We start from the raw sequence: 57671 nt of genomic DNA, 5'->3' as shown, positions 1-57671 counted from the left end.
TTTTCTTCTCGCCACGCTGCGTGCGACGGCGGCGCCACTCGTCGACCTCCAGTTGGTTACGGGGAATGTAACGAACCCTGTGTATATCACGCACGCCGGCGATGGGTCCGGGCGACTGTTCATTGTCGAGCAAAACGGCCGTATCAAAATCTTCGACGGGACGAATCTTCTCGCGACGCCCTTCCTGGACATCAGTTCGCAAACATTGTTCTCGGGCGAGGAAGGTCTCTTGAGTGTCGCGTTCCACCCCGGCTTCGCGACGAATGGCCAATTCTTCGTGTATTTTACGCAGCCGGATAGCAACAATCTGGTCGCGCGTTTCACCGCGTCGCCCCCCAACGCCAATACCGTCAACACCAACACCATGGTCAAGGTGTTGCGTATTTTGCATCCGACCAATGCCAATCACAACGGCGGGCAGATGCAGTTCGGCCCGGATGGCTACCTCTACATCGGCACGGGCGACGGCGGTTCTGGCTGTGATCCGCCGAATAACGCGCAAACTCTGGGCGTCCTGCTCGGGAAAATGCTGCGCCTCGACGTCAGCAACTTTGCGACGAACTACACCATCCCGCCGAGTAATCCGTTCGTGGGCACCAATGGAGCGCTGCCGGAAATCTGGGCCTACGGCCTGCGCAATCCGTGGCGGTTCAGTTTCGATCGCACGACCGGCGACCTGTGGATCGGTGATGTCGGGCAAGGCCCGATCAATCCCCGCGAAGAGGTTGACCTTCAGCCTGCCGGCAGCGCAGGCGGCCAGAACTACGGCTGGCGGCTTTATGAAGGGTTTCTCACCAACACTTGCAGCGTTACCTTCAGCAATGTCCCCACGGTCCTGCCCATCTTCGATTACGATCACAGCAGTAATCGCTGCGCGATCATGGGCGGCTATCGCTATCGAGGCGCGAAAATCGCCCCGTTGGTCGGAACGTATCTGTACGCCGACGAATGCGGCGGACAAATCTACGGTGCGGCCACCAATGGCGTCGGGGGATGGACCAGCACGCTGTTGACCGGCACGGTCTTCACCATCACCACCTTCGGCCAGGATGATGCCGGCGAACTCTATGTCTCGCGATACGCAACGGGTGGCGCGATTTATCGGATTGTGGGATATGACAGCGTTGGCGACGGCATCGCGGATTGGTGGCGGCAACAATACTTCGGATCCCCGACCACGACCAATAACGCTTCGTGCGCGACGTGCGATCCGGACGGCGACGGCTTCAGCAATCTCCAGGAATACACGGCGGGCACAAGCCCAACCAATTCGTTCGATGCCTTGCGCATCCAATCGATTGTCTCGGCCGGCTCGAATTTCGTAATCAGTTTCAGCAGTGTCAGCGGCCACAAGTACCGCTTGGAGAACACCGGTGACCTCGTCACCGGCATTTGGACAACGGTCACGAATAACATCTCCGGCACCGGAAGCACTGTCCCACTAACCGCCTTCGGCGGCGCTACCCAACCCAAACGCTTCTACCGCGTCCGGTTGCTGCAGTAGTTGCAGGCGTGCTGTCCCTGCTTGCCTTTGGCAGGCGGCTTTGGTAATTTACCGCGCCCACGAAACAATGCGCCGTTAGCTCAATTGGCAGAGCAAGTGACTCTTAATCACTAGGTTGTAGGTTCGATTCCTACACGGCGCACCAACTACCAAAAGCTTGCGGCTACGAACGGGCCGGTGCGGCCACGGACTGGCGGTCGATAATCTCTACTGGAAACAGGCGATGTTCGACCTTCGCCTCACCTGCGTTCTGCAATCGATTCACCAGTAATTCCGCAGCGGTACGGCCCAGTTGCGCCATCGGTTGGCGCACGGTGGTGAGCGGCGGTGTGACGCGCGTCGCCCAGCGCGAATCATCGAAGCCCACCACGGAAACTTCCCCGGGGCACTTGACCTTCTCCTTCGTGAGGGCTTGCAGCACGCCAACAGCAATCTCGTCGTTCCCGCAGACTACTGCGGTCGGGCGCGGCGTGCATTTCGCAACCTGTTGCCAGCCTTGCACCCCCGCTTCCACGGTGAATTCCGCGTGGATAATCGCTTGTGGATCGACAAGCGCCAGGCCCTTCTTCATCGCCTCGAGGAAACCCCGTTCGCGTTCCCACGCATCGCGCACCGTCGTTGGGCCGCCGATCAACGCAATTTGGCGGTGGCCGAGTTTCAGTAAACGCGCCGTCAGTTCACACGTCGCCGCAAAATTGTCCACCGCAACCGTATTGACACGAACGCTTGAAAGCTCTACCTGAGGCGGCAGGCTTCCGCCCATCACCACTATGGGCCGGGCAAAGTCCTCGAGCTTCACCAGTTGCCGCGGGGTCAGTGGCAGCGCCATGTACAACAATCCGCCCGCGCCAATCGCCACCCGCTGCATCTGCTCCAGGATGTCGCCTCCGTCGGGATCAATCAACGCCACCCGCGTCTCCGTCCCGCAATCGCGCGCCGCGGAAATGACACCGGACAATACCACCCCATAGTACTCGCTCATGAACGCGCCCGTCTCCAATGGCAACAAGACGGTGATGAGGTGGACCCGCGGCTTGCGCATCAACTGCGCGGCCGGGTGCGGGACATAGTTGGCCTGCTCGGCCAGTTCGAGAATCTTCTTCCGCAACTCCGGTTCGACCATCTCGCAGGTGTCCTTCCCCAAAGCCCGGGAAACGGTCGACACCGAGATGTTGAGCTTCCGTGCAATGTCCTTAAGGCGAACTATGGAACCGCTCGGCGGTGTCACATTCCCTATTCTGCTCCTGGCCCGGTCGATTGCGAGCCAAATTTGCAACAGACAACTCCAAGTCAATATTAATTCTGCAGAATGATCTGGCGACAATCGCTTCACACTCGCGTCCGGTAGTGCGCTTCCGTTCCAAACGAACCGGATTTGTCCGCTCAACTTTCCATTGCACAACCCATTGTAAACCAATTACATAAATACAATTTTCAGAAAGAAATAAATCCGGTTCGTTTCGCAGAAACACGTGTTTTTACGCCCCCTCCTCCCCGTTATGCGACGGTCTCCCGACCGCGCACTCCCCGCCGAATTGTAGGGCCCGATGCCTGTCGTGTGGGCATTCCGCCTCGCCGTCTCCAGCGTTGCCAGTCTGCTCGACGCCTTCTTTCCCATATCAAAGAACCAAACGGATCATATCCACTCCGAAACGCTGTGTCCAATAAAATTATCGGTTTACGATATGCAGGTATCCGGTCCTTCGATTTGCCCACCTTGGCGGCTTGGAGAATGCCGAAGCCTTACCCGCCAGGCCCTTGCTTCGAAATTGTCCGCTTCCGTTGGGCATCGAACGTGTGGTAGTTTCGTCGCAGGTAACCAGATTATGCAGAGCGCACCCTCGACGAATCCACTCCAGGAAGGTCTTAGCGCGCGGCGGGCGGCGGAACCGTGCGTGCTCGTTATCTTCGGAGCCACCGGTGACCTCACCCATCGCAAACTCGTCCCGGCGCTCTACAATCTCGCGCACGAGGGCCAGCTCCCGCAGTCTTTCGCCATCGTCGGGTTTGCGCGCCGTCCGAAGACACACGACCAGTTCCGCGCGGAGTTGCGCGAGGGGGTCGCCCGGTTCTCACGGTTTCAGCCGATCAACCCGGCTGTCTGGGAATCGCTGGCGCAGGGGATCTTCTACCATCAATCGGAGTTCGCGGACACGAAGGGTTACCAGGAACTCAATGCCTTCCTGCAAAAGCTGGACGCCGAACGCGGCACCGCGGGCAATCGTCTCTTCTATCTCGCCACCGCGCCCACGGAATTCATCGGCATCATCGAACAACTGGGGGCGAATGGCCTCGTCCACTCGAAGCAGGCTCCCACTGCGTCCCGGCGCATCATCGTCGAGAAGCCCTTTGGCCGCAGTCTGTCCACGGCGGAAGAGTTGAACCATTCGCTGGCCGGCGCGTTCGACGAGCGGCAGATCTTCCGCATCGACCATTATCTCGGCAAGGAAACCGTCCAAAACATCGTTGCCCTCCGCTTCGCCAACGAGATCTTCGAGCCCCTCTGGAACCAGAAATACGTGGATCACATCCAGATCACCGTTGCCGAGTCACTGGGTGTGGAAGGTCGCGGTGGCTACTACGACAGTTCCGGCGCGCTCCGAGACATGGTGCAAAACCACATGATGCAGTTGCTCTCGCTCGTGGCGATGGAACCTCCCACGACGCTGGACGGCGCGGACATCCATGACGAGAAGGTCAAGGTCCTGCGCGCGATCCGCCCGATGACCCCGGAACAGGTGCAGCAGTTCACGTTGCGCGGCCAGTACGCGCGCGGCTCGATGGCGGGCCAGACGGTCCCCGCTTATCGTGAGGAAAAGAACGTTGCGCCCGCCTCACGGACGGAAACCTTCGTCGCCCTGAAGTTATTCATCGAAAACTGGCGCTGGGCTTGCGTGCCCTTTTACCTCCGTCACGGCAAACGCCTACCCAAGGGCGTCGCCGAAATTGCCATCCAGTTCAAAGCGCCGCCCGCTGTCCTCTTCGCCGCGGAATCTCCGGCGCCGCTGCAGCCCAATGCGCTGGTGCTCCGCATCCAGCCCGATGAAGGTATCGCCATCCGCATGAACGCAAAGGTGCCGGGCAATGAACTGAATTTGCAGCCCGTGAAGATGGATTTCCGTTACGGAGGCAGCTTCGGCGCCCGCTCGCCGGAGGCCTATGAGCGACTGCTCCACGACGCGATCCTCGGCGACTCGACCTTGTTCACCCGCCGCGATGAAGTCGAGCGCTCGTGGCAGATTGCCGACGCGATCATCGAAGGCTGGGACGCTGGTCCCGCGCCTTTCCCTTACGAATCCGGGACCTGGGGACCACCCGAGGCGGACGCGTTTATCGAACGTGACGGCCGGGAATGGAGACGCCCATAAGCCGTGCCCAATAGCGCTCAACTGGAAACCTTCACCGCCGGCGTTGAGACCGCCGTGGACGTGGCGCAGATCGAGCGCCAGCTCCACGAACTTTGGCAGCTTGCGGCGGAATCCGAGAAGGACCCGTCACAGCGCCAGATCACCCGCGCCTGCCTCTTCAACTTCATCGTGTTTTGCGAAACCGACGCGGAGTCGGCGCACGCCAATGACGTGATTAGCACGCTCACAAGCCTTCATCCGTGCCGGGCGATCGTGCTGGTGGCGCGTCCGGACGTCGCCTCGGCGGAACTGTCGGCCTCAATCTCCGCGCATTGTCACCTCGCCGGCACCGGGCGGAAGCAGGTCTGCTGCGAGCAGATTGCGATCCACGCCAGCGGCCCGGGTGTCGCGCATCTTGGCGCCGCAGTGTTGCCGCTACTGGAATCCGACCTGCCAACCGTTATCTGGTGGCAGGGCAATTTCCTGAAGAGAGTTGATCTGTTCCGTCGCCTCGTGGCCGTGGCCGACCGGGTGATTTGCGACACATCGACCTGGACAGACCCACAATCACATTTGGGCTCCCTGGCCCGGTGCATTACGGAGCATCCCCGCTGCAATTTTGTCGATCTGAGCTGGACCCGACTGGGCTTGTGGCGTCGGCTCGCGGCAGATTTCTTCGACGAGTCGGGTTGTCGAACGGAACTGGCGCAAATTCACGCCGTGGACATCGTCCATGGTCGCGGTCCCGGCGCGGGTCTGCGGGCGCTTCTCTACGGTTCCTGGATCGCCGCGCAGTTGAACTGGCCCGTGGCCGAGGCCCGGAAAAAGATTCGTCTCTCCGCGCGCGAAGACCGTGACGCGACCTCGGTGGGGATCCTCTCGATTGCCATCAAGACGGACGAAGCCACGTTTTCGATTCGCAAGAACTTCGGGGAGAGTACGGCCAGCGCGACAATTGATATGCCGAACGCCTGTGGTCTGCCGCGCAAACGCGCCTTCTGGCCGGCGGACGACACTTCGCTTCTGTCACAGGAACTCGATTTCGTCACGCGCCACACCGTCTATGAGAAGGCGCTGGCGATGGCCGCGGCCGTATTTGAGAACGCTCCGCGTTAAGGCAGCGAGATGTCGATCCGGTAAAACCGCGCCGGATCGACCGCGTTCGTATCGGTGACCGAAATCTGATTGCCGTTGGTAATCGGCCCAAGGTAACCCGGCAGAGGCAACCAGGCGTTCCCCACTAAATCCGTGCTGAACTGTGGTTTGTACGTGCGACCCGTAGCGAACGGATTGAAAAGCAGGTTCTCCTGTGACGCCTGATTGGTAACCGCGACCACCTGCAACTGGAACACCGAGGCCGGGTTCGTTGGATCCAGACCCGCCACATACTTGAAGAGGTTGTTCTGCCCTGTGCCATCGGCATCCACGCCGGGCGCGGCATTCGCGTTGTTGGTGCTCCCGAAATACTGGACCTGCCAGGACTGGAACGCTGTAAGTACATTGATATAATTCACCTGCGTATTGGTACTGCCCCCCCCGGGGCCACTGGCTACGAGCATCACCGTGTACGAACCGGCGGCATAGGTGTGTGCCACACTATTGGTTGTAGTATTTGTCGTGCTCGCATCGCCGAAATTCCAGAACCGGTTTGTGATCGTCCCTGTCGATGTGTCGCTGAAGGTCACCAACAACGGCTCCGTCCCACTGGTCGGGCTCCCGCTGAAACTGGCCACCGGCGGCAGTGCGCCGAGAAGATCGTTGTACACGGTCGCAAAACTGTCGGCGACGACGGCCTTGCCGACCGAACCCCCGTCGCTTGGAATGGTGGCGGTGCCAAACTGTGAAATCACGAAGCAGCCAACCGAGGTTGGCGGTGTACCGCTTCCCACGGGATTGTTCGCGTATTGTGTCTGCGCACCCTGATTGCTGCTGCTTGGATTCACGTAGACGATCACGTTCGTGCCGGCGGCTGAAGCCTGGACGATCACGCGGTATTGTGTCCCATAGCTGAGCGGCGTGGTGCCAAACGTGTACGGATTGCCGGATTGGCCGGTGACACGCGCGCCTAGCAGATATGTGCCGGTTCCCGTATCCTTGGCCGAGAGCCGGTAATTGGCGAACCCGGTGGCATTGTTGCTGGTATAAAGGGCCGCAAAGTATGACACGCTGCCGCTGTTCACCGCGTTGCTAACGGTCAAGGTCAGCCCGTAGTACACGGTTTCGTTGGTGAGCGTGAAGTTCTTGTAACCCGTCTGGCCGCTGGCGGTCAGCCCGCCGGCAAAGATTACTTTGCCATTATTTACCTGCAAGGCTGAACTCGATATGGTTCCGACCTGTGTCCAGCTATGCTGGCCAACGAGGTTGCCCGAGCTGAACGTGCTGAAGTCATCGTAAAACCCGAAGCTGCTAACGTTGAGACTGACCGCGCGCGTCGTGTTACCCGCGCCGCTGGTGGTGTTGGTGAACCCGATCGCGTCCGTATAATTGCCGGCCGTCAGGCTGTTGGCATTGGCATTAATCGTGGCGGTGATATTCGTGCTGGCGCTTGGCGCGAGAGTGCCGCTGGTTGCGGAAAGGGTCAGCCAGTTGGCGGAGTTATTCGCCGTCCAATTCATGGTCGCGCCGCCGATGTTGCTCACGGTATAAACCTGGCTCGCGGGGCTGAACGGGCCGCCCGGCGCGCCCGCGGAACTGAATCCCGAGGCAGGGCTGACGGAAAGTTGCGAAGACACATTGTTGACCGTCAGGCTGACGGGGCGGGTCGTGTTACCAGAGCCATTGGATGTGTTAAATGAGACCGTATCCGAATAGACGCCGCCGACCAAACTGTTGGCGTTCGCATTGATCGAGACGGTGATGTTGGTGCTGCCGCCGGCGGCCAAGGAGCCACTGGTCGCGGAAAGGGTCAGCCAGTTGGCGGTGTTGCTAACGGTCCAGGCCATGGCCACGCCGCCGGTATTGCTCAAAGTGTAGATCTGGCTGGTGGGACTGAAGGGACCGCCGACCGTGCCGCTTGAAGTCAATCCGGATGCCGGACTGACCGCGAGTTTCGCCCCGAAAACGAAGAGGTCGCTCAGGTCGATGGCATTGACGGCATCGCCCAGCAACGGTCCGACGTTGAAGATCTCCTGCATCGTCAGCAGCGTCGAGCTGTGCGTGTAATGGTTGGTGTTGGAATAACCGCCTCCCTTGGCCAGGGAAGAAAGTACAATCATGCCAATCGGACCGTCGCCACCCTCCCCTTCGTCCCACGTGACGAAGATAACGCCGTTATTGCTGTAGGCCTGGGAACTCACGATCGCGGCCACCGTGTTCGACAGCCAGGTGTCACCGGCCGTTATCAGTGCATTGCCGGTCAGGCATCCAGTATTGCCGTGCATGTCATCGCAGAGATTCGGGGTGATAAAGTTGTAGCGGGTGACGATGTTGCTTTGAAGATCGGTCGCCAGTTCTGTGTAAGGCCGAACATTGGCAATGCAGTAGGCCGAACCGGTGTTATTCGTGTTGGTGACATCATCGAAATACACCATGGGGTTGTGTTTCGGCGCGTACTGGTTAACGGACGTTAGCGGGCAGGTAGTGCCGCTGATGTCTTCCTGATAAGACGTCCAGGAGACACCGGCATTCTTGAGCAGTGTTACCAGATGATTGGTTGTGCTCTGGTGAAAGCTCGAGGGATCGCCATCCGCGAGAATGCCGAAATTCGTGCCCGCCTCCAGCCACAAGTAGTTCGGCAGGCTGGGATGGATACCGGGGGGGTTGTAGTATTGCAGAGTATACGAGGACTTCGGCAGCAGACCGTTGTTGATGTAAGGCGCCGCCGCATTGCCACTGATCGATGCCCAGTTCTGGTTTTCCTCTAAAATGATGAACACCGTCTGGACGCTCTGGGGCGTGAGCGGTGAAAGGGTGTTGAAGGTATAGAACGCGCCCTGGTTATCGTCGACTGTCGTGCCGCCCGTCGACGTGGAGGAAACGGAGAAATAGTAAAGTGTGCCGGGCTGCAGACCGGTGAGGTTGACGACGTGGTTGGTAGTACCGGCGGCGCCACTGGCCGGGTTGGTCACGGAGGATGGCGAAGTGCCATAAAGCACCTGGCTGTCAGACGACACATCGGTAGTCCACTGGATGGTGGCATTGGAGAGCGTAAGGCCAGTGGCCTGCACGTTGCTGATAATCGGTAGTGACGACACAACGCCGGTGCTGCTCACGCTCAACGTGATGAACTCGATCGGGGTCGGAAAAGTCGAACTTTGGTTCGCGGTCAATGATGCGATCTTATTGGAGATACCCAGCATATCCCAGCGCGTGAGTATATTAACGGTGACCGCCTGGTTCGAGGTCAGCCCGGTCGCGTTGAAAGCCGCCGCCGTGTTGGTTATCAGCCGGCAGCGCACCGTCGTGGCGACGGCCGGATTGGTGGGCGTAAACCAAAAGTACGGACTGATCGAGTCATTCAACAGGCCGGACTGGGCCAGGCCACCAAATTGACCGTAATTCGTATTCGGGCTCGTGAACGTGAATATGACGTTCGTATTGTCGGCCATGACCTGGGCGGTCACGTTTTGCGTAAACATCTGCTGCAGGGTGCTGGCGGAGTGTGTGGTGCCGTTCGCATCAAAGGCGATGGTGTTGTGGTAATCGTTGGCCAGGATAAAGGCGTTGGAACTGGCATTCCATACGTCCCGTTCCGTCATGGGGTGGATCTCGTATTTTCGCTCACTGGCGTGCTCGGTGTAGAAACGAAAAATCCCGCGCGCCTTGGCGTGAGTGTTGCCGGATGGCAGAAGACTTCCCGAGGCATTGATGATTTCAGGGACGATCGGTGACTCACCCTGGTTCCCGCCCGTCGCGCCAGTATTGGAGGAGTCCACCGCCATGTTGATGTGCTCATCGCCGTCTGACGACGTCGAGCCGCTGGGGGACATATACTCCCATGTGTTTGTAAACTGGGGGTACTGCGCGTTGGCCAATGAGGAAATCTGTACGCTATCAACCTCCCACCAGCCAGCCATCTGCGCGACCTGGGCACGTGTATTGGTAATGATCGTGGACGCCCGAGCGATTCCCGTCGAAATCACCAGCCCACCCAAAACGACAAAAAGCCACCTGTTCTTCAGTTTACCCTTTCCGCTGGAGAAACTCTCACCGCGATGTTTTTGGCGACCAAACTCGACGAGAGGCATTCAACTTTTACTTGCACAAATCATACCACTTTTTTGGTTACAAAACAATGTCAAAAACATTACAGATTTGTCCAAAACAAGGTGGCCGGCCTGCTCGACGCCCACGTGGGCGCTGGGCGCGGTTTCAAAGATTGACCGCCTCGGAAAGTTTCACCTACAGTGCCTCCCAACCTCGTAATGAGAATCCTGATTATTGGAAGCGGCGGACGTGAACACGCACTCGCGTGGAAAATCGCCCAAAGCCCGCGTGTCACCAGGCTCTTCTGCGCGCCCGGAAATGCGGGCATTGCCGAATTGGCCGACTGCGTACCCATTCCAGCAATGGAAATTGACAAGCTTGCGGAATTCGCTTCCACGCAGAAAATCGACCTGACCGTTGTCGGGTCCGAGGGGCCGCTCTGCGCCGGTATTGTTGACGTGTTCCACAGCCGTGGCCTGCGAGTATTCGGCCCGAACAAGCGCGCTGCCCAACTGGAGGGCAGCAAGGTTTTCAGCAAGGAGATCCTTCTCAAGTACAACATACCCACCGCCGCTGCTGCCATTTTCGATAATGCCGACGACGCCCGCGCTCACTTGCGCAAGGTCGGGGCCCCGCTGGTCGTGAAGGCCGACGGCCTGGCCGCCGGCAAAGGCGTGATCGTCGCGCAAACCGTCGCCGAAGCGGAGCAAGCCATCACCGAAATCATGGAGCGGAAAACTTTCGGCGAGGCGGGCGCACAAATCATCCTCGAGGAGTGCCTGCATGGTGAAGAACTTTCCGTCATGACGCTTGTCGACGGCCGATCGTTCCAAATGTTGGCGTCCGCCCAGGACCACAAGCGCGCGCTGGATGGAGACCGCGGCCTGAACACCGGCGGCATGGGGGCGTATTCACCCACACCGTTGCTGGACAACCAACTCCACGAGCAAGTTGCCGTGATTTTTGGGCAAACGTTGGCGGGGTTGCAGGCCGAAGGCATTGAGTACCACGGCGTGCTCTACGCGGGATTGATGATCACCGAGCGCGGGCCACAAGTGCTCGAATTCAACTGCCGTTTTGGTGATCCGGAAGCCCAGGTCGTGCTGCCGCGAATGGATTTCGACCTGCTGGACGCCGCCGAAGCTACGATCGACGGCAGGCTCGACCGCCTCCCGCTGGAGTGGAAGGAGGACGCGGCAGTCTGCGTGGTACTGGCCGCAGGCGGCTATCCCGGACCATACGAGCGCGACAAGCCGATTGCGGGGTTGAAAGATGCCGCCGAGTTGGATAAGGTTCATGTGTTTCACGGGGGCACACGGCGAAACGCCAGCAGCCGGATCGTCACGGATGGCGGACGGGTGCTCGGCGTCACCGCGCTCGGCGGGAGCATTGAGAGGGCGGCGAACCGCGCCTATGAAGCGGTTGAGCGAATTCACTTTGACGGCGTGCAGTTTCGCCGCGATATTGCCGCCCGTGCGATACGAACATAACACTGACGGTATGTGCCGTCGGAGCACAGCTTGATGTTGCGAGGTATGATGAAGACAATTGTCGTTACAATTACCGCGGGCCTGTTGTTGTTTGGGGCCGGTGCCACCTCACGGTGCCGTGCCGCCAACACCACCACCTCTTTGCAACCAACGGCGGAGGTGATCAGTGTTCTCAAATCAAATTACGTCGACCGCGACAAGCTCAATGAGAAGGTGCTGAACGAAGCGACGGTCACCGGCATCCTCGAGGCCGTTGGCCGCGGCGCGGTCATCGTGGAACCGGAATCATCCTCGACAAATGCGGCGACGGGCGCCATGGGGGTGAAGCCAACCCTGCCTCTCGCGCGCGCGGAAGTCATCGGCACCGATATCGGGTATATCCGTTTGGCAGACGTGGTCGGCGGAAGTCCCGCCGCGCTGGATGCGGAACTGAAGAAATTTGCCGACGCGAAAGTCACCGGCTTTGTGCTCGACCTCCGCTATGCCGACGGCACCAACTTCACCGCCGCCGCCGCGATCGCCAGTCGATTCCTGAACGACGGACAGGAGTTGTTTACACTGAAGAGTTCGGAGAAGGGCGCGCAAGTTTTCCGGGCCAACGCGGACACGAAACCGGTATCGACTGCGGGTCCGGACCTGACTTCGGCTCCACTGATGCTGCTGGTAAATGCCGAAACACGCGGCAGTGCCGAGGTTTTGGCCGGTGCATTGCGCACCGCGGATCGCGGAATTGTTATTGGTTCCAAGACCGCCGGCTCGGCGGCCGCGTGGCAGGAGGCGAAGTTGAGCGATGGGCGCACCTTGCGCATCGCCACGGCGAAAATCGTGCTGCCGCAGCCGCAGGATGCGACACAAATAATCGAATTGTTCCCCGACGGCCTCACGCCGGATGTTGCCGTGAAGATCGACACAAAAATGGAACGCGACATCGTGCTGAACGTGCAAACCAATGAAACCCTGACTGCGAGCCTGCAGCCTCGCGTGAAAAAGAAAGGTTTGACGGAGGCGCAGTTGGTGAAAGTATTCCACGGCCAGGCGGTCGATGCGGACCTGCTGTCGCCCGACAAGGAACATGAAGACGAAGACGAGATCCAAAACGTGCGTGACGTGGTATTGCAGCGCGCCGTTGACATTTTAAAGGGCATCCGCGTGCTGCAGACCTGGCAATGAGGCCGGTCACGGCAGTACACTCAGCCTGCCCGGTACGCAGAAATATTCAATGAAGAAGATCCTTTTCGTTTGCACAGGCAATGTTTGCCGCAGCCCCATGGCGGAGGGCTTGCTCCGGCACATGCTGCGGGGCCGCAACGACGTTCAGATCGCCTCGGCCGGTCTGGGCGCGCTCGAGGGCGTTGGTGCGACGGAGGCGGCCATCGAGGTGATGACGGAATTCGGGATCGACATTTCGTCGCATGTCAGCCAGGCGCTCGGTAGTGAACTTGTTCGTCAGGCCGATTTCATCCTGACGATGACCCGCCAACACTACGACGCGATTCTGGCCCTTTATCCCGCGGCGGCGGAGAAGACGTTTCTCGTCCGTGAATTCGAGGAATTGCGGGCTGACCAGAACAAGGACATTGCTGACCCGATCGGCCAATCCATCGAGGTGTATCGCCGTACTCGGGACCAGATCCGCGACGCGTTACCAAGCCTGATCGTCTTCATCAACCAGACGGCATCCACAACGGGCCAGGCGACCCGGGAGATCGCGGCCGCCACGAACGATGAAACTCGCGCGTTGCGCATCGCCCTGGCGGGTGATCACGGCGGGGTCGAGATCAAAGCCTCGTTGAAGGACTGGCTCGCACAACAGGGATATGTATTCGCTGATTTCGGCACCCATACAACCGACCCGGTGGATTATCCCGAGTACGCGTTTCTCGTTGCGCGCGAACTGCTCGCCGGCAATTTTGACCGCGGCGTTTTGATCTGCAAGAGCGGCATCGGCATGAGCATTGCCGCCAACCGGTTCCCCGGCGTGCGTGCCGCGATGGTCAGCAACGAACACTGGGCCCGCCTCAGCCGCGAGCATAACGATGCCAATGTCCTCGTGCTATCGGGGATCGATCTTGATGCCGAGCAGGCCCGGCACATCCTGGATGTCTGGTTGCACACCAGCTTTGATGGCGGCCGCCACGCGCGCCGCGTCGATGAAATGGACCATCCGCCCATCCTGAACACGAAGTCCACGCCTGCGAAGAAAACTTCCGCGCTCGCCGTGACCGACCCGGAGATTTTCAACGCCGTCCAGCGTGAGAAACAGCGGCAGCAGGAGAACATCGAGTTGATCGCCAGCGAAAACTTTGTCTCACCGGCCATCCTTGAAGCGGCGGGCACGGTGTTGACGAATAAATACGCGGAAGGCTACCCGGGCCGTCGGTATTACGGCGGCTGCGAATACGTGGACATCGCCGAGCAACTCGCCATTGATCGCGCCAAACAGCTTTTCGGGGCCGAACACGCCAATGTCCAGCCGCACTCAGGTTCCCAGGCGAACATGGCCGTGTATTTCGCCACGATCCAGCACGGGGATACCATTCTCACAATGGAACTCGCCCACGGCGGCCATCTCACGCACGGTTCACCCCGCAACTTCTCGGGCCGCTTCTATAAAGTCGTCCATTATGGTGTGCGCCAGGACAACGAGATGATCGACTACGATCAACTCGCGAAACTCGCGCAAGATTGTCGCCCGAAAATGATCACGGCCGGCGCCAGCGCCTATCCGCGCGTTATCGATTTCAAACGGATGCGCGAAATTGCCGATAGCGTCGGCGCGTTGCTGTTTGTTGACATGGCCCACATCGCGGGCCTGGTCGCGGCCGGGATTCATCCCAGTCCGGTGCCTTTCGCCGATTTCGTCACCACCACCACGCACAAAACCTTACGGGGGCCGCGCGCGGGCTTGATCCTCTGCAAGGCGAAATATGCCAAGGACATTGATGGCTGGGTCCTGCCCGGTATCCAGGGCGGTCCGCTCATGCACATCATCGCCGCCAAGGCCGTCTGCTTCCTCGAAGCGATGAAACCGGATTTCAAGGACTACCAGCGGCAGATCGTGAAGAACGCAAAGGCGCTCGCGACGGCTTTGGCAGGGTTGGGCTTCCGCATTGTCAGCGGCGGTACCGACAATCATTTGATGCTCGTGGATCTGCGTCCCAAGAAACTCACCGGCAAGATCGCGCAGGAATCACTCGATCGCGCCGGTATCACCACCAACAAGAACCTCATCCCCTACGACCCCGAAAAACCATTGGTCACCAGCGGCATCCGCCTCGGCACACCGGCCGTCACCACCCGTGGGATGAGGGAAACCGAGATGGAGCAGATCGCCGCGCTCATCACAGAAGTGTTGGAAAAACCCGACGATGCAACCGTACAGGCCAACGTAAAGGAAAAAGTCCGGGCCATAACCGCGAAGTTCCCCCTACCCTACTAAGGAATCCCCATGATTAAAGGTATTGCCACGATCGTATTCAAAGTCTCCGACATCGCCCGCTCCTGCGATTTCTTCGAGAAGAAACTCGGCCTGAAGATCGCCTATCGCGAAGACAACTGGGCGGAGGTCGATCTCAATGCGGTCCACCTCGGGCTGATGCCGTCCGAGCAGGCCGGCGGCGCGCGCAATCCGTTCCTGAGCCTGCTGGTCGATGACATCAATGCGACTGTGGCCACACTCAAGGAGCGCGGCGTGGAATTCAGCGGCGATATCAGGGACGAGCCCTTCGGCAAGCTCATCACCGTCAACGACCCCGATGGCAATCAGTTCGACCTGTTCGAAGCCGCCGAGTAACGCCGGAAATCAAGTTTGACGCGCTGACGTGTGTTCGCTACTGTCAAGTGGCGAGCGTGCCAGACGCACCCCGTTGTTTCATGAGGAGAATTTGAAATGATTGTTACCACCGCTCAACTGTTCAAGATCGCCTACGGCAAGTACGCCCTCGGCGCTTACAATATCAACAATTTGGAGCAGACCGTCGGCCTGTTCCAGGGCAATGTCCAGAGCAAGGCGCCTTTCATCATCCAGCTGAGCCGGGGCGCGCGCAAATACACGGACAAACGCTATCTTGAGGCAATGATCCGTGCCTCGCAGGAGGTCTTTCCCGACGCGATTTTCGCGGTCCATCTCGACCACGGCGACGAGCAGACCTGTTACGACTGCATCGCCTCCGGCTTCTACAGCTCGGTGATGATCGATGCCAGCCATGAACCGTTCGACAAGAACGTCGAGATCACCAAGCGCGTCGTGGACAAGGCGCACGCGCGCGGTTTGTCGGTCGAAGCCGAACTCGGCATGCTCGGCGGCGTCGAGGAGGACATCGTCGGCCACGTCTCCCTGACCGATCCCGACGAGGCGAAGATATTTGTCGAACAAACGAAATGCGATTCCCTGGCGGTGGCCATCGGCACCAGCCATGGCGCGTACAAGTTCAAGGCCGAACCCGGCAAGAAATTCGGCCTGCATTTTGATGTCATCGAGAAGATCCAGAAACTGCTCCCCGGCGTCCCGATGGTCATGCACGGCAGTTCCAGCGTACCGAAGGACGAAGTGGATCGCATCAACAAGGCGGGCGGCAAGATGGAAGAAACCAGCGGCGTGCCCGAGGGAGATTTCCTCCCGGCCGCCAAGCTCGGCGTCTGCAAGGTCAATATCGACACCGACGGTCGTCTCGTGTGGACCCGAGTGCATCGCGAATTCTTCCGCGATCATCCCGACAAATTCGACCTCCGCGATCCGGGCAAGATCTACATCGAAGAGTATGCCAGGATGATCGCCCACAAAAACCAGGCCCTCGGCTCCGCCGGCCAACTCGACGACGTGCGCGCGAAACTCGGCAAAAAGTAGGCGCACGCCGACTACTCGTACCGGAGCGCCTCAATCGGATCGAGGCGCGACGCTTTCCAAGCCGGGTAGAACCCGAATACGATCCCGACGGTCATCGATACCACGACCGCGGCAACGATCGCGGGCAATGAAGGCAGGGTCGGCCAGTGAAGGAACGCGGTCACGGCGACCGACACCCCGCGACCCAACAGAATCCCGGCGATGCCGCCGGCGACACAGAGCACCACCGCCTCGACCAGAAATTGCCGCAGGATGTCACGCGCCCTGCCCCCCACGGCCATGCGGATGCCGATCTCGCGCGTTCGCTCGGTCACCGATACGAGCATGATATTCATGATGCCGACGCCGCCCACCACCAACGAAATCAACGCCACGATCAACAGCAGATTGGTCATGACCCGGCTGGTGGACGCCAGCGCCTGGGAGATTTCAGTCAAATCACGAATGCGGAAGTCATCCGGCGCACCGGATTGGATTCGATGCCGGTCCCGCAGCAGGCTGGTGATCTGGCGCATGGCCACAGGAATGTCCTGCGCCGCCGTAGCCGATATCCAGACGTCGTCAAGATCAGAAAACCGCGTCATCTGCAGCGTGTCCGCCGCCTGGGTCGCGGACTGTTGCGGAAACAATTGCACCTGCTGGTTCGGATAAAGCTGGCTGAGCGTATTGACCGACGCGGATGCCGACGAGCCCGCTGCGGCTTGGGACGCCTGCCTCGAACCAGTCAGCCGGAATTTGATGGTGGTCCAGGGAGCCGCGATAAAATCGTCCTGATCTCTCCCCATCATATTCGCCCCTTTCCGGCTCAGGACGCCGACTACCTTCATCGCGACATTCTTGACGCGGATCACTTTGCCGAGCGGCGGTTCGTCGCCGAACAATTGGCGGACGATCGTTTGCCCGATGATGCAAACCGCAGCCGCGCTGCGGACGTCGTCATAAGTGAACGGCTCGCCTGCAGAAAGGTCCCACTTGCGAATCACCAGATAATCCGGGGTCGTACCTAGAACGTTATTCGGAAACCAGTTGCGATTGCCGTACACGATTTGCGCCCGGCAATCCACACTGGGCGCGACCCAGCGAACCGCACTGCAATCCTGAAGGATCGCTTCCGCGTCCGCCGGAGTGAGCGTCACTCGTCCTCCGCCTCCCGAACTTACTCCGCCGATCACGGCGTCGTTGGGGTCAACCTGGATGACATTGGCTCCCAGACTGGCAATAGTCTGTTCAATGGAATAGGAAGAACCCCGCCCGATCTCCATCATGGCGATGACGGCGGCAATGCCGATAATGATCCCCAAACAGGTCAGTACCGACCGCATGATGTTTCGGCGCAGCGCGCGTAGGGCCATTCGAAGGGTTCGGTAAGCATTCTTCACAACAGTTTCACCCCCCGTTCCCTCAACGCCTGCGAATTTGCGGGAGAAACGGATTCTGGACGCCCGCCTGCGCGATTTCCGTGGTCTCTCCGATGACTATTTCCTGTCCCTCTCGCAGGTTGTCGGAAATGATGGCCGTGGCAGCGCCATCCGAAACGCCAAGCTTCACATCAAGAGGCCGTACAACCTTGCCATCCTTCAACCAGACGACGCCAAACCGCTCTTTTGGGGTTTGACCCTTCTTGGAGTCGCTGGGATTGCTTCGCTCCGTCGCGTCAGCCGGCTTCGATGAGCGCGCCTCCGTCGCCACCTCGACCAATGAAGACGGGGACCATCGCAATGCGGCGTTGGGAACCAAAAGTGCATTGGACTCTTTTTGCACCACGAAATGAACGTTGGCGGTCAGGTAGGGCAGCAGAACATTCTCGGGATTCTCTGTATTGACCTCGACTGTGTACATCACGACGTTTTGCGTCATGGTCGCGTTGAGACGAACCTTGCCTACCGTCCCGCTGAATTCCTTTCCTGGGAACGCGTCGCAGGCGAACGTCACGGGAGCGCCCGGAGCGATGCGCCCGACATCGGCTTCGTTTACCGCAACCCAGATCTGCATCTTCGTCAGATCCCTCGCAAGCAAAAACAGGCTGGGCGCGTTGAGACTGGACACCACGGTTTGCCCGATGTTTACGCGACGGTCAATGATGACGCCCTTGACGGGTGACTTGATGGTGCAGAAATCCAGATTTCGTTGCGCTTTGCTGAGCAGCGCCTTGGCTTGCAACGTGGTCGCCCTGGCCTGCGCCACGGCCGCTTCCGCAACAGCAACGCTGGCCTTGGCGACTTCGTAGCTGGCCTTGGTTGAATCATAGGTTGAAAGCGGCAACAGTTGGGAATGGACAAGATCCTGCGTCCTTTTCCAATCGGCGTCGGCCTGGACGAGCTTGGCCTTCATCTGTTCGACATTGGCGGCCGCACTCACTTCGCCGGCTATGTCTTCTTCCAATTGCGCCTTGGCCACAGCAAGATCGGCGGCATAAACCGACTCGTCGATTTTTGCGAGAATGCCCCCTTCCTCAACAATCGACCCGTAATCGATTGTTTTGCCGTTTTTGTCCTGGCCGAAAGAAGTAACGAGACCCGCCACCTGCGCGCCGATGTCCACGACCTCCACAGGTTCAATCGTTCCCGTGGCGTTAATGGTAGCCACGATATCGGCGCGATTCACCAGTGCCGTGCGGAACAACCATTTGTGCTCGTTTCGCGCGCGCCACCGCCAGAAGCCGACTCCACCGGCCAAAGCCAGCAGGACGATTGCAACAACAGGTGCTTTAAGAAAACGTTGCATGAAATCACAGCCACGCCCCCCCCGTGCGGTCGCTCAACGTTGTCTGCGCGCACGGAAGCCAAGACGGCTCCAATGCTCGCAAAACCCGGATTACCGAAACATTACCGCTGCGTTGGACTGAAGCAAGCAATCAATAGCCCGTGCCTTCTTCGGTAACGGTTTCACCGGAAGCTTCCTTCATAATCTTCACGCTGTTTGATGTGCCGATGCGTGTCGCGCCGGCGGCAATCAGCTTGAGCACGTCGGCGAGTGAACGCACTCCGCCGGCGGCCTTCACGCCGAGACCCTTGTCGCGGACGATGCGGCTCATCAACGACACGTCTTCGACCGTCGCGCCGCCCGAACTGAAACCGGTGGAGGTCTTGACGAAATCGGCACGGGCCTTAACGGAAAGTTCGCACGCGCGCGTTTTCTCTTCATTGGTGAGAAACGACGTCTCCAGTATCACTTTGCTTTTCGCGCTGCCGTCGCGGCAGGCTTCAACCACGCCGCGAATGTCGCGAAGCACCAACTCGTCGTCGCCACCCTTGAGCGCGCCGATATTGATGACCATGTCGATTTCCTTGGCGCCCTGGCGGATGGCAGCCCGGGCTTCCATCGCTTTGGTCTCCGGCGGCTGCGCGCCGAGCGGGAATCCCACGACGCAGCAAACCTTGATGTTTGAGCCGGCGAAAAGCTCGCGCACCAGCGACACCCACGTCGGGTTGACGCACAGGGAGTAGAACTGGTACTGCCGCGACTCGCGGCACAGTTGTTCAATGTCAGCGCGCGTGGTGTCGGGACGCAACCCACTATGATCGATGAGTTGCGCAATTCGCGCCCGAGAAAGTTCCGGCTTGCGGGCGCCCGCAGCCGCGAGGAGTTCCTGCACACGGTTGGCGATGCGTTCGAGATCCCTGGTAGATGGGTTCACATTACTTACGCACCGTAGCAGGATCGTGACCGGGGTTCAAGCAACGTGACCTCCTCTGCGGTGGTCGCACTGGGTCAATGTTCCTGCGAGCTCGGGACAATAGTCAGCCACTGGCCAGGCGCCCTAAGCAGCCCGGGTTGAGGGGTGGTTTGGGCGCTGAACGATTCCTGAGGGGGACGGGCGGCGACGACCAATAGGAGTTTCTGCTCCTGTCCACCTCGCAGTACCGTGAATTCTACTGTGTCACCGACACGGTGGCAGAACATCGTATTGAGAACGTCCGCCGAACGGTGCACTTCATTACTCGTGATGCTCAAGAGCGTGTCGCCATCGCGGAACCCTGCCGCGGCCGCGGGCGTATTCGAATAAACCTGCTGGATGAATACCTGCCATTGGTTGGAAACCGTCGGATTGATGGCCAGTTGCCGCTCCGAAACGCCAAGACCCACCCAGGTGTACTGCGGTTGCCCAAACTCGAGGAGGTCCGCACAGATTTTGTGGGCGGCATTGATCGGCAATCCGTAGCACTGGTCGTCCGCGTGCGCAGCAATCGCGATGCCGACAACTTCCCCGCGCACGTTCAACATCGGGCCCCCACCCTGTCCCGGGCTTAACCGGCAGCTGGCGCGGATGTGGCTCGTAGCAAAGACGTGACTGCCACAACGAATGTCGATCCCGTTGATGAAACCCACCACGGGTGCGCTCGGTAGGTCGTACGGAAATCCGATGGCGACGACCATCGACCCCACCCGGAGCTCATCCGAATTGCCTTGCGGCAGGAATGGCGTTGGGCTGCCGGCGGCTGGCTCAATCTTTAGCAGAGCGAGATTCGTTTGCGGATCCCGCCCAACGACCCGCGCATTGATTTTCTGGCCGTGCCACTCGATCCAGCAACTATCCGCGTCGTCCACAATGGTGGCCGCCGTCAGGATGTGGCCGTCCCTGTCGGTGAAAAACCCGGTGCCCACACGTTGCGGCGGACTAAATGGCAAAGCGCCGATTTGAAATTGACGCTGGGCGTGAACCTTGACGACGGTGTCCTTGGAATTCTCATAAATCGTGGAGACTTCCTGATCGATGGTCTCCAACAACCCGGCTGCCAGGACCGCTGTCGTATTGGCGAGAACGAGAAACGCGGCCCCAAACGCGACCCGCCGCCTAGAAATGGACGCTCGGTACGTCATAACTGGCCGGTGTGACAGAAATGCGATCCAGTACGTAGCGAGGCGCTGAGGAATCCGCGCGCGCCGAAGTGGGAACCAAAACCACACCGCTCATTGACGAAGATTGGTAATCCGCCGAAGCGACTGGCGACAGGCCGGGGAGCGACGCTACGATCGTATTCGGCGTGGACTGTGGTGGGGGAAGCATCGCATCGGCATCGGCCAAAGACGAATTGGCAGTAACTGTCGGGTCAACAGCGACAACAGCGGGATCGCTCGCCTGACGCAGGCCCATCCAGGTTAGACCCACTACCGCCGCGACTCCCAGCGCGCTGGTAAAACTGTAACGCCACACCCGCATCGATTCCGCCGCCAGAAAATCATCCACACGCCCCAACACTCTTTCCCACCATCCGATCTGCCGCGCTTCCGTCAACAACCGGCCATGAAACTCGGAAAGGAAATTGTCGAAATACCCCGGCGCCGGTCGCTCATAGCGCTTGAGAGCAAGCAACCGCTGCAGGCGCCCGGTGCGTTGCTCCATGACCCGGCAGTCCGTGCAATCAGCAAGGTGCTGCCGCACCTGCGCGGCGGTCGCCGTCGCGAGCCGCTCGTGCGTGAGATCATCGAACAATTGTTGTACCTTCTGGCAATCCATGACGGTTTACAAATACTCGCTGAGCAATCCTTGCAACTGTTGCCGCGCATAAAAAAGCCGCGATCGCACGGTGCCTTCGGAGCACCCCATTACCTTCGCAATGTCAGCATGTGTCATGCCTTGAACGTCGTGCATAGTCACTACCGCTCTATGTGATTCAGACAGTTTTTGCAGCGCTTCGTTCAATTTTTCCTGAAGTTCGTTCAGGCCCACCTCGCGCCGCGGGGTGGCATGAGACTGCATCTCCACCAGATCCGGATCGCTCTGGATCGAACTGTCCAGGTCGTCGAGGCTGTACTGGTTGCGGTTCTTGCGTCGCTTGACGAAGTTGATCGTGCGGTTCACGGCAATGCGATAGACCCACGTGTAGAAACTCGATTGGCCGCGAAAACTCTGGAGGCTCTTGTAAGCTTTGATGAACGTATCCTGCACAAGGTCGTTGGCGTCCTCGTGGTTCGACGTCATGTGATAAACCGTGGCGTAGAGCCGTTCTTTGTAGCGCTCGACCAGAACATCGAAGGCGGCACCTTCGCCCTTCTGGCTGCGTCGCACGAGTGCCTCATCCTCTTCGTGTCGCAAATCAATTTCGCACTCCGCAGCAGGCGCGGGCGCGCTCGTCGGCCGCAGCGCGGTGCCGCTGAGTCCGAGTTTTTCTTTTAGTTTCATTGCGATCACAGCAAATGTCCCTTATGCCCTGGAGCCGTCGATGAACTATGCGGCGGCGGTTTCCTTTAGGAGCGACCGGCTTTGCCCCGAAAGATAATCAGTGAGGGCCGCTAATGCCCTTGTGTAAATGTTGGGTGGTAGCGCCGAGAGATTGCTCCGCGCGCGGGAGATGTAGGTGTCAATCGTTGCGAGTGATTCCCCCACGACGCCATTGCCCAACACAAGCCGCAGCAAATGCTGTTGCTCGTCCTGAGCGTTGCGAAGAATCATCGCCCCCAGTTCCTGGCGGCTTTCGGAATCGACGTGCTGTAACAACAGGAGGAATGGGAGTGTTAGCTTTCCCTTTTTCATGTCTGTTCCGAGGGATTTTCCCGCCTGTCGTTCCTGGCCAAAAATATCCACACAATCATCATAAATCTGGTACGCGATCCCTAGATTGGTGCCGAATTCATTCATACGTTTGACGATGTTGGGAGGTGCACCGTTCAAAAAGGCGCCCAATTCACAACTAACCGCAAAAAGAGCTCCGGTCTTCATGTTTATGATGTCCAGATACTGCTCGAGAGTCAAACCAAGGTCGAAACGGCGTTGAGTCTGAACAATTTCGCCCGAACAAACCGTATTGGTCGCCTCGCTGACCCTGCGGCAAACCTCTGTAGTTGGGTAACTTGCAGCAAGCCGCAGTGCGTGCGCAAATAAGCAGTCGCCAAGCAAAACACTTATCTCGTTGCCCCACCGAGAGTTAGACGTAGGAAGTCGGTGCCTCAGGTCAGCTTCGTCCAAAATATCATCATGCACCAACGTAGCAACATGGATGAGCTCTACGATGACTGCCAAGGTAATATGCTCTTCAGTAACCCCCCCGGTCGTACCCCCCGCCAGTAGCGCCAAACTCGGGCGCAGGCGCTTGGCTGTGCCCCCCAAAATGTATTGGATATGCTCGCCAAGGCGCGGGTCAAAACCGCCGATCTGATTCGCGAGCGCGATTTCCACTCGAGGCAATTCAACGGCAATCGGTTCCAACAATTCCAACAGATTGCCGCCAGAACGCGCCGTAAGTGGAACACCTGCGCTCAATGTCGACCCCAGCATAGTGTTCTTACTCTACGGGCCACCCGAAAGGGTGTCAACCCCGAAGCCCCGTATTACCGTCGTAGTTCCCTCTTGACCACTTCGCAGCCAGAGTCAAAGATACAGGGCGTCAGGTCTGTAGTAGGCACTGCAATTGGGATCAGTCTGTCAGTTTATTCATCATGTTACGTATCGCTCTATTGATGACCGTCCTTTTGCTCGCCGGCTGTGCGCGGAATCCTGAGCAGGTTACCCTGGCTCAGGCCAATAAGCTGCTGGACGAAGGTCACGTTCGCGCTGCCGCGGACACTGTCGAGGCCTATCTCCGGGAACATCCTGACTCGGCAGCCTTCTTGCGCATGCGTGTTGTGGTGTTGCTCCGGGCCGAGAAGCCCGATTTGGCGGCCATCGCGTTGCAGCAGGTCCCCGCCGGCAAGTCGCTCACCATTGAGCTACTTCGTCATCGCGACCGCATAGTCCGTGTGAACGCAGCGAAGCTCGTCGCCGATCAGCCCAAGGCGAGCGACTTTCGCGAGATTGTCCGCGCCCTGGAAGACCCCGATCCCGACATACGGCATGATTGTGCGCGCGCTTTGGGGCGTCTTGGCAACCCCGCGGCGCTCAAACCGCTGTTTCGATTATTGTCTGACGACAATTGGTTCGTGCGCGCCGAAGCGGCCACTGCCCTCGGCAAGATTGGGGACGCGCGGGCAATCGGTTGGTTGGTTCAATTGCTCCCGGACCCGGACGGCTATGTGCAATATAGCGCAATTGGCGCCCTGTACGATCTGGCCACCGAATCGTCTCGTCCCTTGCTCTTGCGCGTTCTCGCGTCAGCAGGACCACCACAGCAATTCGGGATCGCGGTTGCACTGGCCAGGCTCCACGACCCGGCGGCATTGGCGCCGCTAACCAGCGCGCTCAAGTTCAACGACGCCGAAGTCCGACGCCGCGCTGTGGAAGCGCTCGGCGAATGCGGCCTCGCCGAGGGCACGAATGCGTTGGCCCTCTTCCTCGTGGATCCAGAGCCGTCTGTGAGAGACAAGGCGCAGGCGGCCATTGAGCGGATTCAGGCGCGGAATAAGCGGTAGCCAGGCTTGCGACAGATCCTGTGCACATGCGTGGCGGCGTCCCGTCTACCCATACGCTTCCCACTGCATGAGCCTGATGCCTTAAGTCTGCGGTGTGAGAGTCTTACTGAACTTGATGATCTCGTTCAGTTGATCGCGGAAATCTTCGATTCCTGTCAGGGGGATGATGATGGCGTCACGGCGACCATTAACCTCCTCGATGATTCTCAAGAAACGGCCCCGCGGGTTCTCTCTCAGGTCAAACGTGAAGTGCTTCCGTTCAACTCTGATATTATGATTCTGTAACTGCGTGTCCACAACTGAAGCCCCTCCCGACCGTGGCTGTGTCACCGTTCGCATGATGTTATCGTTACCTGCCCCCCTGCCATCCTGCTAAACTTCGCTGAACTTGTAGCACAGACTTCAAAATAACGTCAACACATCAATGTTTCATGTGAAAAACCACCATTTTCAGCTCGGTCATTTCTTCAACCGCGTACCGTGGACCTTCCTTCCCGAAGCCACTATTTTTCAGGCCGCCATAGGGCATCAGGTCCGCGCGCCACTGCGGTCCCCAATTGATATGGATGTTACCCGTTTCCAGCTCGCGGGCAAACTTCATCGCGGTGTCGAGGCTCTCCGTGAACACACCCGCGGCAAGGCCAAAACGGCTGTCGTTGGCGAGTGCCAGCGCCTCGTCGGCATCATGGAACGGCGTAAAGGCAACCGCCGGACCAAATAGCTCCTCACAGGAAATCCGCATCGCAGGCTTCACGTCGGCGACAATTGTCGGCGTGTAAATCGCCCCGCGTCGTACGCCTCCCGTGACCACGCGTCCACCCCCCTTTACGGCCTCCTGTATCCATTGCTCGACGCGAATCGCCTCCTGTTCGCGAATCATCGGCCCCACCTTCGTCTTTTCATCCAGCGGGTTGCCCGTTGTCAGCGCCTCGACTTTCGATTTTGTCGCGACCAACAAATCTTCGTAGATCGCTTGCTGCGCAATCACACGCTGCGTCGAGATGCAGACTTGTCCCGCATTTGAATAACCGGTCGCCGCGACCGCTTCCGCCACCTTGTCCAAATCCGCATCGGGCATCACGATGATCGGCGAGTTGCTGCCCAATTCCATTGTCACCTTCTTGATGCCGGCGTTCCGGCAGATCCGTTCACCAATCGGCACGCTGCCAGTGAAGGAGATTTTGCGGACCCGGTGGTCGCGGCAGAGCGCATCACCAAGTTCACCGCCAGGCCCCGTCAAACACGAGATTGCTTCGGGTGGCAGCCCGCATTCCAAAAGCAGTTCTGTCAACTTCAGCGCCGAAAGCGGTGTGTTCGATGGCGGTTTGATAATTACCGCGTTGCCCGCCGCGATGGCCGGCCCCACTTTATGCACCACAAGATTCAACGGAAAGTTGAACGGGCTGATCGCCACCACCACTCCGCACGGCACCCGCAAGGTAAAACCCATCTTGCCTGCCCCGCCGGGTGACGCGTCCAGTGGCACCGTTTCCCCGTGGATCCGTCGCGCTTCTTCGGCGGACAGTGTCAATGTCTCCACCGCGCGGCCCACCTCGAATCGGCTCTCGGCAATGGCCTTCCCTTCCTCCAGCGTAATGGTGCGAGCGAATTCTTCCGCTCGGGCTTCGAGTTTCTCGGCCGTCTTCTTCAGAACCTGATAGCGCTCCCACGCCGTAAGCTTCGCCATGATCTTCGCCCCGCGCACCGCCGCCGCGAGCGCCGCCTCAATGTCACCGGCGCTGGCATGCGGCACAGTATCGACCACCGAACTGTCGTACGGATTCAACACTTCAATCCTTTCGCTCGTCTCAACCCACTGGCCACCCACGCACATTTTCATGGTTTGCTCTCCTTCACGACGATCTTCATTCCGCGCTCGCCCAGTTCTTGAAAAAACGGTTCGATAGGCACCGCCACTTCCGGTGGCAAGACTCCGCGCTGCGTAATCACCCCCGTCGCAATCATCTGCGCAATGATCGAGGGCGGGCATCCCGTGTCAACATCGCCCGCGCTCGCGTGCCAGCGCCGATTCGCTCTCGCGCGGCAGTCCATTGTGACTGTCTTTTTGTCCCCGCGAACAATCACACGGGACACCTCGTAGTCGTTCGGGTTGCCGCGTGGTGTCGGTAGCTTGGCGAAATCCCGTGCCGTCCAGCCCGCTTTCAGTCGTTTAACCACTTCACGCACGAATCTGCGATCAAAACCTACTTTAAAATCGCATTCCCGCAAACCCTTCGTCCGAAAAGTCAGTGGAATCGTCGCGATCTCGCTGTGTCGCGTCAACACCACCCACTGCGGGCCTACCGGCCTTGAAAAATCGACTTGTTCCCAACCCGTGCGGGGCTTCACTTGCTGGAATTTGCCACCCGTGAACACCCATGGCTTGAGGGTCAATTCCTCTACAATCGTCTTCGCGGAATAGGGAAAAAAGAAATCGGCGGGTTTAGTGTTCAAATCCCTCGCGCCAACTCGAATCCGCACCGACTCGATATGGTTGAACCGGTCAGCAGCCGCCCGCGTCATGACATTGGTGATGCCCGGGGCGCAGCCCCCGCCAAGAATCGCAGTCAGTCCCGCACACTTGAATTGGCTGTTGAGTTTCAATTGCCGACGCGTCCAGTGAAATAATCCGCCCAGATCAATGTAGTGAACTTTCGCTGCCAGTGCCGCCTGCATGACCCTCAGGTTGAAGTCGTGCTGTGTGCAGTTGATGACTACCGCGTGACCCTGAAAGAGTTTCGCAAGCTGACTGGAGTGACTGGCATCCGCAAATGCTGCCATAACGCGACGCCCCCGAAATGAACGCGCGTAAGCGCGCGCCCCGGCATCGTTGTAGTCTGCAATCAGGATGCCGTTTCGCGAATGCGACTCGAACAGGTCACGCACCACCACCCGTCCAATCGCACCCACGCCACCAAGAACTACAAAACTGCGCTCAATTCTCGGTGTCATGCCGGGTGAAGTGAAGCGCCTCAATACCACCCAATCGGCGTTTCGTTCAGGTTGATGTGGACCTGTTTCGTCTCGAGGAATTCATCCATCCCGTGCAATGACAACTCACGGCCCTGGCCGCTGGCTTTGTAGCCGCCCCACGGGGACTCGACGTAACACGGTTGCATGGTGTTGACCCAGACGACACCGGCGCGGAGATTCTTCACGACGCGCAGGCACTTGAAGATGTCGCGGGACCACACGGCGGCGGCAAGACCGTAGGGCGTGTCGTTGGCGATCCTCAGCGCGTCGGCCTCGTCCTTAAAAGGGATGCACGCCACGACGGGGCCGAAAATCTCCTCGCGAGCGATACGGCTGGTGTTGTCGGTCTCAAAAATCGTCGGTTCGATGTAGTAACCCTTCTTGAAATTCTTCGGACGATTGCCGCCAGCAAGAAGCTTCGCCTCCTTCTTCCCAATCTCAATGTAGCTTGTGACTTTTTCGAGGTGCTCTTCGCTCACCAGCGGCCCCATTTTCGTCTCACGCCTGCGCGGGTCTCCCAGCTTGACGCGTTTGGTCTTCTCCTTCATGCGGTCCATGAATTTCTTAAAGATGTCCTGCTGCACAAGCACGCGCGATCCCGCACTGCATACTTCCCCCTGGTTGATGAAGACGCCAAACAACGCACCATCGGTGGCGGCATTGATATCAGCGTCCGCGAAAAAGATGTTGGGTGATTTGCCACCGAGTTCGAGCGAAACTTTTTTCAAGTGCGTGCTGCCTATGCTCCGCAGGATCGCCTTGCCCGTGTCGGCCCCACCGGTGAAGGCGACCTTGTCCACGTGCCCGGATTCGACGAGCGCCCGGCCTGCCACGACGTCACCGGTCACGACGTTGAAAACGCCCGCCGGCAATTCCGGGATGTGCTTCTGCACCAGCTTCGCGAATTCGAGCGCCGTGAGCGGCGTTTGCTCGGCCGGCTTGAGAACCACTGCGCAACCCGCCGCTAGCGCCGGCCCAAGTTTCCACGCGGCCATCATCAGCGGATAATTCCAGGGAATAATGAGCGCGGCGACGCCGACGGCTTCGCGCAAGGTGAAATTCAGCGCGTTGTCGGGGACGGCGAGCGTTTCCCCGTGAATTTTCGTCGCCAAGCCGCCGAAATACTCAAAGCACGTGGCGACGTCGTTCATGTCGAATTCGCTTTCGACGATGGGCTTGCCGGAATTCAACGTCTCCAATTCGGCAAGCATCGCGGCGTTCTTGCGGACGAGTTCGGCCATCTTGAACAAGACGCGGCCACGGGCCATCGCCTGGGAGGAATCGCGCCAGTTCGTGGTATCGAACGCCGCGCGCGCGGCCTGTACCGCACGATCCACGTCCGCTTTGCTCGCCTCCGTGACGACTGCGAAAGGCTCGCCAGTAGCGGGATTGAAAACCTCACGAGTGCCGGCCCCATTCACCCATTCATTATTGACGTAATTCTTGTAAGTCTTCATCGCGTTCCCTCCCATCAAGCTATATCAGGTTTTAGGAACGGACAAGCAAGGCGGAAAGAGTTGGCCCGACCGAAGGGCCGGCCGCCATTTTTAAAAAACATTCTATCGAGTGGCAGCCAGCAGTCCGGATTTGTCCGCTAAATCGGTGGGAGCGGCATCGACCACCATTGCATTCCCGGCTGTTACCTCGCGCCAGTACACCAATTCCAGGCGCCCGTCGAAATGCTCGACCAGCGCAGTGCTGCTCTCCACCCAGTCACCGGTGTTGTAGTAATTCACGCCGCGAATTTGCCGCACCGCCGGCGTGTGAATGTGCCCGCAGACAATGCCATCGACGTGATGCAACTCGGCGTAGTGGGCCACGGCCTCTTCAAACCGGCTGATTGAGCTGACGACCTTCTTCACGCTTTGTTTCACGTACGCGCTCAACGACCAAAAGCCGAAACCAAACAAGCGGCGCACCAGGTTCAATGGCCGGTTCAGCCGCAGCAACAAGGTGTAGCCGGCGTCCCCCAGATGGGCCATCCACCTCGCATGCACGGTGACCGAATCGAACTCATGTCCATGCAAGACCAGCAGCCGTGTGCCGTCCACGGTCGTGTGCACGTGTTGTTCCTTCACGACAATGTTGCCATAGACCCCGAGGAAATTGAGGCAAAACTCGTCGTGATTGCCGGGAATAATCACGATCGCCGTGCCTTTGCGCGCTTTGCGAAGGAATTTCTGGATCACGTCGTTGTGCGACTGGGGCCAGTAACGCTCGTGGCGCAGTCGCCAGATGTCGATGATATCCCCCACCAAATACACCGTTTCGAACTCGTTGTGCTTGAGAAAATCCAGCACACCCGTGGCATCACTGCCGCGAGTGCCCAAGTGCAGATCGGACATCCAGACAGTTCGGTATTCCATTGTAGTTCTACCATGCCGACCATCGATGGCGAATCGGTAACCGGTGTGTTACAGGAGCGAAACGAAACCGTTCTATCAGGTGGCCCAGCCACGCGAACGCGCCACTGCTTCCTTCCATTTCGCGTACAAACTCTCGCGCAACGGTGCGGCCATCGCCGGTTGAAACACACGCTCGACACGGCGATGGGACAGGAAATCGGACGGACTCGACCACACCCCGGCGTGAAGTCCCGCCAAACCGGCCGCTCCCAACGCGGTCGTTTCAATCACCGCAGGCCGTTCGACGGGTACGCCCAGGATATCCGCCTGGAATTGCATCAAGAAATTGTTGGCACAAGCGCCGCCGTCCACTTGCAACCTGCTTAGCGGCGTGCCCAGTTCCGTGCACATCGTGTCCACGAGGTCCCGCGTTTGGTAGGCAATGGCCTCCAACGTGGCACGGGCCAGATGCGCCCGGGTGGTCGCACGGGTGAGACCAAGGATCGCGCCCCGTGCGGCGGCGTCCCAATACGGCGCACCGAGTCCCGTCAACGCCGGAACAAAGTACACGCCATCGTTGGAGGAGAGACTTCCCGCCAGCGATTCTGTCTCGTGAGAGGCTGTGATGATTTGCAATTGATCGCGCAGCCATTGAATGGCCGCACCGCCGACGAAGACGCTGCCTTCCAACGCGTAATCAACCCGGTCGCCGACCTGCCAGGCAATCGTGGAGAGCAAATGTTTTGAAACACGGGGCGTCACCCCTGTGTTCATCATCAGGAACAAGCCCGTGCCATAGGTGTTCTTGATGATGCCCGGCTCATAGCAGCCCTGCGCAAACATCGCGCCTTGTTGATCGCCCACGACACCGCAAATCGGGGCGGAAAATCCGAACAAGTCCGGATCCAGCCTGCCGAACTCGCCGGAACTTGCACGCACTTCGGGCAGGGTCTCTCGGGATACTCCAAAGCACTTCAGCAGCTCGTCGTCCCAGCGGCGCTCCTGGAGGTTGAAGAGCATCGTGCGCGAAGCGTTGCTCACATCCGTAGCGTGGATCCGACCACCAGTGAGCTTCGACAGAATCCACGAATCAATTGTCCCAAAAACCCCGCTGCGCGTAGCCGGCACATTCTGCAGCAGCCATTGAATTTTTGTCGCCGAGAAATACGGGTCACAAACCAGTCCGGTGCGTTGGCGAATTTCCTTCTCAAAGCCCTGGTTTTTAATCTCTGCGCAACGAGCACTGGTACGACGGTCCTGCCAGACGATGGCATTGTGCAAGGGTCGCCCGGTTTTCGGGTCCCACGAAACGACGGTTTCCCGCTGGTTCGTAACCCCTACCGCAATAATCTCCCCGGTGTCCACCTGGGCGACCGCCTCCGCGATCACGGTGCGCGTGCTCTCCCAGATCTCCGCGGGATCGTGTTCGACCCAACCAGATTGCGGAAAGAGCTGCCGAAATTCCCGGTAGCTTTTCGCCACCACGCGTGTTTCTTGGTCGAAGACGATGGCGCGGTTGCCCGTGGTACCCAGATCAAGGGCCAGTATCAACATGCGTCAGTCCGCCCGCCGGTTGTACTTCGCGTAGGGATACCAGTACGGCTTGAGTTCCTGTTTGTAATCGAGATGTACATGCTTTGTTTCGCGGAACTCGTCAATGCCTTCTTCGCCCAGTTCGCGCGAGTGGCCAGTCTGGCGCATCCCGCCGAACGGGCCGGCATCGTTATCAGTCAGCGGGTCGTTGATCCAGAACGTGCCGGCGGTGATCCGCTCCATCGCCGCCATCGCCCATTCCATGTTGTTCGTGTAAATGTTCGCGCCGAGACCGTACGCGCTGTCATTGGCCAACTCGATGGCATGGTCGATTCCCTTGACGCGCATGATCGGCAGAATCGGCCCGAAAGTCTCGGTATGAATCAGCCGCATCTTCTGTTTTACGTTCACCATGACGGTTGGCTCGTAGAAAAACCCTTTCTTGAACTTCGGCGAGCGGCGTCCGCCGCAAAGAACCTTCGCGCCATCACGCGCCGCGTCTTTCACGCGCGAATCGACATCCGCCAATTGCTTTCGGTTGATCAGTGGGCCAATGTCCGTGTTGGGATCGAGTCCATTTCCCATCCGCAGCGATTTCGTGTGTTTGACAACGCGTTGAATGAATTTGTCCGCAATATCATCGAATACGTAGATGCGCTTGGCGCTGGTACAAACCTGGCCCGTGTTGAGGAAGGCGGCCCAACAACAGGCGCGGCTCGCAATCTCCAGGTCGGCGTCGCTGCAAACAATAAACGGATCGTTGCCGCCGAGTTCACCGTGGAACTTCTTCACCTGCGCCGCGCAAAGTTGGCCAACGTGCTTGCCCGTTTCCACGGAGCCTGTCAGCGCAATCAAGTCCGTGCCGGGATGCTTCACCAGCGCCTCGCCGATTTCCTCGCCGAAACCCGTCACGATATTGACGACGCCCTTCGGAAGATGCGCACCAAAAATGTCGGCAATATCCAGGGTCGAGAGCGGCGTTTCCTCGCTGGGCTTAATGATAACCGTGTTGCCGGCCATCAACGCGGGCGCAACCTTCCACACCATCAGCAGCAGCGGATAGTTCCACGGAATGATGCCAACCACCACTCCGTACGGCTCCTTGATTGTAAAGTTGACCTGATGATGGGCGACCGGCGGGAGTGAACTGCCGCGCGAGTTGCGTCCAATCTCGGCGTAGTAATCAAAACACGCCGCCACCCACTCCACCTCATCGCGGTTTTCACAGAAGGGTTTGCCACCCTCCTCTGTCATGACGGTTGCAAGTTCCTTGTGCCGCGTCCGTAGATCGCGGGCGATGGCGTGAAGCCGTTGAGCCTTTTCGACAGCGGGCATCCAGCGCCATGTTTTGAAGGCCTCACGCGCGGCTTGAACTGCCCGATCGGCATCCGCGGCGGTGCCGCGCGGAATATGGTCGATAACTTCTTCAGTGGCGGGATTGACGACGGAGATGCGATCGCGGTTGGATTTGAGCCATTGGCCTCCGACCCACTGGTGTCTCATCACCTAATCTCCTTTGCCGTCTTTGCCGTCCTTCGATTCCTTGACGTCCTTGTCCTTGGGTGCCTTCTCCCGGACTTCCTTCTCGAGTTGCTTCTCAATCTGCTTCAACGCGTCAGCCAACTTGTCGAGCATCTCGTCGAGAAGCGCGTAGCTGATGTTGAGCGCGGGCTCAATACGAAGGGTGCGGGCGCTGAGCAGTGTCCCCGCCACGAGCACGCCGCGCTTGAACAGGGCCGCAGCCACGCGGTAGCCAATAAAGCGATCCGTGAACTCCATCCCAATGAGCAGTCCTTTGCCCTGCACCCGTTTGAGAATGTCGGGGTATAACGCCTGGAGCGAACCCAGGCGTTTGATAAGGTACTTGCCCTTTTCGGCGGCCTGCTGCGCGAGGTCCTCTTCAAGCAAGACATTGATCGCGGCGATGCCCGCGGCGCAGGCAAGCGGATTGCCGCCGAAGGTGGAGCTGTGCAGAAATGGATTATCCTCAAGCACCTTCCAGATTTTCGGCGTGCTCATAAACGCGCTGAGCGGCATCACGCCGCCCCCGAGCGCTTTCCCGAGGCAGAGGATGTCCGGCACCACGTTCCAGTGCTCACAGGCGAACACCCGACCCGTCCGCCCCATGCCGGTCTGCACCTCGTCAAGGATCAGCAGGACACCGAACTCATCGCAGAGTTGCCGCACGCGCGGCAGATAATCGTCCGGCGGTACCACCGCACCCGCCTCGCCCTGGACGGGTTCCAGGATGATCGCGGCGATGTCTTCACCTAGATCCGTAAGCTTCTTGAGTTCACGTTCGAGATCTTTAATGTCGCCGTAGTCCACGAAATAGACGTCAGACAACAGCGGTTGGAACGGTTTGCGGTACACGGCGCGGCCCATCACAGACAGCGAGCCCATCGATTTGCCGTGGAAACCGCCCGTGGTGGAGATGAACCCCGCCTTTTTCGTGTAAAGCCGCGCCAGCTTCAGCGCGCCCTCAACTGCATCGGTCCCGTTGCTGATAAAAAAACATTCCTGCAGGTCGCCCGGCGCAAGTTCGCCCAACAACTCAGCTAGAAAACCACGCAAAGGGTCGAGCAATTCCTGGGAAGAAAGCGGCATTCGTTCAAGTTGCGCTTTGACCGCCGCGATAATTTTCGGGTGGCGAATCCCCATGTTGTAAACGCCGAAGCCACCGAGGCAATCGATGAACTTGCGGCCCATGATGTCCTCGATGATGGATCCCTGCCCCGTCCATTCGATGGCAGCAAAGTCCTCGGCTTCCGCGACAGACTTGCGATAATGGAGAAACCCACGATTAAAGTAGTCGTCGAAATTCTCCAGCGTATGGGTAATGATGCGGTTTTTGTCTTCAGGATCGAGTTTTTTCCCGCTGCTAACGGTTTCCAGATAGTCTGCGGACTTGCGCCGGATCTCCTCAAGTTTGGGAGCCTTCGGCGTCTCGCGAGACGCTTGGATCGGAGGAGACGCAACCACTGCCGCCTCCCGCGACTGCGTCGCCTCTGGAATTTTCTCGTCCATAACGGTCTTCCTACCCTGCGGGCTTAGTATAACATACCACAAGGAGTGCACGCGGGCTCGCGGCTTGGCACAAGCATCACCAACACAGATGGTTACACATTATCCAAGGGCATGCCAAGCCCGAATTCTACCTTATCACCCACCGCGAGCCTGCCGGGCCTCACAACAAAGCAATTCAGAGCCAGCGACCCACCGAATTCGCGCCGAATCTTCCGCAGTACGTCCACATCCTGTACCAGCGTGTCGGGATCAAACGTCGTCATGATGCAGCGCTCGCGCAAATCCTGAATTCCGATGATTACTTCACTTGCGCGTAACGTCTTCCCTTCCCATCGCCGTTCGTCGAGCCCATTCACTCCGCTAATGACGATGTTGGGACGCAATCGCCGTCGATCATAACCGAACGCCGCGATCGCGCCGTCGGTTGCCACCAACAATGGCAGGACGTCGAATCGTTCGACTCCTTCGTACCGCACGAGCCTCGCGTCCGACCCTGCCGCGTCACGCACATCTACATCCCGCCACGGCTTCCCGTCCACGAGCGGCTCGCCGTCAGCACCCAACGTTGCATGATAACCGAGTAGCTTTGGCTCCGTACGCGAAGTTACTGTACCCCCGGCTGCATTGATGACCTGCACGACCCGGTCACCAACGATGCCGGTCTCGCGAACGTCCGCGACCTGGAGCGGTTCGCCGGCCATGGACTTGACCGGGTAACGCCAGAGTTCAGCAATCAACATTGTCAGCCTCTCATCGTATCACCACGACCCTGAGATGCCGAACCGAGGGCCGCAGGTTCACAATACTGGTTACATAGACTACAGTTGGTTCGTGAGCGAATTCCTGACAATCACCTGTCCTCATTGCGGGGAGGATTTCGAGGTTTCGTTCGACCCGGACGAAGGTGGTTCTGAGTTTATCATCGACTGCGAAATCTGCTGCCGGCCAATGACCGTTGCTGTGCGCGTACGCTCCGGAGAAGTGGATTCCGTCCAAGTTCACGCCGCCTGATTTTGACAGACGAATTCCACGTGGTACTGTCGTGGAGATGACCGCGGGTAAATCCATTCATGGGCGCGGGGCGGCGGAGAATCCCGCCAATCGCTTCGAGCACACCGCGTACGAGCGCGACGAAGAGTGGGACCAACCGGACGATCCCGCGCCGAAGACGCAGTTTTATCGGGATGTCAGCGTCTCCATCATCACGCACAACACCAGCCCCGACCTCGGTTTCGATGCGAGCATCAATCCCTACCGTGGGTGCGAACACGGCTGCGTCTACTGCTACGCCCGGCCCTATCATGAGTATCTCGGTTTTTCGGCTGGGCTCGACTTCGAGACAAAGATCGTCGTTAAGGAGAACGCGCCGGAGTTATTACGCAGTGAACTGTCGGCGCCGAAGTGGAAACCGCAAGTGTTGTCCATGAGCGGCGTCACGGATTGCTATCAACCCATCGAACGACGGCTGCAGGTCACCCGCATGTGTTTGCAGGTGCTCGCTGAATTTCGCAACCCCGTTGCGATCGTCACCAAAAATCTCCTGGTCACGCGCGACATCGACTTACTGGCCGATCTGGCACGCGACAACGCCGCCGCCGTGTTTCTCTCCGTCACCACACTGGATGCCAACCTGGCCCGCATCATGGAACCGCGCACCGCCCAGCCCGCCGCGCGTTTACGCGCGATCCGGGAGTTAACAAAAGCCGGCATCCCCGTGGGAGTGATGGTGGCACCAGTGATTCCCGGGCTTACCGACCACGAGATGCCCGCCATCCTCAAGGCGGCAGGTGAAGCAGGCGCGCGATTTGCCGGCATGGTGCCGATCCGCCTGCCGTACGGCGTAGCTGACTTGTTCCAGCAATGGCTGGAGCGCCATATGCCCGAACGCAAAGAGAAAGTGCTCGCGCAAATTCGCGCGATCCGCGATGGGAAATTGAACGATCCCGATTTCGGCTCGCGCATGCGGGGGAAAGGAATTGTCGCCGAACAAATGGCGAAAATGTTTGCGGTCGCCTGCCGCCGGGCCGGTATTCTCGAACATGGGCCGCAGCTTTCGACCGCCGCGTTTCGTCGCCCTTTGGGCGCGCAGATGGAATTGCTCTGACAGGTTTGTTGCCGATTCTCTGCCTCCACGTCACAATCCCGTCGTCTGTTTGTGACAATCGCCGCCCATTCTGCGTGCATGAAGAAATGGGGTGGCCTTCTTCCAATCTTTCTTGGCGTGTGGTGCGCCGTGATCCCGGCTAGTACGCGGGCGGCGGCCGCGAAAAACCTTGGTCTTGTCGGAACCACGGAAGTCCTGCCCGACGCCGTTGACAAGAATGGGGAGACGATGGGCGGGTTCTTCTCGGGAATGTGTTGGGATCCGGCCTCGCAAACCCTCTACGGCCTCGCGGACCGGGGTCCTTCGAACGGCGAGGTGGATTATCGACCCCGCGTGCAGTTGTTCCAGTTAACCATCGATCTATCGAAGACCAACCTGCACAACATCGCACTCACGAACACAGCCACGGTACTGTTGCGGGATGATGCCGGCGAGTTTTTCTCAGGCGCGGACGCAAACGACATCGCCTGGACAAATTTCCCCCGCGTGGCCAACGGCCCACGCTCTCTCGACGCCGAGGGAATCGTACACGCACCCGATGGCACATTTTACATCAGCGAGGAGTATGGCCCCTTTGTTTACCAGTTCGGTCCCGATTTCAAAATGCTGCGCGCCATCGTGCCGCCCGCGCATATTCTCCCCAAGTCCGGTGCGGCTGCCGAACGGAAGATCAACTATACGGCGACTCGACAGCCGGATTCGGGGCGGGAGAAGAACCACGGGTTTGAAGGAGTCGGTCTTTCGCCTGATGGTACGACACTGTTTGCCCTGCTGCAAAGCCCGTGCGTACAAGACGGCCTGCGCGATGGGAAACGGGACAAAGCCAGCCGCAATACACGGCTACTGACCTGGGACATTCGTGCGCCTGCCGAACCGAAACTTACCGGCGAATACATTTATCAACTCGATCTTCTGGAAGGCGCAAAGCGCGCCGCCTCTCAGAGCGAAATCCTTGTCATCAATCCGGATACCTTGCTCGTCTTGGAGCGGGATGACCGCGGCCTGGGCACCGGCAAGGAAAAGCAAATCTGCCGCATCTATTGCGCCTCATTGAAACGAGCGACCAACCTCCAGTTAATTCCCGGACGACCTTACAGCCGAGAAGCCGGTGACCCAAAGGGGATTCCTCTTACCGGAACACGACTCCCACCCGACATCACGCCCATCTCGAAAACGTTGTTCGTGGACATTCTCAATCGCGAGGAGTTGGCGAAGGCGGGGTACACCGATTTGCGACTTTTTCCAGAAAAGTGGGAAGGTCTCTCCATCGTTGAACACCCTTCGCTTCCGCCGCATCAATACCTGTTGTTGGTCGGCGTGGACAACGATTTCAAAACCCGCCACGGTTTTTTCAAGACCACCACGCATGAGGACGGCATTCGCATTCCGGTGGTTGCTTCAGTGGAAGAAGAAGTGCCAACGCTGGTGTTTGCATACCGGGTCGAATTGCCCGACTACGAAGCACAACGCCGGCCAAACTCCACCGCTTCCCGATGAAAGGCACCTACATGCAATCGACACGGAAAGATATTTTGACGGACGGCTTCACGCTGATCGAACTACTGGTGGTCATTGCCATCATTGGCATTCTGGCGGGCATGCTATTGCCCACCTTAAGCAAGGCCCGCGCGCAGGGCCAGGCAGCCAGTTGTGTCAGTTCATTGCGTCAATGGGGGCTGGCTTGCACGATGTACATGGATGACAACAACGAACTTATCCCTCTGGACACAGAGTCAGGCGGGTCGGACACCCCAACGTGGGGGCAGGTCACAGGCGCGGCATCCACATCCACCTGGTACAACGTGCTCATGCCGTATGTACAAAAGCCAACCGTGGCATCCTACCGGCCCACCCCGGGATCGCTCTACCAGGGCGGCACCATCCTACAGTGCCCGAGCGTAAAGTGGTCCGGTAGGGAAGCCTTCGCGGCTGGTCCCCGATTCAGTTACGCTTACAATTCAAAAATCATCGATAGCGGTCATCCCACCGTCCATCTCCGCGATCTGGAGAGTCCGCGCCAAGGGGCCAACGTCAATAATCGCCCCGTGAATTCCACGACTGTGGCGATGCTGATCGACACTCGCGCCAGCACGGCGGAACCCAGGGTCTTCCCGGCGGAGAGCGATGCCAAAGTGGGTAGCCCGCACTCGTACACGAAGCGCCTGTCGAACCGGCATTCGGGACGATTCAACGTTGTGTTCTTCGACGGCAGTGTGCGCTCGTACGATGCAACCTTGCTCATGGACTCGGTCGGCCAGAACATCAATACGTCGCCGGTCATTTGGAGTCCGTGGGATCCCGACGCGTCGTAAAGCTCGGTCGCAACCGTGATGGAGTTGCTCAATCGTAACCATGGCGTCCTTGGTTTGTCTCCCGGGCACGGTAAACATATCGGCGGCGAGTTTAACCGTAAACCCAAGCGAGAAAACTGGAGGATCGAGCGTGAGGAGATACTCATTATTTGGACTGGTGGGCGCACTGGCGTTGGCGCAGACCGGGGCCGCGCAGAGTTTCGTTGATTACACGGGCGGAATTTACAACCAGACCTTCGACAGCCTGCCGTTTTCCAACAATGTATCTGTATCGGAGGCCAACCCGGTCACGGTCAGCGGACAAACCTATTTTTTCAACAATGGCAGTCTCGATTTCGCCGCCGCGATTGATAGCACAGGCCCGACGAATTCCAGCACGGGCGGCCTCGGTCTTTCCAGCACCATGTCCGGTTGGTACGGCAGCGGGGCGATAACGACGCGGGTCGGAGCCCAGCTTGGTGACCAGACACAAGGCGGGATCATCAGCTTTGGCGGACTGGCCAGTGGCAATCGCGCTTTGGGATTGGAGAGCGCGAACGGCAGCGGCATTACGACCTTTGCGCTCAAACTCGTCAACGACACCGGCAGCAGCATCAGCGCCATCAACCTGAGTTTCGTCGGCGAACTGTGGCGTCAGGCCACCGCGAAGACCGTCAACTTCGGCTACGTGGTCGCGAACACGAGCGCCAGCCTCCCGACGAGCGGATCCACATCCCTTGGATCAATCTCGTTCACGGGCGGTTCGGCGGGTCCTGTGGACGGGACGTTGGGCGTCAATCAGACGAATATTAATTTGACCGCTGCGTCCATTTCCAATTGGGGCGACAATCAGGCACTTTGGTTGACTTGGCAAACCGCCACGGCCGCCGGCAGTTCGCAAGGCATCGCCATCGATAATCTCTCATTCAGCGCAGTTCCCGAACCATCGACGCTGGCCCTGGTCGGGCTGGGAGTCTTGGGAATGTTGAGCCTTCGGCGTCGCCAATAGTGGGCCGCAACGAGCCGAGCTTGGAAAATACAAATCATCGAAAAGGAAAACGACGTGAATAAGATTATTCGAAGAATTGTTGGAATTTCGTCATTGATGCTCGGAATGGGTGTGAGCGCGCAGGCCGCCCCGTTTACCGGGGGAAACCTTGTGATCTACCGCGTCGGCGATGGTGTAAGTCTGCTCTCCAGCACCGGCAGCGTGGTATTCCTGGATGAATACGCCACGAATGGGGCACTGGTGCAGTCGATTCAGTTGCCTGTCACGCAATCCGGTGGCAATTACCCATTCGTCTCCAGCGGGGTGGCGACCTCCGAGGGCGGACTTTCACTTTCGGCAGACGGACAGTACCTGTTGCTACAGGGCTACGCCACCAACCTCTCCTATAGCGGCACCTCGCTGGCAAGCTCTTTATCAACCATCGTGCCACGGGTTGTGGGTCGCGCGGATTTCAACGGCAATATCGACACTTCGACAATCCTCTCGAATTGGGCGACCGGCAATAATCCCCGCAGTGTCGTGAGTACGGACGGGATTAATATCTGGATTGGCGGTGCGGGCGCAGGCTTTGGCGCCGGTGTCGGCTACACCACCTTGGGCAGCAACAACTTCACGACGCTTAACGTTATCGCGGGCGGTGTCACAAACAAACCACTCAATGTCGCGCGGCTCGGCATTTTCGACGGTCAGCTTTACCTCAGCACCGTCAAGACAACCAACGGCATTTACGCCGTCGGTACTGGTTTACCGACCACCACCAATCAAGCCATTGTTGCGCTAAACGGCTCGCCCGGCAATGGCGTTTCCGGAAGCGGCACCGGCGGCCCGTTCAATTTCGTGTTCCTACCTCTGCAAAACGGAAGCACTCTTGACACGCTCTACTATGCCGAGGATGGCGAGAACAACGACGCGGCCGGTGTTTTCAAGTACTCCCTGGTTGGCACAAACTGGGTCTTTAACGGCGCCATGACGATAAACGATGTGAACCCCAAGGGCTTCGATGGATTGACCGGAGCCCTCGAAGTGTCCGGCAACGCTACCAGCGTCGTCTTGTATGCCACTTCCGGCGGCGCCACCACTGGCGGCGGTGGCTTCCTGTACGTCTTCACCGACACGGCCGGGTACAACGTCGCGCCTTCGGGTTCGCCAACCATCATTGCGGCCGCAGGCACAAACACGACTTTCCGCGGCATTGCATTCGCCCCGGTTGCCTTTCGCAATCTGTCGGTGGTCAAGGCGGGTAATGATATGAATATCGCGTGGTCCACCACGGGCGGAAAGAGGTATGCGCTCCAGGCGGTGACCGCGGGGCCGGATGGTCGTTATTCCACGAACGCTTTCACGGACGTCAGCCCCACGATCTTGTTGCCGGGCGGGACTCCGCAAACGAATTACGTTGATGTCGGTGGGGCGACCAATTTGCCGGCGCGTTACTATCGGGCCAGACAGCTCCCGTAGCGCGGGTTGGATTGGTTTCAGGAGCGCGACCGTTCAAATAGCGGGCCAACAATAACAAGCCTGCGTTCACGACTCGGTGGATCAATTGTCGGTCGCGCTCTTTCCTTTGCACAACGCTTTTTAAAACCGGGCGTGGCAGGCGATCTGCCCGTAGGGAGCATTGTGGCTCCGAAAGACGATGTCCGGAGCAAAGAAATCGAAACTGCGGTAGGGCATCAAGCCCGCTTCCGCTTCAATCGTAACGGTTGGTGCTATCTTCCACGAGCAGCCGGAACCGACGTGAACCTCCAGATAGTCCACGATGGCGTTGTCCAAATGTGGCTGGCCGCGCGGAGTGCCAAAATTCTGTCCCACCGCGAACGTTCCCGCCTGGATTTCCGCGCCGAGGTAGAGTTGGAGCTTGTCGTTCACGTCGTATTCCAGCCGCGGCTTTGGCAGCATGAAGTCCAGCGTCCATTCCTCGGAAAACTTCCAACGGACGCCGGCTGCCGGCAAAACGGGGTACTGCGTGCGCGCGTCAACTCTCAATCCCAACATCCACTGCAAATCGGGGCTGGCCAAATATACCCCGCCGATGACCAGCGGCGCGTCCACATCGCGGAACGTTATGTCCCGGAAATCGCTGTAAACGCCAGGTTGCACTTCCACGCGCATCAGCCATTCGTCCGCAAGCTGATAGTCGAACCCCAGCACCAGGCTCGCCTGTTGCAGAGCGCTGGGCAGGGGTGCATGGTCAGGCACACCGAAGGAGAAGCGTTGCCACTCGAACCCAACCCGCAACAGCAAATCTTTATTAAGCTGTGGGGAAACGACGTATTTAAGGTCGGCGCTGTGTTCGTCGACCGAACCGACATTCACGCCGCCGCCGCGCGTGCCCGTACCGCCGACGTAGGCATACTCGGCATCCAGTTCCTCGGAGATACTCATCGAATTGGCCCCCCGGACAGAGGCACTCGACAGTAGCAGGGCGAGGGCGGTGATCAGTCCTGGTTTCATCGCCTGGCCTTCGCCTCGTCTTGGAAACAGTGAATCTCCTTCTTGATGTCCTGGAGCATAAGCGCACCGTAAGCAATACGCTCGGTTCCCTTGGTGAAGGCGAGCATCGGCGCGGCAAAAAAGTCACCGCGCCACACAAGCGCCCCGGACTTCTTACCGACTTGCACCGGCCAGACTTCAAAAAGCGTGACCGAGGTGTAGTAGTTGCCGCTGACGTAGTACTCCATATCCACGAGTTGGAAATGATCACCAACCGCCAACTGATATATGGCCCCCAAAGTGATCGTCCCATGGTAGTCAGCGTCGAAAAGAGTCCAGTAGTAAAATGGGGTCAGCGAGGGTGTTGTCTCGCTTACCAACAACCCGGTTTTCTTCAGGATAGGCGAAAACTCATGGGCGATCTCGAGTTGTTCGCGCAACATGGTGCGTAACTGAAGGGCGGGCGAAACGGATTCTCCCGCCACGTCATAGGGTTCGCTTCCGTCCAGCCCTTTTTGCTGGAAAGCCGACGCGCGCCCCAAAAGGAGCGCGGCCATACATCCTGACACCTTCTGCGGATCAGATCGTTTCTGAACACAGCCAGCAAGTTCCTGGGCCTCGGCATGCGTCAGATTGAGGTCGGACCTGGCGGGGGTCGAAGCGATGATCTTATCTAGAAGCCAACGAACGGGCTTTTGGCTGGTCTTAAGATCCAGTCCCTGAAAATCCGCCAACTCACACGGCGTGTGGAGCGCATGAAACCCGAAAACCTTCAACTCGCCATGTGGTGAGGGGTCCCACGATTGCAATCGCTTCGTTGTTTCTTCCGCCGATAGCGGTACAAAAAAACAAGTTTGCGATGAAATCCCGTTGGGGAAATCCATCAACGAACCGCGCTCTGAAAGGACGTCCCCGCTTGACAGACGGGTGAGATCAACCTGCTGGAAATCGCTAAAGCCCTTGAGAGACTCGACCGGCCCTGGGTCCGCTGCCAAGGCAGCGACCGACAGGGCAAAGCAGAATCCGACTGTGAAGAAAACCGCCAACCACCTCATGCGCCCTAACGTCTCGTGCAAACAGACTATAAAATCAATGCAAATCTTGCTGGAGCGCAAAAACAAAAAATGGCTGCCAAATTCTCAGCGGCCATAATACCGATCCACCGCCGCTTCGATATCAGAGAGACAGGACACCACCGGCTGGATGGTCAGCGACAGCGATTCACCCAGTTTATCCACTGCCTCCATGTTCAACGGATTGGCGATGGCGACGGTCAGTTGATTCCCACGCTTGAAGATGGGAAGAACCATCCATTGACGGGCCAGATCGCGCGAAACCAACGCAAGAACATCCTGGGAAACTTCGTATTTATTCAGGTCCACTGTGTCGAGGCCGAATTGGCTCGCAAGGGATTTTGTAATGTCCATCTCCGTCAGCATCCCCGTCTCCAGCAGTATTTGCACGACGTCCTTCCCGGCAACCTTCGCCTGTTGCCTGGCCTGAGCCAGATCGGCACGTGAGATCAAGCCGACATCCGTCAGGATTTGAGCTATGGATTCATCCTCTGGGTACATTCGTATTCGTCCCCTTCCCTATCGGCTAATTATCGAAGGGCCCATGACCATGCGGCTCATACGGCATTTGTCGAAGAATCAAGGCAAGGCTTCAATTCGCTTCGTTCATCTGAATTGGAATTGTCAGAGTCGCGTCGTTTCTCAGGATGCTCAGGGTCGCCTTTTTGCCGGCAAATTGTAGAAGTTTCGCTTGAAAGTCCTGTGTAGATGAAATCTCAACATCGTCAATTCTAGTCAGGATGTCGCCAGGGAGAATGTTTGCGCGGAACGCCGGGGAGTCGTTCACGAGTATCGCAACGACTACCCCGGTATTCTTTTGAAGCTTCTCCCTCAGTTCGGGTGTGAGATTGATAAAGTAAGCTCCAAAGATCGGAGGCTTCCCTTTGCGCCAAAACCCAGCCGCATGTGTGTAACGCTGACGAGTAACAGGAACGACGGTTGTGGTGTATGTGCCTGTTGTGGGCGGCGGATTTTGCTGCATCGTCTGCACGGCCATTCGTCCAAAAACGTCACCCGCTTCGGCTTGGTATCCGTTGCCGTAAACGTTCACGTTTTGCGTGATCGTAGGCGCTGGTGTGCCGGGGTGGTATTGGGGAATAGCGGCATACCCTTGCTCTGAACCCTCGTACTTGGTGAAGTAAAGCACTACATCTGCTTTAACTTTCTTGGCTTGTTCTTCCAGCATCTGCTGGGTGACCGTCCAGCCGACGCACCAAAAGCCGGACTCACCGATTGGAAGGTAGCCGCTTTGAAACATATTCGTCGTATCGCGTAGAGGATCTGACGTAGCTATGATTTGTGTCTTGCCAGAGTAGGGCAAGCAACGGGAAGCAACGGTTGCTGAACGATCGAGGTAGAACTGGCTGAAGCGGTTCGTAGAGCAACCAGTGACGAGGACGCTTATAGCAGCCAAAAGCGTGATGCGGTTCATTGGCACTTCGCCTGTTGCGGCTTTCTCTAGAGGCCAGATTGACGCTCTTTGGCCGTAACTGCAAGCCTGAACGTGCTGCTGGATTCACCAGTCTTTATGCCGTTCGGAAGCAATTGTTCTTCAATAAGACGGCTGGGGTGGCGGAGGGCGTGAGGGACGATACAAGCTGGGGGTGTTGATCATGAAGTCGATCACTTTCTCGCTTACGCCGGCATCCTTCAAGTCCAAAATCTCAGCGGCGTCGAGGCGATAGACGCTGTGCGAGTTGCGAATCTGACTCAGGATGACCTCGTCGCTGACGCCCGATTTGGCGAGCATTTTGATGTCCGGCAAGCCCATCGGTTGGGTACGATACTGGGGAGGAGGTGGCGGTGGTGGTGGCCGGTGATGCGGTGTCTCGCAGCCGATTCCCATAAGCGTCACCCCGCCGGCCATCATCAATAAAATCAGCTTATTCATCGCGCAGTATTCCTTTGCTGGATCCCCTGTATTCCCAACTTCCATCACCCGTATTATAGGCCCGTTGTAGATGAAATCAAACACCTTCACCAAGCTCATCCTTATACCCGTCGCCATTTGAAGTAGTTGAAGTAATGTTACGACTTTGCTACGGTGCTGGGCAGCGTGAGTATGTAAACAAGCAATAACCAATCCCGGAGGATCATGTCCAGCATCAACCAAGTTGTTCAGCAGTTGCAGATTCAGCGCAAACGCACGGAGCAGGAACTTGAAAAGCTCAACCTTGCTCTCAAGGCACTTTCGTTCCTCGATGGAGGAACAACGGCTACCAGGTTGGTGACCCGTCGCAAGCCAAAGTTTTCGGCAGCCGCCCGCGAAAGAATCGCCGCGGCACAACGCGCTCGCTGGGCGAAGATCAAGGCAGCACAGAAGCGAAAGTAAGCCTTGCGTAAACAACGACGGTCGTTCCAGGCACCCCAACAGGTCTGAGTGACCGTTGGGGTGCTTTATTTTCAGGCGTGGCCTGATGGCGATTCAACAACGTCCGTACTAGCAGGGTTCTGACGATAGAAGCGTCTCAACTCCTCGTAAAGCTCGGGATGTCGCTGCCAGAGTTCCAACGGCTTCTCAAAGAAATACTCCGTGACGACGGCGAAAAATTCGGCTGGTTCGGTTGCGCCATACTTATCGATGAGGGTCGGCTGATCGGCGACGGTTTGTTGGGACAAGGTCGCAAACTCGCTTCCGAGAACGCGAGCCCAGGCGGCATATTGGGAACTCGTCGATAAGTCCGGGGCTCCGTCGACGAAGCCATTCTCCTGGTCGATCTGGTGGGCGAACTCATGGAGTGCGACATTCCGACCGTCAGGCACCGCCGCCGGTCGACGCAGGACATGGCTCCACGATAGTACCACCGCCCCGGTCCGCCAGGATTCGCCGGCGCGCATTTCATGGCCCGCGACTGCAATATTTCCCGGGACGAGTCGAACTACAGGAACCGGATAAGCGTCAGGATACACAAGGATGGATTGCAAGCGCGGATAAAAATCGTGACGGCGGTTCAGTAACAGGATGCAAGCATACGCGGCGATGGTGACCTTGATCTCGTCGTTAATTTCCAGCCCGCTGCACCCCTCAAAGTTCTTCTCCGCGATAAACACCTGGATATCACCCTGCAATTCCTCCCGCTCGGACGCAGTGAGCCGTTGGTAATAGGAGACGTTTTGCTGGAGGATGGCCCGCCACGATGCGGGGAATGTCTGTGCCTGAAGTCGGGCGCGACGCGTGGTCTTTCGTTCGAACATAACGGCGTCCCTAAAAAGCCCCCGCTGCCTTTGCAGGCGGCTCTTTGCAACTTCTAAAATGGTGGAGGCGGTGGGAGTTGAACCCACGTCCTCTGCAAAGCGCACGCAAGTGACTACATGCTTATTCCATCTTTAAGTCTCGCCCGGCGTGCTGCCAATGGACAGGCCACCCGCCGCGCCAGCCCCCGGTTATAGTTTCATCCATGGACCCGAAGACAACATCCACAGACTAACCTGCTATCGTCGTTCCGACCCCACTAGCAGGTGTCGCAGGCGGAACGTCGCGGACAATTAAGCCGCGAGTGCGAGTTCGTGATTCGCAGTTATGTTTTTGTCAGGTGTTTAACGAGGCCTCCCGACAACCTCGGCATGCCGCTCACGCTCACCCCACAAAGTCGAGACCGTTTCGCCCCCATGAGAATGTGCCGTGTGATGGCGAAGCGAATATAACGTAAACAGGTGGAAAAGCAAGCGGGCGGTGGCGCGGTCTCGGCGCGGCGGCGGAAGAGCTGCCGCGCGCGCGGGTTGAGAGATCAAGCTGTTCTTCGGTCGGAGGAGGCGCCGACCTTGATGGCGTTGGGGGGATTCGAACAGTTGACTCTCAACCCGTCGCGAGCGGACAGTCCGAAGCTTCGCGGGCTTTCGGCGATGTCCCAAAGAAAAAGGCGCTGGTCCGCTATGAACGGTTTTTCCTGCACATCCCGTGCAGCCTGCTTCACAGCCAACCCTAGATCCAGCGCCGTAATCGAGATCGAGTTCATCTTCACTCTGTCTTACACGAATCGGCGAGCTCGAGAGCTTCGCCAAAATTGAATGGTTGCCGCAGGACACGCTCACCCTTGCGGATGCGCCCGGCGTTGTCCCATGGTTGTGACAAACGGCCGGCGCAGACGACGACCTGCGCGTGCGGGCAGAGCTTCTTCATTTTATCCGCCAGATGTTGCGCAGATGCGCCCGTCAACGCCGCATCGACAAACGCGACATCAATGGGGTTGTGCTGTAGAAACTCCAACGCGGTGCGTGCGCCATCGCGCACTTCCACGCTGCGGTTCGGTGCGCGAAGCAATCCCGCGAGCAGTTCGCGCATGGCGGCGTCCTCATCCACTATCAGCACGCGGTAGATGTCTTGTTTATTGGTCTCGCTCATCTTTCAATCCTGCCTCTGCGGAACGCCTGACTGACAGGCTAGATAGCAGTGGGTATGCCAACCTCGATTTTATGGCGCAAAATCGAGGAAACTTTGTGATTCGACAGGGGTGGGAAATCTCAAAAAGAGGAATAGCCCGGCCAAAAGGGCCTTCGTGGAATCATCAATGCGGCAGGCCAAAGACGTAATAGATAAGGCACAACACGCCGAGTACCACCGTGCCTCCGTTCAATTCGCGCCAGCGCCCCGCAGTCAGCTTCCCAATGGGATAGACCACCAGCCCCGCGGTCAGGCCATTGGCAATATTGTAGGTGAACAACATCATCGTGATTGTCACGAACGCAGGAACCAGCTCCGTCAAATCGTTGAATTCAATCTTCGTCACCGAACCGAGCATCAACACGCCCACCGCAATCAATGCCGGGCCGTACGCGAACCGCAGGCTCTGCAAGGGTTCGACCAACGGGATGAAGAATAGCGATGCCGCAAATAGCGCTGCAGTTGTGACCGCCGCCAGTCCCGTGCGCGCGCCCTCGCGGATCCCAGTCGCGGATTCAATGTACGCGCCGCTCGTGGACGTGCCGACCAAGCCGCTAAACATGCACGTGATCGCGTCCACCATCATCGGGCGTTCAATTTTGTCGAAATTCCCTTTCTCATCGAGCATCCCACCCGCTGCGCCGACGCCGACCAGAGTTCCCAAGGTGTCGAGAAACCCCATGAGAAACAGCGTCAGTAAAATCGGCAGAAAACTCAGTCGCAGCACCCCGCCGATGTCCAATTTGAAGGCGATCGCGCGCAAATCGTAGTCTCCGACGAACGGCACGGCCACCAAGCTGCGCGGTGCGTGGCCAAAACCAAGCCCGTATCCCGCCACCGCCGTTGCCACAATGCCGAGAAGAATCGCTCCACGCACACGGCGCTGCAGCAAGGCCGCGATTAACAGGAAGCCAAAAATAGCCAGCCACACCTGCGGATCGTGGAGATTGCCGATCTTCACCGGCACGTCGGGTGTTCGGAGGAATTCGCCATTCGACGCGAGCAGCAGCTTCGCGGGCATCCCGCTAACAAAACTGGTCACGATGCCCGTCTCGTAAAGGCCAATGAACGCGAGAAAAAGCCCAATGCCGACGGCGAAGCTGTGTTTCATGCTTGGCGAAATCGAATTCGCCAGCCACGAGCGAACCCGCAGCAGTGTGATGATGATGAACCCGACCCCGCTTACGAATACCGCGCCAAGGCGCTGCTCCCAACTGATTCCCATTGACGCCAAACCAAAGGCGATAAACGCGTTCTCGCCCATGTACGGCGCCACCGCAATGGGACGGTTGGCGTAAAACCCCATCAGCAAACTGCCAAATACGGCGGAGAGAATTGTCGCCACGGTGCTCGGTCCCGCCGGAATTCCAGCAAAGCTGAGAATGGCCGGGTTCACCACAATAATGTACGCCATGGTGACAAAGGTGGTGATCCCGCCGAGGATCTCGGTGCGCACGGTCGTCCCGTGTTCGTGCAGCCTGAAAAGCCGCTCCAACATGCCGCGGAGAATACAGTGTCACAACATTTCGCACAAGTGCCGCTGCCACTTGACTTGCCTCTTTCCGCAATGCAATATCGCGTCGCTGTGAGAAAGCCTTCAGTCACTGTTCGCGTGCCCGCCACGACCGCCAACCTCGGTCCCGGCTTCGACACGCTCGGCATCGCGCTGAAGTTGCACAATCAGGTTTCCATCCGTGAAACCGACTCGCTGACAGTCGAGCGCATCGACGGACAGAAGGGATCGACCTCCGCCAACGCCATGGCGCGGGAGGCGGTGGACGCTTTTTTTCGTCGCAGCAGGGGAAAGCCACACGGCCTCCAGATTGAGGTCAAAGGCGAGGTACCTGTCTCCAGTGGTCTCGGCTCCAGCGTGACCGTACGTCTGGGCATTGTTTTCGCCCTCAACGAACTCAATGACCGTCCCCTCGGCGACACGGAGTTGCTAGATCTGGTCACCGAACTCGAGCATCACCCTGATAACGCAGCGCCCGCGTTGTTCGGAGGGTTCGTCGTCTCGGCGATGATCAACGGCTCGGTGCGCTACCGCCGCTTCAACGTCCCGCCGGCGCTGAAGTTCGTCGTCTGTGTACCCGAATACGAGGTCTCCACCGAGAAAGCCCGCACGCTGCTGCCGAAGATGGTGCCGTTACGGGACGCTGTCGAGAACCTGAACCGCGTCGCCCTCATCACGTCGATCTTCGCCACGGGCGATTACTCCCTTCTGCGCGGCCTGTTCGACGACAAGCTTCATCAGCCTTATCGCAAGAAACTCATTCCCATGCTCGACGAGGTCATCGCCGGCGGCGTGGAAGCCGGCGCGCTCGCCGGCTGGCTCAGCGGCTCGGGGGCCTCGATTATGTGCCTCGCGGAGCAAAAAGAAAAGGCCGTCGCCGAAGCCATGGCGAATGTGTTCGCCAAACAACAGATTCGCTGCGAGACCCACATCCTCATCGCCGATAACGACGGCACACGCGTCAAACGGGCGTGATTACGCTTCAATGATCGGGTGCGTTTGCCGGGCCGGAGGCCTCGCGAGAAAGACCATCCTGATAGAGTTTTAGGTGACTTTGTATCTCTCTGGTCAGATTAGTTTGGCCAGCAGCGCGTGCTAATTCAAGCGCCCTCTCTTCCATCGCAGTAGCGTCCGCAAATCTTCGGGTGGCGGCGTATGCACCCGCCAAAGTATCAAGGCAAACAGGTTGACGGTTCTCGGTCAACTGGCAGGCTCGTTCGGCTAGTTGAACGGCACGTGTAGAATCTGCCGGGTTCCCGCCTCCCCGCAAGACAAGCAGCCGGGCCAGTTGCTCGCAGGAGGTGGCGGAGTCGGGGGTCAGCTGCACGGCTTGCTCGTAGTGCTCAATGGCTTCGTCAAATTTTTTTTGATCACTGAAGGCGTGACCCAGATTGGCGTGGGCATCCGCGAACGCAGGCCGCAGTCGCACGGCCTGCCGGAAATGCTCGATGGCTTCGTCGAGTTTTCCAGAGGACGCCAGCGCGATGCCGAGATTATTATGAAACTCGGGAGCGTCGATCGAGTCGGGCTTGAGCCGTAGCGCATCTTCATACTGCTCGATCGCCCCGTCGAAATTTCCTTGTAAGGCCAGAACGCACCCGAGGTTGTAGTGGGCGCGGACGAAGTCGGGCTGCAACTGCAAAGCCTGTTCATACTGCTGCATCGCTTCTGTGAGCTTTCCCTGCAAAGCCAGCGCGCAACCGAGATTGTAATGTCCCAGGGCATAGCGGGGGTTTCCTTGCAGGGCCTTATTGAAGTGGTCGATCGCCTCCGCCGTTTTTCCTTGAGAGGTAAGCACCATCCCCAAAAAATCGTGACCTGCCCAGGAATCAGGATCACGGGCCAACGTGGCCCGGGCAAACCTCTCCACATCCGTGTATACCCAACTGTGAGACCAGGTCAGTCCCGCGAGCGCCACCAACACGGCTACCCACAGGCCCATCCACACAGGACGGGAGAAGGATCGGCAAGTCTCCTGGAGATGTGCGCCACCGGCCGCTATCAGCGTGATGATGCCCAAACTCGCCAGGTATTGGAAATGATCGGCCACGAATGAAAACTGAAAATAAGAGAACGAAATCAGACCGAGAACCGGCAAGAGCGTCACAACAAAGAATAGCGCTGCAGCGAGGGGCGCCCGAGTACGGTTGCGCAGTAACCACAACCCGATCAACAAGGCCAACATACCTACTGGATAGAGGTAGTCCGCCGCTGTCGCGTGGCCCAATTGCCAGCGGGGATAAATGGGGCATAGGTCGACGGGCCACAACAGCTTGCCAATGTAGAACCAACAGGCGTGACCAGCGATGACAAGCCGTTGCATAAGGGGGAACTGCAGTTGTGTGACCGCTCCAGATATCACCCGGCGATCCACCCAAACGCTCGCGTATCCGTCCACCGCGGCGAATGCCAACAAGGGGAGCAAGGGCAACACGTTCCGCTTCCAGGAAAGTCGCCCGTGTTTCCACCAGACGATCACCAGCATCGCGAACGGCCAGACGACCACGGTCGTCTTGCACAGCAGTGCAGAGAGAAACAATACGGCAGTGAACGCGAACCACGACAGGCTTTCTGTTTCGTCAAATTCCAGATAAGCCAGCGCCGCACCGAGATAGAAAACCCCCGACATCGTATTCTTCAGCTCGCTGATCCAGGCCACGGATTCCACGTGTACCGGATGGAGCGCGAAGATCGCCGCCGCAAGCCATGCGCCTTTAACCTGCAAACGGCGCAGAATCTTCAAAACCAGCAAGGCCCCCGCAGCATGACAGGCAATGGTAACAAGGTGGTAGCCCAACGTGGAACCACCCCAAAGCTTTGACTGAACCCAGAAGACCGTGTCGAGCAGTGGATAGTAGTGCTCCGTGGTCCCAGGCTCAAACCACATCCGCCGCAACCCGTCCAACGAGCCGAATCGCGCCCGTGTAATGTACGATCCGTCATCCCAAATTGGGAGGCCATGCCATACCGGGAAGTAAGCCAAAAAAGTCGCTGCGACAAGAAGCAACGCCAACAACCAATCCGACGTCCCGAAAGGAGTCTTGGTTCCGGGGGACCGACCAGTCGCTGGTTCAGCCGGCATGGTTCTCGCGGCCTCAGCCCTCGGCAAGCGAGCGGAAGTAGCTGAGGTTTTCCAGCTCGATGGCAAGATTGACGTTGCTGATGACGACGTTATTGGATACGCGCAGGACGGTGGGGGAGAAATTGAGGATCGCGTTCACGCCCGCGGCCACGAGACGATTCGCCACGTCCTGCGCAGCGGACGCCGGCACGGTGATAATACCCATGCGGATCTTGCGCACGCGGACGAAATTTTCCAGTTTATCGAGCGGCAGGATCTGCTGCGTGTACGTCTTGCGTCGTTTGCGTTTCACGTCGACATCAAAACCCGCGACAATCTCGAAGCTCTCTTTTTCGAACCCTTTGTAGGCCAGCAACGCCGAGCCGAGATGTCCAACGCCAACGAGCACCACGGGTTGAAGTTGGGTGCGGCCCAGCACCTCGGCAATCTTCCCGCGCAACGTCACCACATCGTAGCCGAGCCCGCGCGTGCCGAAATGACCAAAGCTCGTCAAGTCCTTGCGCAACTGCGTCGGCTTGACGCCAGCCGCCTGCGCGAGCGCGTGGCTCGACGCGGTCTGGACGCCGCTCTCGGCAAGCCGCTCCAGGCAGCGCAGATAGACGCTGAGCCGATAGACCGTCTTTTTGGGAATCGCGACCCTCATGGTTTCTTCGCGAGTGTCAGAGTAACGGGCTGGGCCGTGAATGTCAAAAGAGTTGCAGCAGGCGCGTCAACAGCGGGGGTAAATGATGGCGGACAGATATAATCAGCCACCGGCAGTTTCTTGATGCCTGTCAATCCGAGCCCGATGCACAGGCCCACACTCCCGCCCGCGAGCACCGTGGCTGCATTGAGCAGGGCACGGTCACGAGCGAGGCTCGGCCTGTATCTTCCGCAACAGATCACGGGCCTCCGGACTATGAGGCTGCAATTGCAGGGCGCGACCCAGTTGTTGCACGGCTTCGTCGTTCTGACCCATCTCGTGCAACGCCGAGGCCAGGGCGATCCTCCGGTCCACATTGTAGGGATTGATTTCCACGGCACGGCGCAAATACGTGACCGCTTCCGCCGGGCGACCGGCCAGGTGGTGCAACTGACCAAGGTTGTAGGTCACATCCGCATAATCGGGCGCGAGCTCTTCAATCCTCAGGCATTGCTCGATGGCCGCTTCGTGCGCCTCTGGTTCCGGCAGGCGGGAGAGTGCGCCCGCAAGAAGGTAGCGCGTGCGCAAACGAAACGGATCGAGCAGGAGTGCATTCCCCGCGTGTTGCACCGCCGCGCGCAGATCCCCGCCCTCTTCGGCAATTCGTGCCCGGCGGTCTTGCAGGTCGGCAGACACCGGGCGAACGACGGCTGCCAGCGTAATCCACACTCCAAAGACGAGGCAGACGACGGCGATACACCAGCGAACCGGCCCAGTGTAAACCGCAATCCGACGCCACCGCAGCGGCGTTGCATCCGCACCCACGACCAGGCCCATCAGCAGCCAGAGGAGGCCCTGGTTCGGCAGATACCTCAAATCCACATCCACCAACCCGTGCAACATCAGGAGGAGCATCGCCCCGTATATTCCCCACAGGCAGCGGCGTTCGCCGCCGTCCAGTCGACGGCAGGCGCGAAAGCCGCACCACACAGCGGTTGTCCAGAGCCACAGCGTGGCAGCCAGGCCGATCAGGCCCTGCTCGGCCGCGATCTCCAGCAACTCATTGTGCGCATGATCCGTGACATTGGTGGCCTTCGGTCGCAGAAAATACGACGGCAACCGATACCTTGGATACGCCACGACGTACGTTCCCAATCCGTGTCCCAGTATCGGTCGCGCGGCAATCATCTCCAGCGTTGCCTTCCAAATCACCGGTCGCACGTCCGTCCGCCATTGTTGCTGGACGTACGAACGAGCCAGGAGGGCGACGACGGCAAGGGCCAACACGGTGATAACAACTCGCGTCTGCCACTGTCGGAAAAATCGATTTCGGAAGCCCAGGAACCACAACAGGCCCACAGCTGCCAGCGCCAACCACGCCCCACGCGAGCGACAGAAGCACATCGCGCCAATGACGATCAAGCTTCCCAAAACCGACCACGCGCCGCCGTACGAAACCATGATGACGAGCGATGCGGCAAGATATGTCCCAAGGAAATCCCAGTTTCCGAGCGTGGAAATGAACTCCGGTTCCGAACCCAATCGCAGCAGGCCGTTTCCCGCCACAACGACGGCGACGAGCATCCACCCGCGGCACAGCCCGGCCAGCCGGTCGTCTGGCGCACGCGCGGCCAGCAGGAAGATCGCCAGGTTTCCCGCCAGCCGCGGCAGGAGCATCAATCCAAACTGGGGATGTTTACTGAATCGAGTGGACGCAACGGCGCTCAACATGACTGCCAATAAGGGCAGAATAACAGCACGCGGTAGAAAGACGACCGCCGTTTCCTCTTCGATCCTGGCCCTGGCGGTTACGCGGAGAAGCAACCCGGCGGAAACGACCAATCCTGCCGCGAGGACCATCTCCGGCCAAGGCAGCGTGCAGTCATAGCGGAAGTGGGCCCAGGATTTTAGAAGCCAGCTCAGGGGGTAGCTGAGCGCGGGTAAACTGACCAGAAGAACCACCAGCAAGTTGCCGGGTATCGAGTTCCGCCCTGTCGCATGGTCAGCCACGGATGAATAAAATATCCCCGCCAGTCTGTACGCCCGGACTGATTGTTATCAGGATGTTGCGACAACTGTTAGCAAAAAAAAGAACCCCGACACCTGGGCGTCGGGGTTCTTTCGTAATGATACTCGTATTAGTCTGCGGTAACAACAGCTACGGAACTGTTCGTACCAACCAAGGCCGACAGGCTGTTGTTCCACGACACATGTCCATCGTTATACAGAACGTTGCCGCCCGCGTCTTTATGAGGAGCGGGGCCACCAGTGACACCAGCGCCGGTGGTGAGCCACTTGGAGCCCTTTGTGTAACCGGCCGCTGTAGTAGCCGCCTGACGATCCAATGCGAGGATCGAATCCGGTTGGTCCTGCCAGATAATAAACGGGCAGTAGGCGTAGCTGATTTGGGGATGGCCAGACGTTGTGGTGCTCAGCGGATAGACGGCCGTCAGTTTCCTGGAGCTGTCACTCGGGCACGTAAAGATCTTCGCGGACGTGATCGTGTTGCTCAACAAGTTGAGCGATGACCCCAGATTGGGTGTCGCGTTGTTGTCCAGCGGAACTCTGCCATTGTAGTTGTCCGCGTACATGGCGATGCCCAAGCCGATCTGCTTGAGGTTGCTCAGGCAATTGGCGCGACGCGCTTTTTCGCGAGCTTGGTTGAGTGCCGGCAGCAGCATCGCCGCCAGGATCCCGATAATTGCGATGACGACCAGCAACTCAATCAATGTGAAGCCGCTGATCTTAATTTTGGTTAACCGTCTCATGTTGTTGGTAATGCCTCCGTACTATTGGTTAGGAATGTGTGCCCCTCCCGCGCCTCTCGGGACCGCCCCGCTTCGCGACGGGTAACGCCATTAACTTCTCAACGAAGCTAACAGCGATCTCACTGACTGTCAACGGATAAACATTTACCATCGTCCCGTCTTAGTACTTCGCTGAAAGCGTTTCTATTTTGTTACCAATGAGTTGCATTGATTATTCCCACTGCGCTAAATTTGCGCAAACAATCCATCAACCTCCTGTTGGGTATTGTAGAAATGCGGCGACAATCGCAAGCATTGTCTCCCGTCGCGGCAGTAACGAACAGAGGTGATCATTTGCGCCGCTTCCAACTTCGCGTGCAACTTCGTCACATCCCGACCTTCTGCCAAGAGCGAGACAATCCCCGAGAGCCCCTTCCCTCGTGTCGCACCGAGAACCGTGTATCCTGCCTTTGTCCCACACCGAATCGCCCGCTCCGCCAACCCCAGCACACGCCCTTCGATCGACTCGATGCCACATTCAAGGATTAACTGCAACGCCGCCCGTAACCCCACGATCCCCGCCAAGTTCAGGCTGCCCGGCTCATAGCGGCGCGCGTCGCGCTTGAACGCCAGCGATTCCTGCGCAATGAAGTTCGGACTCGACGCGCTGTGCCAACCAACAAGCGGTGGATGGAAATGCTCGAAGTGCTCCTTTCGCACGTAGAAAATCGCCGTCCCCAACGGCCCCAACAGCCACTTATGCGCGTCTGCCGCGGCAAAATCGACAAACTTCATCGATGTCCGCAACGCCCCAAAGCTCTGGATCCCGTCCAGGCAAAATAAAACTCCCCGTTCCCGGAGGAAACGGCCGATTCGATCAACATCCAACCGCCAGCCCGTCTGGAAATGCACGCTGGCCAGGGACACGAGCTTCGTTTTCTTGTCTACCACCCGCTCGACGTCCTCGACCGTCACATTCCCCAACGGTGTCGCCCCGACAAATCGGGTCTCCACGCCGCGCCGCGCCAGATCCATCCACGGGTAGACATTGGCGGGATAATCGTCGCGGTAGCACACCACGTTGTCGCCGCGTTCCCAGGGCAGGCCGGCCGCGACCATTGCCAACCCCATTGATGTCGACCCGACAAACGCGATCTCGTTCTCCCCGGCTTCAATGAGTCGCGCTGCCAGCATGCGCGTCTCGCTTACTACTTCGTCCGGCAACACATTCTCCTGATGGTCGTGGGCGCACGCTTCCACATATTGCTTCATCGCATCCGCCACGCGTCGAGGTAATGGACTTACCCCCGCATGCGCGAGAAAAACTTTCCCATCACACACCGGAAACTCACGCCGCCGCAAGGTCTCGTTTCGCCATAATCCTGAAATACTAAGTTGGTTCATAGCTCCATGCAGATAGTTCGGTGCTTCATTGTGACTTGAATCTTAGAATGCGGGCTGTTACAAAGCAAATGTAGTCTACCCCCTCGGCACAACACCGTTTGTTTGGGAGTGTAACGCAAGACGCTGATGAGGAAATTCCACTGGTGGATGCCCATGGTCCTGGGGCTGTTGTGCGCCGCGGCCTACCACAACACGTTTCGCGTCCCTTTTATCTTCGATGATCTCCCGAGCATCACACAGAATCCCGCCATCCGTCGGCTCTGGCCGTTGTCGGGGGTAATCGCGAGCGATCTTCCCATGCTGGTGGGGCGGCCGTTGATCAGCCTGTCCCTGGCGGCCAACTACGCTGTGTGCGGCTACGACGTGACAGGTTGGCATCTCTTCAACCTGATGATTCATTTCCTCAACGCGCTGTTGGTGTTCGGGGTCGCGCGCCGGGCATTGGGGGACAACACAACATCCGCTGGGGGTGGACCGAACCAGAGGTTGTGGGTCGCGTATGCCGTGGCGGTTCTG

Annotated in this window: 50 protein-coding genes, 1 tRNA gene and 1 other RNA gene (1 of these 52 running past the window's edge); 19 read left to right on the top strand and 33 right to left on the bottom strand. The window is 58.5% G+C overall.

The features are described 5' to 3' along the window. On the top strand, positions 1-1504 hold the 3' portion of the coding sequence (locus VNL17_08065; protein HXI84028.1) for a PQQ-dependent sugar dehydrogenase. 32 nt of this gene lie to the left of the window's left edge; 1504 of the gene's 1536 nt are visible here — the last part of the coding sequence; its start codon lies off the left edge, out of view; the stop codon is at positions 1502-1504. A gap of 69 nt (positions 1505-1573) precedes the next feature. Then, positions 1574-1649, top strand: a tRNA-Lys gene (locus VNL17_08060). 18 nt (positions 1650-1667) lie between these two features. Here VNL17_08060 and VNL17_08055 read toward each other — a convergent pair. Beyond that, positions 1668-2732, bottom strand: a complete 1065-nt coding sequence (locus VNL17_08055; GenBank protein HXI84027.1) for a LacI family DNA-binding transcriptional regulator — start codon at positions 2730-2732, stop codon at positions 1668-1670. Between the two features lie 598 nt (positions 2733-3330). On the opposite strand from VNL17_08055, the gene zwf reads away from it, so the two are divergent. Together zwf and VNL17_08045 are read left to right on the top strand one after the other, a co-directional pair. After that, positions 3331-4872, top strand: coding sequence for a glucose-6-phosphate dehydrogenase (gene zwf / locus VNL17_08050; protein HXI84026.1), 1542 nt, complete (start codon positions 3331-3333; stop codon positions 4870-4872). A gap of 3 nt (positions 4873-4875) precedes the next feature. Then, positions 4876-5967, top strand: a complete 1092-nt coding sequence (locus VNL17_08045; GenBank protein HXI84025.1) for a glucose-6-phosphate dehydrogenase assembly protein OpcA — start codon at positions 4876-4878, stop codon at positions 5965-5967. Here the strand turns inward: VNL17_08045 and VNL17_08040 are convergent. After that, complete coding sequence (locus VNL17_08040) at positions 5964-10037, bottom strand: alkaline phosphatase family protein (GenBank protein ID HXI84024.1); 4074 nt, start codon at positions 10035-10037, stop codon at positions 5964-5966. The two genes, VNL17_08045 and VNL17_08040, sit on opposite strands and share 4 nt — an antisense overlap. A 177-nt stretch (positions 10038-10214) precedes the next feature. On the opposite strand from VNL17_08040, the gene purD reads away from it, so the two are divergent. The 5 genes from purD to VNL17_08015 all read left to right on the top strand — a co-directional run bounded on the left by purD (position 10215) and on the right by VNL17_08015 (position 16332). After that, positions 10215-11486, top strand: a complete 1272-nt coding sequence (purD, locus tag VNL17_08035; protein ID HXI84023.1) for a phosphoribosylamine--glycine ligase — start codon at positions 10215-10217, stop codon at positions 11484-11486. A gap of 45 nt (positions 11487-11531) precedes the next feature. Further along, positions 11532-12656 carry a S41 family peptidase gene (locus VNL17_08030; protein HXI84022.1) on the top strand — a complete coding sequence of 375 codons (1125 nt, stop codon included), beginning with the start codon at positions 11532-11534 and terminating at the stop codon, positions 12654-12656. A 49-nt stretch (positions 12657-12705) separates the two neighbouring features. Continuing rightward, positions 12706-14925, top strand: coding sequence for a ribose 5-phosphate isomerase B (rpiB, locus tag VNL17_08025; GenBank protein HXI84021.1), 2220 nt, complete (start codon positions 12706-12708; stop codon positions 14923-14925). A gap of 9 nt (positions 14926-14934) precedes the next feature. Continuing rightward, complete coding sequence (locus VNL17_08020; GenBank protein HXI84020.1) at positions 14935-15279, top strand: VOC family protein; 345 nt, start codon at positions 14935-14937, stop codon at positions 15277-15279. Positions 15280-15375: 96 nt separating this feature from the next. Beyond that, complete coding sequence (locus VNL17_08015; GenBank protein HXI84019.1) at positions 15376-16332, top strand: ketose-bisphosphate aldolase; 957 nt, start codon at positions 15376-15378, stop codon at positions 16330-16332. 11 nt (positions 16333-16343) lie between these two features. Here the strand turns inward: VNL17_08015 and VNL17_08010 are convergent, their stop codons facing one another. The 7 genes from VNL17_08010 to VNL17_07980 form a co-directional block, all read right to left on the bottom strand. Then, a complete protein-coding gene (locus VNL17_08010; GenBank protein ID HXI84018.1) occupies positions 16344-17711 on the bottom strand; it encodes an ABC transporter permease in 1368 nt (455 codons plus the stop codon). 22 nt (positions 17712-17733) lie between these two features. After that, positions 17734-19056 carry an efflux RND transporter periplasmic adaptor subunit gene (locus VNL17_08005; protein HXI84017.1) on the bottom strand — a complete coding sequence of 441 codons (1323 nt, stop codon included), beginning with the start codon at positions 19054-19056 and terminating at the stop codon, positions 17734-17736. Between the two features lie 130 nt (positions 19057-19186). Next, positions 19187-19870 carry a deoxyribose-phosphate aldolase gene (gene deoC / locus VNL17_08000; protein HXI84016.1) on the bottom strand — a complete coding sequence of 228 codons (684 nt, stop codon included), beginning with the start codon at positions 19868-19870 and terminating at the stop codon, positions 19187-19189. Between the two features lie 173 nt (positions 19871-20043). Next, the gene (locus VNL17_07995) at positions 20044-21153 is read right to left on the bottom strand and encodes a S1C family serine protease (GenBank protein HXI84015.1); all 1110 of its coding nucleotides are present in this window, start codon (positions 21151-21153) and stop codon (positions 20044-20046) included. Further along, positions 21128-21790, bottom strand: coding sequence for a zf-HC2 domain-containing protein (locus tag VNL17_07990; protein ID HXI84014.1), 663 nt, complete (start codon positions 21788-21790; stop codon positions 21128-21130). The genes VNL17_07995 and VNL17_07990 overlap by 26 nt, the downstream gene beginning before the upstream one ends. 6 nt (positions 21791-21796) lie before the next feature. Next, a complete protein-coding gene (locus VNL17_07985; protein HXI84013.1) occupies positions 21797-22456 on the bottom strand; it encodes a sigma-70 family RNA polymerase sigma factor in 660 nt (219 codons plus the stop codon). Between the two features lie 45 nt (positions 22457-22501). Beyond that, the gene (locus VNL17_07980) at positions 22502-23548 is read right to left on the bottom strand and encodes a polyprenyl synthetase family protein (GenBank protein ID HXI84012.1); all 1047 of its coding nucleotides are present in this window, start codon (positions 23546-23548) and stop codon (positions 22502-22504) included. A gap of 161 nt (positions 23549-23709) precedes the next feature. Between VNL17_07980 and VNL17_07975 the strand changes: the two genes are divergently transcribed. Next, positions 23710-24618, top strand: a complete 909-nt coding sequence (locus VNL17_07975) for a HEAT repeat domain-containing protein (GenBank protein HXI84011.1) — start codon at positions 23710-23712, stop codon at positions 24616-24618. Between the two features lie 81 nt (positions 24619-24699). On the opposite strand, the gene VNL17_07970 is transcribed toward VNL17_07975, so the two are convergent. The 9 genes from VNL17_07970 to VNL17_07930 form a co-directional block, all read right to left on the bottom strand. Next, positions 24700-24957 (bottom strand): DNA-binding protein, encoded by a 258-nt coding sequence (locus tag VNL17_07970; GenBank protein HXI84010.1) that lies wholly within the window; start codon positions 24955-24957, stop codon positions 24700-24702. 82 nt (positions 24958-25039) lie between these two features. Next, positions 25040-26458, bottom strand: a complete 1419-nt coding sequence (locus VNL17_07965) for an aldehyde dehydrogenase family protein (GenBank protein HXI84009.1) — start codon at positions 26456-26458, stop codon at positions 25040-25042. Next, positions 26455-27570: a saccharopine dehydrogenase NADP-binding domain-containing protein gene (locus VNL17_07960; protein HXI84008.1), complete on the bottom strand. Its 1116-nt coding sequence runs from the start codon at positions 27568-27570 to the stop codon at positions 26455-26457. Before VNL17_07960 ends, VNL17_07965 begins: the two co-directional genes overlap by 4 nt. Positions 27571-27590: 20 nt before the next feature. Beyond that, the gene (locus VNL17_07955) at positions 27591-29048 is read right to left on the bottom strand and encodes an aldehyde dehydrogenase family protein (protein ID HXI84007.1); all 1458 of its coding nucleotides are present in this window, start codon (positions 29046-29048) and stop codon (positions 27591-27593) included. 102 nt (positions 29049-29150) lie between these two features. Next, positions 29151-29957 (bottom strand): UDP-2,3-diacylglucosamine diphosphatase, encoded by an 807-nt coding sequence (locus VNL17_07950; GenBank protein ID HXI84006.1) that lies wholly within the window; start codon positions 29955-29957, stop codon positions 29151-29153. A 75-nt stretch (positions 29958-30032) separates the two neighbouring features. After that, positions 30033-31490, bottom strand: coding sequence for a glycerol kinase GlpK (gene glpK / locus VNL17_07945; GenBank protein ID HXI84005.1), 1458 nt, complete (start codon positions 31488-31490; stop codon positions 30033-30035). A 3-nt stretch (positions 31491-31493) separates the two neighbouring features. Continuing rightward, positions 31494-32972: an aldehyde dehydrogenase family protein gene (locus tag VNL17_07940; GenBank protein ID HXI84004.1), complete on the bottom strand. Its 1479-nt coding sequence runs from the start codon at positions 32970-32972 to the stop codon at positions 31494-31496. A 3-nt stretch (positions 32973-32975) separates the two neighbouring features. Further along, positions 32976-34496 (bottom strand): putrescine aminotransferase, encoded by a 1521-nt coding sequence (locus VNL17_07935; GenBank protein ID HXI84003.1) that lies wholly within the window; start codon positions 34494-34496, stop codon positions 32976-32978. A gap of 92 nt (positions 34497-34588) precedes the next feature. Beyond that, positions 34589-35236, bottom strand: a complete 648-nt coding sequence (locus VNL17_07930) for an MOSC N-terminal beta barrel domain-containing protein (GenBank protein ID HXI84002.1) — start codon at positions 35234-35236, stop codon at positions 34589-34591. Between the two features lie 34 nt (positions 35237-35270). Between VNL17_07930 and VNL17_07925 the strand changes: the two genes are divergently transcribed. From VNL17_07925 to VNL17_07900, 6 genes are all read left to right on the top strand, one after another. Next, on the top strand, positions 35271-35507 hold the full coding sequence (locus tag VNL17_07925; GenBank protein ID HXI84001.1) for a CPXCG motif-containing cysteine-rich protein: 237 nt from the start codon (positions 35271-35273) through the stop codon (positions 35505-35507). Between the two features lie 37 nt (positions 35508-35544). Continuing rightward, a complete protein-coding gene (locus VNL17_07920) occupies positions 35545-36600 on the top strand; it encodes a PA0069 family radical SAM protein (protein HXI84000.1) in 1056 nt (351 codons plus the stop codon). A gap of 129 nt (positions 36601-36729) precedes the next feature. After that, positions 36730-38097, top strand: coding sequence for an esterase-like activity of phytase family protein (locus tag VNL17_07915; protein ID HXI83999.1), 1368 nt, complete (start codon positions 36730-36732; stop codon positions 38095-38097). Continuing rightward, a complete protein-coding gene (locus VNL17_07910) occupies positions 38094-38912 on the top strand; it encodes a prepilin-type N-terminal cleavage/methylation domain-containing protein (protein HXI83998.1) in 819 nt (272 codons plus the stop codon). The genes VNL17_07915 and VNL17_07910 overlap by 4 nt, the downstream gene beginning before the upstream one ends. Positions 38913-39042: 130 nt before the next feature. Continuing rightward, on the top strand, positions 39043-39900 hold the full coding sequence (locus VNL17_07905) for a PEP-CTERM sorting domain-containing protein (GenBank protein HXI83997.1): 858 nt from the start codon (positions 39043-39045) through the stop codon (positions 39898-39900). A 54-nt stretch (positions 39901-39954) separates the two neighbouring features. Then, entirely contained in the window at positions 39955-41358 is a 1404-nt protein-coding gene (locus VNL17_07900; protein HXI83996.1) for a hypothetical protein, read from the top strand. A gap of 120 nt (positions 41359-41478) precedes the next feature. Here the strand turns inward: VNL17_07900 and VNL17_07895 are convergent, their stop codons facing one another. The 5 genes from VNL17_07895 to VNL17_07875 all read right to left on the bottom strand — a co-directional run bounded on the left by VNL17_07895 (position 41479) and on the right by VNL17_07875 (position 45297). After that, the gene (locus VNL17_07895; protein ID HXI83995.1) at positions 41479-42354 is read right to left on the bottom strand and encodes a DUF6268 family outer membrane beta-barrel protein; all 876 of its coding nucleotides are present in this window, start codon (positions 42352-42354) and stop codon (positions 41479-41481) included. Then, entirely contained in the window at positions 42351-43388 is a 1038-nt protein-coding gene (locus VNL17_07890) for a hypothetical protein (GenBank protein ID HXI83994.1), read from the bottom strand. Before VNL17_07890 ends, VNL17_07895 begins: the two co-directional genes overlap by 4 nt. A gap of 84 nt (positions 43389-43472) precedes the next feature. Then, entirely contained in the window at positions 43473-43907 is a 435-nt protein-coding gene (locus tag VNL17_07885; protein ID HXI83993.1) for a hypothetical protein, read from the bottom strand. A gap of 91 nt (positions 43908-43998) precedes the next feature. After that, on the bottom strand, positions 43999-44838 hold the full coding sequence (locus VNL17_07880) for a PDZ domain-containing protein (GenBank protein HXI83992.1): 840 nt from the start codon (positions 44836-44838) through the stop codon (positions 43999-44001). Positions 44839-44958: 120 nt separating this feature from the next. Beyond that, a complete protein-coding gene (locus VNL17_07875; protein ID HXI83991.1) occupies positions 44959-45297 on the bottom strand; it encodes a hypothetical protein in 339 nt (112 codons plus the stop codon). 204 nt (positions 45298-45501) lie between these two features. Between VNL17_07875 and VNL17_07870 the strand changes: the two genes are divergently transcribed. Beyond that, complete coding sequence (locus tag VNL17_07870; protein HXI83990.1) at positions 45502-45738, top strand: hypothetical protein; 237 nt, start codon at positions 45502-45504, stop codon at positions 45736-45738. A 71-nt stretch (positions 45739-45809) separates the two neighbouring features. Here the strand turns inward: VNL17_07870 and VNL17_07865 are convergent, their stop codons facing one another. The 5 genes from VNL17_07865 to VNL17_07845 all read right to left on the bottom strand — a co-directional run bounded on the left by VNL17_07865 (position 45810) and on the right by VNL17_07845 (position 49285). Next, positions 45810-46601, bottom strand: coding sequence for a M90 family metallopeptidase (locus tag VNL17_07865; protein HXI83989.1), 792 nt, complete (start codon positions 46599-46601; stop codon positions 45810-45812). Between the two features lie 59 nt (positions 46602-46660). Then, positions 46661-47015: a transfer-messenger RNA gene (ssrA, locus tag VNL17_07860) on the bottom strand. Positions 47016-47134: 119 nt separating this feature from the next. Next, positions 47135-47362, bottom strand: coding sequence for a hypothetical protein (locus tag VNL17_07855; protein HXI83988.1), 228 nt, complete (start codon positions 47360-47362; stop codon positions 47135-47137). 2 nt (positions 47363-47364) lie between these two features. Further along, positions 47365-47748, bottom strand: a complete 384-nt coding sequence (locus VNL17_07850) for a response regulator (protein ID HXI83987.1) — start codon at positions 47746-47748, stop codon at positions 47365-47367. 163 nt (positions 47749-47911) lie between these two features. After that, positions 47912-49285: an NCS2 family permease gene (locus VNL17_07845; protein HXI83986.1), complete on the bottom strand. Its 1374-nt coding sequence runs from the start codon at positions 49283-49285 to the stop codon at positions 47912-47914. A gap of 87 nt (positions 49286-49372) precedes the next feature. On the opposite strand from VNL17_07845, the gene thrB reads away from it, so the two are divergent. Next, the gene (gene thrB, locus VNL17_07840) at positions 49373-50275 is read left to right on the top strand and encodes a homoserine kinase (GenBank protein ID HXI83985.1); all 903 of its coding nucleotides are present in this window, start codon (positions 49373-49375) and stop codon (positions 50273-50275) included. A 7-nt stretch (positions 50276-50282) separates the two neighbouring features. Here the strand turns inward: thrB and VNL17_07835 are convergent, their stop codons facing one another. The 5 genes from VNL17_07835 to VNL17_07815 all read right to left on the bottom strand — a co-directional run bounded on the left by VNL17_07835 (position 50283) and on the right by VNL17_07815 (position 57155). Next, positions 50283-52382: a tetratricopeptide repeat protein gene (locus VNL17_07835; GenBank protein HXI83984.1), complete on the bottom strand. Its 2100-nt coding sequence runs from the start codon at positions 52380-52382 to the stop codon at positions 50283-50285. Positions 52383-52395: 13 nt separating this feature from the next. Next, the gene (locus tag VNL17_07830; protein ID HXI83983.1) at positions 52396-53067 is read right to left on the bottom strand and encodes a redox-sensing transcriptional repressor Rex; all 672 of its coding nucleotides are present in this window, start codon (positions 53065-53067) and stop codon (positions 52396-52398) included. 159 nt (positions 53068-53226) lie between these two features. Beyond that, positions 53227-55014 (bottom strand): O-antigen ligase family protein, encoded by a 1788-nt coding sequence (locus VNL17_07825; GenBank protein HXI83982.1) that lies wholly within the window; start codon positions 55012-55014, stop codon positions 53227-53229. Between the two features lie 128 nt (positions 55015-55142). Next, positions 55143-55772 (bottom strand): type II secretion system protein, encoded by a 630-nt coding sequence (locus tag VNL17_07820; GenBank protein ID HXI83981.1) that lies wholly within the window; start codon positions 55770-55772, stop codon positions 55143-55145. A gap of 225 nt (positions 55773-55997) precedes the next feature. Continuing rightward, positions 55998-57155 carry an aminotransferase class V-fold PLP-dependent enzyme gene (locus tag VNL17_07815; protein ID HXI83980.1) on the bottom strand — a complete coding sequence of 386 codons (1158 nt, stop codon included), beginning with the start codon at positions 57153-57155 and terminating at the stop codon, positions 55998-56000. Between the two features lie 126 nt (positions 57156-57281). Here VNL17_07815 and VNL17_07810 point away from each other — a divergent pair. Beyond that, positions 57282-57671: hypothetical protein (locus tag VNL17_07810; GenBank protein HXI83979.1), on the top strand; the 390-nt coding region annotated here is incomplete at its 3' end.

It is taken from the genome of Verrucomicrobiia bacterium (assembly GCA_035577545.1).
GTDB lineage: Bacteria > Verrucomicrobiota > Verrucomicrobiia > Palsa-1439 > Palsa-1439 > Palsa-1439.
The sequence above is the reverse complement of the archived record's forward strand: the minus strand, read 5'-3'. Positions and strand labels throughout refer to the sequence as shown.

Bases quoted from the DNA above. Each gene is read 5' to 3' on its own strand.
- VNL17_08030 (HXI84022.1), top strand. From the start codon at position 11,532: ATGATGAAGACAATTGTCGTTACAATTACCGCGGGCCTGTTGTTGTTT.
- VNL17_07955 (HXI84007.1), bottom strand. From the start codon at position 29,048: ATGAAGACTTACAAGAATTACGTCAATAATGAATGGGTGAATGGGGCC.
- VNL17_07980 (HXI84012.1), bottom strand. From the start codon at position 23,548: ATGCTGGGGTCGACATTGAGCGCAGGTGTTCCACTTACGGCGCGTTCT.
- VNL17_07850 (HXI83987.1), bottom strand. From the start codon at position 47,748: ATGAGCGAGACCAATAAACAAGACATCTACCGCGTGCTGATAGTGGAT.
- VNL17_07910 (HXI83998.1), top strand. From the start codon at position 38,094: ATGAAAGGCACCTACATGCAATCGACACGGAAAGATATTTTGACGGAC.
- VNL17_08040 (HXI84024.1), bottom strand. From the start codon at position 10,037: ATGCCTCTCGTCGAGTTTGGTCGCCAAAAACATCGCGGTGAGAGTTTC.
- rpiB (HXI84021.1), top strand. From the start codon at position 12,706: ATGAAGAAGATCCTTTTCGTTTGCACAGGCAATGTTTGCCGCAGCCCC.
- VNL17_07855 (HXI83988.1), bottom strand. From the start codon at position 47,362: ATGAACTCGATCTCGATTACGGCGCTGGATCTAGGGTTGGCTGTGAAG.
- VNL17_07990 (HXI84014.1), bottom strand. From the start codon at position 21,790: ATGGATTGCCAGAAGGTACAACAATTGTTCGATGATCTCACGCACGAG.
- VNL17_07885 (HXI83993.1), bottom strand. From the start codon at position 43,907: ATGTACCCAGAGGATGAATCCATAGCTCAAATCCTGACGGATGTCGGC.
- VNL17_07925 (HXI84001.1), top strand. From the start codon at position 35,271: ATGCCGAACCGAGGGCCGCAGGTTCACAATACTGGTTACATAGACTAC.
- VNL17_07870 (HXI83990.1), top strand. From the start codon at position 45,502: ATGTCCAGCATCAACCAAGTTGTTCAGCAGTTGCAGATTCAGCGCAAA.
- VNL17_07965 (HXI84009.1), bottom strand. From the start codon at position 26,458: ATGAAAATGTGCGTGGGTGGCCAGTGGGTTGAGACGAGCGAAAGGATT.
- VNL17_07815 (HXI83980.1), bottom strand. From the start codon at position 57,155: ATGAACCAACTTAGTATTTCAGGATTATGGCGAAACGAGACCTTGCGG.
- VNL17_07995 (HXI84015.1), bottom strand. From the start codon at position 21,153: ATGACGTACCGAGCGTCCATTTCTAGGCGGCGGGTCGCGTTTGGGGCC.
- VNL17_07835 (HXI83984.1), bottom strand. From the start codon at position 52,382: ATGCCGGCTGAACCAGCGACTGGTCGGTCCCCCGGAACCAAGACTCCT.
- VNL17_07890 (HXI83994.1), bottom strand. From the start codon at position 43,388: ATGAGGTGGTTGGCGGTTTTCTTCACAGTCGGATTCTGCTTTGCCCTG.
- VNL17_07960 (HXI84008.1), bottom strand. From the start codon at position 27,570: ATGACACCGAGAATTGAGCGCAGTTTTGTAGTTCTTGGTGGCGTGGGT.
- VNL17_07865 (HXI83989.1), bottom strand. From the start codon at position 46,601: ATGTTCGAACGAAAGACCACGCGTCGCGCCCGACTTCAGGCACAGACA.
- VNL17_08020 (HXI84020.1), top strand. From the start codon at position 14,935: ATGATTAAAGGTATTGCCACGATCGTATTCAAAGTCTCCGACATCGCC.
- zwf (HXI84026.1), top strand. From the start codon at position 3,331: ATGCAGAGCGCACCCTCGACGAATCCACTCCAGGAAGGTCTTAGCGCG.
- VNL17_07820 (HXI83981.1), bottom strand. From the start codon at position 55,772: ATGAGACGGTTAACCAAAATTAAGATCAGCGGCTTCACATTGATTGAG.
- VNL17_07880 (HXI83992.1), bottom strand. From the start codon at position 44,838: ATGAACCGCATCACGCTTTTGGCTGCTATAAGCGTCCTCGTCACTGGT.
- VNL17_07935 (HXI84003.1), bottom strand. From the start codon at position 34,496: ATGGACGAGAAAATTCCAGAGGCGACGCAGTCGCGGGAGGCGGCAGTG.
- VNL17_07970 (HXI84010.1), bottom strand. From the start codon at position 24,957: ATGCGAACGGTGACACAGCCACGGTCGGGAGGGGCTTCAGTTGTGGAC.
- VNL17_07845 (HXI83986.1), bottom strand. From the start codon at position 49,285: ATGTTGGAGCGGCTTTTCAGGCTGCACGAACACGGGACGACCGTGCGC.
- VNL17_07875 (HXI83991.1), bottom strand. From the start codon at position 45,297: ATGAATAAGCTGATTTTATTGATGATGGCCGGCGGGGTGACGCTTATG.
- purD (HXI84023.1), top strand. From the start codon at position 10,215: ATGAGAATCCTGATTATTGGAAGCGGCGGACGTGAACACGCACTCGCG.
- VNL17_08015 (HXI84019.1), top strand. From the start codon at position 15,376: ATGATTGTTACCACCGCTCAACTGTTCAAGATCGCCTACGGCAAGTAC.
- VNL17_07930 (HXI84002.1), bottom strand. From the start codon at position 35,236: ATGTTGATTGCTGAACTCTGGCGTTACCCGGTCAAGTCCATGGCCGGC.
- VNL17_07985 (HXI84013.1), bottom strand. From the start codon at position 22,456: ATGAAACTAAAAGAAAAACTCGGACTCAGCGGCACCGCGCTGCGGCCG.
- VNL17_07940 (HXI84004.1), bottom strand. From the start codon at position 32,972: ATGAGACACCAGTGGGTCGGAGGCCAATGGCTCAAATCCAACCGCGAT.
- VNL17_07895 (HXI83995.1), bottom strand. From the start codon at position 42,354: ATGAAACCAGGACTGATCACCGCCCTCGCCCTGCTACTGTCGAGTGCC.
- VNL17_07920 (HXI84000.1), top strand. From the start codon at position 35,545: ATGACCGCGGGTAAATCCATTCATGGGCGCGGGGCGGCGGAGAATCCC.
- VNL17_07950 (HXI84006.1), bottom strand. From the start codon at position 29,957: ATGGAATACCGAACTGTCTGGATGTCCGATCTGCACTTGGGCACTCGC.
- VNL17_07975 (HXI84011.1), top strand. From the start codon at position 23,710: ATGTTACGTATCGCTCTATTGATGACCGTCCTTTTGCTCGCCGGCTGT.
- glpK (HXI84005.1), bottom strand. From the start codon at position 31,490: ATGTTGATACTGGCCCTTGATCTGGGTACCACGGGCAACCGCGCCATC.
- VNL17_08005 (HXI84017.1), bottom strand. From the start codon at position 19,056: ATGCAACGTTTTCTTAAAGCACCTGTTGTTGCAATCGTCCTGCTGGCT.